This is a genomic window from Streptomyces sp. NPDC127098, assembly GCF_042722465.1.
Classification (GTDB): domain Bacteria; phylum Actinomycetota; class Actinomycetes; order Streptomycetales; family Streptomycetaceae; genus Streptomyces; species Streptomyces millisiae.
Genome location: NZ_JBHXFJ010000005.1, coordinates 1 through 55,870 on the forward strand (window position 1 = coordinate 1; position 55,870 = coordinate 55,870).

At 73.8% G+C, this 55,870-nt stretch carries 52 protein-coding genes and 5 tRNA genes (1 of these 57 cut by a window edge); 14 read left to right on the forward strand and 43 right to left on the reverse strand.

Features of this window, described 5'->3' with window-relative positions; genetic code table 11:
* The 5 genes from ACFWI8_RS05130 to ACFWI8_RS05150 all read right to left on the reverse strand — a co-directional run.
* Positions 1-189 (reverse strand): hypothetical protein (locus ACFWI8_RS05130; RefSeq protein ID WP_387086356.1); only part of this gene is annotated, 189 nt, incomplete at its 3' end.
* 10 nt (positions 190-199) lie between these two features.
* Positions 200-1,555: a replication-associated recombination protein A gene (locus ACFWI8_RS05135; RefSeq protein ID WP_387085885.1), complete on the reverse strand. Its 1,356-nt coding sequence runs from the start codon at positions 1,553-1,555 to the stop codon at positions 200-202.
* A 39-nt stretch (positions 1,556-1,594) separates the two neighbouring features.
* Positions 1,595-2,242: a vitamin K epoxide reductase family protein gene (locus ACFWI8_RS05140; RefSeq protein ID WP_387086329.1), complete on the reverse strand. Its 648-nt coding sequence runs from the start codon at positions 2,240-2,242 to the stop codon at positions 1,595-1,597.
* Between the two features lie 88 nt (positions 2,243-2,330).
* Positions 2,331-3,593: a histidine--tRNA ligase gene (gene hisS, locus ACFWI8_RS05145; protein ID WP_387085888.1), complete on the reverse strand. Its 1,263-nt coding sequence runs from the start codon at positions 3,591-3,593 to the stop codon at positions 2,331-2,333.
* A gap of 11 nt (positions 3,594-3,604) precedes the next feature.
* Positions 3,605-4,318, reverse strand: coding sequence for an MBL fold metallo-hydrolase (locus ACFWI8_RS05150; RefSeq protein WP_387085891.1), 714 nt, complete (start codon positions 4,316-4,318; stop codon positions 3,605-3,607).
* A 179-nt stretch (positions 4,319-4,497) separates the two neighbouring features.
* Here ACFWI8_RS05150 and ACFWI8_RS05155 point away from each other — a divergent pair, with 179 nt between their 5' ends.
* Positions 4,498-5,358, forward strand: a complete 861-nt coding sequence (locus tag ACFWI8_RS05155) for a peptidylprolyl isomerase (RefSeq protein WP_387085894.1) — start codon at positions 4,498-4,500, stop codon at positions 5,356-5,358.
* A gap of 207 nt (positions 5,359-5,565) precedes the next feature.
* A complete protein-coding gene (locus tag ACFWI8_RS05160; protein ID WP_387085898.1) occupies positions 5,566-6,795 on the forward strand; it encodes a DUF349 domain-containing protein in 1,230 nt (409 codons plus the stop codon).
* Positions 6,796-6,879: 84 nt separating this feature from the next.
* Here ACFWI8_RS05160 and ACFWI8_RS05165 read toward each other — a convergent pair whose 3' ends face one another.
* From ACFWI8_RS05165 to pgsA, 15 genes are all read right to left on the reverse strand, one after another.
* The gene (locus ACFWI8_RS05165) at positions 6,880-9,327 is read right to left on the reverse strand and encodes a RelA/SpoT family protein (RefSeq protein ID WP_387085901.1); all 2,448 of its coding nucleotides are present in this window, start codon (positions 9,325-9,327) and stop codon (positions 6,880-6,882) included.
* Between the two features lie 206 nt (positions 9,328-9,533).
* The gene (locus ACFWI8_RS05170) at positions 9,534-10,112 is read right to left on the reverse strand and encodes an adenine phosphoribosyltransferase (protein WP_387085904.1); all 579 of its coding nucleotides are present in this window, start codon (positions 10,110-10,112) and stop codon (positions 9,534-9,536) included.
* A complete protein-coding gene (gene secF, locus ACFWI8_RS05175) occupies positions 10,109-11,269 on the reverse strand; it encodes a protein translocase subunit SecF (protein ID WP_387086332.1) in 1,161 nt (386 codons plus the stop codon). The genes ACFWI8_RS05170 and secF overlap by 4 nt, the downstream gene beginning before the upstream one ends.
* Positions 11,270-11,271: 2 nt before the next feature.
* Positions 11,272-13,191 carry a protein translocase subunit SecD gene (secD, locus tag ACFWI8_RS05180; protein WP_387085907.1) on the reverse strand — a complete coding sequence of 640 codons (1,920 nt, stop codon included), beginning with the start codon at positions 13,189-13,191 and terminating at the stop codon, positions 11,272-11,274.
* A gap of 93 nt (positions 13,192-13,284) precedes the next feature.
* Positions 13,285-13,752: a preprotein translocase subunit YajC gene (gene yajC / locus ACFWI8_RS05185; RefSeq protein ID WP_311600774.1), complete on the reverse strand. Its 468-nt coding sequence runs from the start codon at positions 13,750-13,752 to the stop codon at positions 13,285-13,287.
* Positions 13,753-13,916: 164 nt separating this feature from the next.
* Positions 13,917-14,993, reverse strand: a complete 1,077-nt coding sequence (ruvB, locus tag ACFWI8_RS05190) for a Holliday junction branch migration DNA helicase RuvB (protein ID WP_387085910.1) — start codon at positions 14,991-14,993, stop codon at positions 13,917-13,919.
* Between the two features lie 69 nt (positions 14,994-15,062).
* Positions 15,063-15,671 (reverse strand): Holliday junction branch migration protein RuvA, encoded by a 609-nt coding sequence (gene ruvA, locus ACFWI8_RS05195; protein WP_387085913.1) that lies wholly within the window; start codon positions 15,669-15,671, stop codon positions 15,063-15,065.
* Positions 15,668-16,222 (reverse strand): crossover junction endodeoxyribonuclease RuvC, encoded by a 555-nt coding sequence (gene ruvC / locus ACFWI8_RS05200; RefSeq protein ID WP_387085916.1) that lies wholly within the window; start codon positions 16,220-16,222, stop codon positions 15,668-15,670. Before ruvC ends, ruvA begins: the two co-directional genes overlap by 4 nt.
* Before the next feature lie 126 nt (positions 16,223-16,348).
* Positions 16,349-17,101, reverse strand: coding sequence for a YebC/PmpR family DNA-binding transcriptional regulator (locus ACFWI8_RS05205; protein WP_387085919.1), 753 nt, complete (start codon positions 17,099-17,101; stop codon positions 16,349-16,351).
* Positions 17,102-17,166: 65 nt separating this feature from the next.
* Complete coding sequence (gene pdxT / locus ACFWI8_RS05210) at positions 17,167-17,757, reverse strand: pyridoxal 5'-phosphate synthase glutaminase subunit PdxT (RefSeq protein WP_387085922.1); 591 nt, start codon at positions 17,755-17,757, stop codon at positions 17,167-17,169.
* Positions 17,758-17,773: 16 nt separating this feature from the next.
* Positions 17,774-18,685, reverse strand: a complete 912-nt coding sequence (gene pdxS / locus ACFWI8_RS05215) for a pyridoxal 5'-phosphate synthase lyase subunit PdxS (protein ID WP_387085925.1) — start codon at positions 18,683-18,685, stop codon at positions 17,774-17,776.
* Between the two features lie 215 nt (positions 18,686-18,900).
* Positions 18,901-19,443, reverse strand: a complete 543-nt coding sequence (locus ACFWI8_RS05220; RefSeq protein WP_387085928.1) for a hypothetical protein — start codon at positions 19,441-19,443, stop codon at positions 18,901-18,903.
* A gap of 59 nt (positions 19,444-19,502) precedes the next feature.
* A complete protein-coding gene (locus tag ACFWI8_RS05225) occupies positions 19,503-20,663 on the reverse strand; it encodes a glycosyltransferase family 4 protein (protein ID WP_387085931.1) in 1,161 nt (386 codons plus the stop codon).
* 8 nt (positions 20,664-20,671) lie between these two features.
* The gene (locus ACFWI8_RS05230; RefSeq protein ID WP_387085934.1) at positions 20,672-21,640 is read right to left on the reverse strand and encodes a phosphatidylinositol mannoside acyltransferase; all 969 of its coding nucleotides are present in this window, start codon (positions 21,638-21,640) and stop codon (positions 20,672-20,674) included.
* Complete coding sequence (gene pgsA, locus ACFWI8_RS05235) at positions 21,637-22,323, reverse strand: phosphatidylinositol phosphate synthase (RefSeq protein ID WP_387085937.1); 687 nt, start codon at positions 22,321-22,323, stop codon at positions 21,637-21,639. The genes ACFWI8_RS05230 and pgsA overlap by 4 nt, the downstream gene beginning before the upstream one ends.
* 243 nt (positions 22,324-22,566) lie before the next feature.
* Here pgsA and ACFWI8_RS05240 point away from each other — a divergent pair, with 243 nt between their 5' ends.
* Complete coding sequence (locus tag ACFWI8_RS05240) at positions 22,567-24,234, forward strand: hypothetical protein (protein WP_387085940.1); 1,668 nt, start codon at positions 22,567-22,569, stop codon at positions 24,232-24,234.
* A 4-nt stretch (positions 24,235-24,238) separates the two neighbouring features.
* On the opposite strand, the gene ACFWI8_RS05245 is transcribed toward ACFWI8_RS05240, so the two are convergent.
* From ACFWI8_RS05245 to ACFWI8_RS05260, 4 genes are all read right to left on the reverse strand, one after another.
* Positions 24,239-24,796 (reverse strand): HIT domain-containing protein, encoded by a 558-nt coding sequence (locus tag ACFWI8_RS05245; RefSeq protein ID WP_311600794.1) that lies wholly within the window; start codon positions 24,794-24,796, stop codon positions 24,239-24,241.
* A 68-nt stretch (positions 24,797-24,864) separates the two neighbouring features.
* Positions 24,865-26,844, reverse strand: coding sequence for a threonine--tRNA ligase (thrS, locus tag ACFWI8_RS05250; protein ID WP_387085943.1), 1,980 nt, complete (start codon positions 26,842-26,844; stop codon positions 24,865-24,867).
* Between the two features lie 101 nt (positions 26,845-26,945).
* Positions 26,946-27,017, reverse strand: a tRNA-Val gene (locus ACFWI8_RS05255).
* A gap of 58 nt (positions 27,018-27,075) precedes the next feature.
* Positions 27,076-27,591: an SRPBCC family protein gene (locus ACFWI8_RS05260; protein WP_387085947.1), complete on the reverse strand. Its 516-nt coding sequence runs from the start codon at positions 27,589-27,591 to the stop codon at positions 27,076-27,078.
* Between the two features lie 160 nt (positions 27,592-27,751).
* Here ACFWI8_RS05260 and ACFWI8_RS05265 point away from each other — a divergent pair, with 160 nt between their 5' ends.
* Positions 27,752-28,165 (forward strand): SsgA family sporulation/cell division regulator, encoded by a 414-nt coding sequence (locus tag ACFWI8_RS05265; RefSeq protein ID WP_003959770.1) that lies wholly within the window; start codon positions 27,752-27,754, stop codon positions 28,163-28,165.
* Positions 28,166-28,354: 189 nt separating this feature from the next.
* Complete coding sequence (locus ACFWI8_RS05270) at positions 28,355-28,948, forward strand: CGNR zinc finger domain-containing protein (RefSeq protein ID WP_387085950.1); 594 nt, start codon at positions 28,355-28,357, stop codon at positions 28,946-28,948.
* Here the strand turns inward: ACFWI8_RS05270 and ACFWI8_RS05275 are convergent.
* Both ACFWI8_RS05275 and ACFWI8_RS05280 read right to left on the reverse strand, forming a co-directional pair.
* On the reverse strand, positions 28,910-29,113 hold the full coding sequence (locus ACFWI8_RS05275; protein ID WP_387085953.1) for a hypothetical protein: 204 nt from the start codon (positions 29,111-29,113) through the stop codon (positions 28,910-28,912). The two genes, ACFWI8_RS05270 and ACFWI8_RS05275, sit on opposite strands and share 39 nt — an antisense overlap.
* Positions 29,114-29,234: 121 nt before the next feature.
* Complete coding sequence (locus ACFWI8_RS05280; RefSeq protein ID WP_387085956.1) at positions 29,235-29,612, reverse strand: hypothetical protein; 378 nt, start codon at positions 29,610-29,612, stop codon at positions 29,235-29,237.
* 85 nt (positions 29,613-29,697) lie between these two features.
* Between ACFWI8_RS05280 and ACFWI8_RS05285 the strand changes: the two genes are divergently transcribed.
* Positions 29,698-30,213: a DsbA family protein gene (locus ACFWI8_RS05285; RefSeq protein ID WP_387085959.1), complete on the forward strand. Its 516-nt coding sequence runs from the start codon at positions 29,698-29,700 to the stop codon at positions 30,211-30,213.
* Here ACFWI8_RS05285 and ACFWI8_RS05290 read toward each other — a convergent pair.
* Genes ACFWI8_RS05290 through ACFWI8_RS05300 form a run of 3 tightly spaced genes read right to left on the reverse strand, consistent with a single transcriptional unit; the run spans position 30,195 to position 32,918 of the window.
* The gene (locus tag ACFWI8_RS05290) at positions 30,195-31,037 is read right to left on the reverse strand and encodes a GNAT family N-acetyltransferase (RefSeq protein ID WP_387085962.1); all 843 of its coding nucleotides are present in this window, start codon (positions 31,035-31,037) and stop codon (positions 30,195-30,197) included. The genes ACFWI8_RS05285 and ACFWI8_RS05290 overlap by 19 nt on opposite strands.
* On the reverse strand, positions 31,034-31,858 hold the full coding sequence (locus ACFWI8_RS05295) for an aminotransferase class IV (protein ID WP_387085965.1): 825 nt from the start codon (positions 31,856-31,858) through the stop codon (positions 31,034-31,036). The genes ACFWI8_RS05290 and ACFWI8_RS05295 overlap by 4 nt, the downstream gene beginning before the upstream one ends.
* Complete coding sequence (locus tag ACFWI8_RS05300) at positions 31,833-32,918, reverse strand: chorismate-binding protein (RefSeq protein WP_387085968.1); 1,086 nt, start codon at positions 32,916-32,918, stop codon at positions 31,833-31,835. Before ACFWI8_RS05300 ends, ACFWI8_RS05295 begins: the two co-directional genes overlap by 26 nt.
* A gap of 110 nt (positions 32,919-33,028) precedes the next feature.
* Here ACFWI8_RS05300 and ACFWI8_RS05305 point away from each other — a divergent pair.
* From ACFWI8_RS05305 to ACFWI8_RS05320, 4 genes are all read left to right on the forward strand, one after another.
* Positions 33,029-33,101, forward strand: a tRNA-Gly gene (locus ACFWI8_RS05305).
* A 22-nt stretch (positions 33,102-33,123) separates the two neighbouring features.
* Positions 33,124-33,194 (forward strand) — tRNA-Cys (locus ACFWI8_RS05310).
* 1 nt (position 33,195) lies between these two features.
* Positions 33,196-33,267 (forward strand) — tRNA-Val (locus ACFWI8_RS05315).
* A gap of 22 nt (positions 33,268-33,289) precedes the next feature.
* Positions 33,290-33,361, forward strand: a tRNA-Val gene (locus ACFWI8_RS05320).
* A 218-nt stretch (positions 33,362-33,579) separates the two neighbouring features.
* Here ACFWI8_RS05320 and ACFWI8_RS05325 read toward each other — a convergent pair.
* Positions 33,580-33,747 (reverse strand): hypothetical protein, encoded by a 168-nt coding sequence (locus ACFWI8_RS05325; protein ID WP_311600865.1) that lies wholly within the window; start codon positions 33,745-33,747, stop codon positions 33,580-33,582.
* Between the two features lie 325 nt (positions 33,748-34,072).
* On the opposite strand from ACFWI8_RS05325, the gene ACFWI8_RS05330 reads away from it, so the two are divergent.
* Positions 34,073-35,116: a serine/threonine-protein kinase gene (locus ACFWI8_RS05330; RefSeq protein WP_387085971.1), complete on the forward strand. Its 1,044-nt coding sequence runs from the start codon at positions 34,073-34,075 to the stop codon at positions 35,114-35,116.
* Here the strand turns inward: ACFWI8_RS05330 and ACFWI8_RS05335 are convergent.
* The 8 genes from ACFWI8_RS05335 to ACFWI8_RS05370 form a co-directional block, all read right to left on the reverse strand.
* Positions 35,113-35,949, reverse strand: coding sequence for a TrmH family RNA methyltransferase (locus ACFWI8_RS05335; protein WP_387085974.1), 837 nt, complete (start codon positions 35,947-35,949; stop codon positions 35,113-35,115). The two genes, ACFWI8_RS05330 and ACFWI8_RS05335, sit on opposite strands and share 4 nt — an antisense overlap.
* A complete protein-coding gene (cobA, locus tag ACFWI8_RS05340) occupies positions 35,946-37,157 on the reverse strand; it encodes a uroporphyrinogen-III C-methyltransferase (RefSeq protein WP_387085977.1) in 1,212 nt (403 codons plus the stop codon). The genes ACFWI8_RS05335 and cobA overlap by 4 nt, the downstream gene beginning before the upstream one ends.
* A 179-nt stretch (positions 37,158-37,336) precedes the next feature.
* Positions 37,337-40,330 (reverse strand): nicotinate-nucleotide--dimethylbenzimidazole phosphoribosyltransferase, encoded by a 2,994-nt coding sequence (gene cobT / locus ACFWI8_RS05345; RefSeq protein WP_387085980.1) that lies wholly within the window; start codon positions 40,328-40,330, stop codon positions 37,337-37,339.
* 156 nt (positions 40,331-40,486) lie between these two features.
* Positions 40,487-41,725: a precorrin-6y C5,15-methyltransferase (decarboxylating) subunit CbiE gene (gene cbiE / locus ACFWI8_RS05350; protein ID WP_387086335.1), complete on the reverse strand. Its 1,239-nt coding sequence runs from the start codon at positions 41,723-41,725 to the stop codon at positions 40,487-40,489.
* Positions 41,726-41,771: 46 nt separating this feature from the next.
* On the reverse strand, positions 41,772-42,386 hold the full coding sequence (locus tag ACFWI8_RS05355; protein WP_387085983.1) for a GNAT family N-acetyltransferase: 615 nt from the start codon (positions 42,384-42,386) through the stop codon (positions 41,772-41,774).
* A gap of 117 nt (positions 42,387-42,503) precedes the next feature.
* Complete coding sequence (locus tag ACFWI8_RS05360) at positions 42,504-43,379, reverse strand: MetQ/NlpA family ABC transporter substrate-binding protein (protein ID WP_387085986.1); 876 nt, start codon at positions 43,377-43,379, stop codon at positions 42,504-42,506.
* Between the two features lie 65 nt (positions 43,380-43,444).
* Entirely contained in the window at positions 43,445-44,116 is a 672-nt protein-coding gene (locus tag ACFWI8_RS05365; protein WP_311600880.1) for a methionine ABC transporter permease, read from the reverse strand.
* The gene (locus ACFWI8_RS05370) at positions 44,116-45,186 is read right to left on the reverse strand and encodes an ATP-binding cassette domain-containing protein (protein WP_311600882.1); all 1,071 of its coding nucleotides are present in this window, start codon (positions 45,184-45,186) and stop codon (positions 44,116-44,118) included. The genes ACFWI8_RS05365 and ACFWI8_RS05370 overlap by 1 nt, the downstream gene beginning before the upstream one ends.
* A 409-nt stretch (positions 45,187-45,595) precedes the next feature.
* On the opposite strand from ACFWI8_RS05370, the gene ACFWI8_RS05375 reads away from it, so the two are divergent.
* Positions 45,596-45,973, forward strand: a complete 378-nt coding sequence (locus ACFWI8_RS05375; RefSeq protein WP_387085990.1) for a hypothetical protein — start codon at positions 45,596-45,598, stop codon at positions 45,971-45,973.
* Positions 45,966-46,391: a hypothetical protein gene (locus tag ACFWI8_RS05380; protein WP_387085993.1), complete on the forward strand. Its 426-nt coding sequence runs from the start codon at positions 45,966-45,968 to the stop codon at positions 46,389-46,391. Before ACFWI8_RS05375 ends, ACFWI8_RS05380 begins: the two co-directional genes overlap by 8 nt.
* Before the next feature lie 81 nt (positions 46,392-46,472).
* On the opposite strand, the gene ACFWI8_RS05385 is transcribed toward ACFWI8_RS05380, so the two are convergent.
* Together ACFWI8_RS05385 and ACFWI8_RS05390 are read right to left on the reverse strand one after the other, a co-directional pair.
* Positions 46,473-46,973: a GNAT family N-acetyltransferase gene (locus ACFWI8_RS05385; protein ID WP_132934376.1), complete on the reverse strand. Its 501-nt coding sequence runs from the start codon at positions 46,971-46,973 to the stop codon at positions 46,473-46,475.
* A 219-nt stretch (positions 46,974-47,192) separates the two neighbouring features.
* Positions 47,193-48,350, reverse strand: a complete 1,158-nt coding sequence (locus tag ACFWI8_RS05390; RefSeq protein ID WP_387086338.1) for a glycerophosphodiester phosphodiesterase — start codon at positions 48,348-48,350, stop codon at positions 47,193-47,195.
* A 301-nt stretch (positions 48,351-48,651) separates the two neighbouring features.
* Between ACFWI8_RS05390 and ACFWI8_RS05395 the strand changes: the two genes are divergently transcribed.
* Positions 48,652-49,332, forward strand: a complete 681-nt coding sequence (locus ACFWI8_RS05395) for a lysophospholipid acyltransferase family protein (protein WP_387085997.1) — start codon at positions 48,652-48,654, stop codon at positions 49,330-49,332.
* 37 nt (positions 49,333-49,369) lie between these two features.
* Here ACFWI8_RS05395 and ACFWI8_RS05400 read toward each other — a convergent pair whose 3' ends face one another.
* The 3 genes from ACFWI8_RS05400 to ACFWI8_RS05410 form a co-directional block, all read right to left on the reverse strand.
* The gene (locus ACFWI8_RS05400; RefSeq protein ID WP_387086000.1) at positions 49,370-50,344 is read right to left on the reverse strand and encodes an aldo/keto reductase; all 975 of its coding nucleotides are present in this window, start codon (positions 50,342-50,344) and stop codon (positions 49,370-49,372) included.
* Between the two features lie 95 nt (positions 50,345-50,439).
* Complete coding sequence (locus ACFWI8_RS05405; RefSeq protein ID WP_387086003.1) at positions 50,440-52,272, reverse strand: hypothetical protein; 1,833 nt, start codon at positions 52,270-52,272, stop codon at positions 50,440-50,442.
* Positions 52,269-55,870 carry the 3' portion of a DUF5682 family protein gene (locus ACFWI8_RS05410; RefSeq protein WP_387086005.1) on the reverse strand. 139 nt of this gene lie beyond the right edge of the window, so 3,602 of the gene's 3,741 nt are visible here — the last part of the coding sequence; the start codon falls outside the window, past its right edge; it ends in the stop codon at positions 52,269-52,271. The genes ACFWI8_RS05405 and ACFWI8_RS05410 overlap by 4 nt, the downstream gene beginning before the upstream one ends.

The window sequence follows — 55,870 nt, forward strand, 5'->3', positions numbered from 1 at the left end:
GGCCAGCCGGTTGCCGATGCCGGCGAACCGCTCGTGGCCGTAGGGGTCGATCTCGCCGCGCTCGTACGGCATGGAGCCCTCAGCCGGGCGCGCCCACCCACCCGCCGATGGGCGGGTGGGCGCGGCACGGCCGCCAGGCTGGCACAGCCGCCAGCCCGGGTCACAGGCGCGCTCCGCGCGCCCTCGCACCCGCGAAGCGTCAACCGCTGCGGCCGTCGAGGCGCTCACGCACCCGCGCCAGTATCTCCGTGTAGCGCGCCTCCGCCCCGTGCCGCGTCGGCCGGTAGTACCGCTTGTCGCGCACCTCGTCCGGCGCGTACTGCTGGGCGGCGATGCCGCCGGGGACGTCGTGCGGGTACACGTAGCCCTCGCCGTGCCCCAGCTTGCCGGCGCCACCGTAGTGGCTGTCCCGCAGATGCGCGGGGACCGGCCCCGCGAGGCCGGCCCTGACGTCGGCCTGGGCCTCGCCGATGGCGACCACGGCGGCGTTGGACTTCGGGGCGAGGGCCAGCGCGATGGTCGCGTGGCCGAGGGTGATCGCCGCCTCCGGGAAGCCGATCATGGCCACCGCCTGGGCCGCGGCCACCGCCGTCGGCAGCGCGGTCGGATCGGCCATGCCGATGTCCTCGCTGGCGGAGATCATCAGCCGCCTGGCGATGAACCTGGGGTCCTCGCCGGCCTCGATCATCCTGGCCAGGTAGTGCAGCGCCGCGTCCACGTCCGAGCCGCGGATGGACTTGATCAGCGCGCTGGCCACGTCGTAGTGCTGGTCGCCGTCCCGGTCGTACTTCACGGCCGCCCGGTCGACGGCCGTCTCCAGGGTGGCCAGGGCGATCTCCTGCTCGCCCTTGGCGAGTGCCGCGCCCGCGCCGGCCTCCAGGGCCGTGAGGGCCCGGCGCGCGTCCCCACCGGCGATCCGCAGCAGCATCTCCTCGGTGTCCGCGGGGAGCCGGACCGCGCCCGCCAGGCCGCGATCGTCGGCCACCGCGCGGCGCAGCAGTCCGCGCAGGTCGTCCTCGCTGAGCGGCTCGAGAGTGAGGAGCAGGGAGCGGGAGAGCAGCGGGGAGATCACCGAGAAGTACGGGTTCTCCGTGGTGGCGGCGATCAGCGTGACCCAGCGGTTCTCCACGGCCGGGAGCAGCGAGTCCTGCTGTGCCTTGCTGAAGCGGTGGATCTCGTCGAGGAAGAGGACGGTGTCCTTGCCGAGGACGCCCGAGGAGCGCCGCGCGCCGTCGATCACGGCGCGCACCTCCTTGACGCCGGCGGTGATGGCCGACAGCTCGGTGAACCGCTTGTCCGTGGCCTGGCTGACCACGTGGGCCAGGGTGGTCTTCCCGGTGCCCGGCGGCCCCCAGAGGATCACCGACGAGGGTCCCGCGGGGCCACCGCCGCCCTCGCCGACCAGCCGACGCAGCGGCGATCCAGGGCGCAGCAGGTGCTGCTGGCCGACGACTTCGTCGAGCGTGCGCGGGCGCATCCGGACCGCCAGCGGGCGGCCAGCGGGCTCCCGCTCGGCGCGCTCCTCGGCGGCCGCGGTGAACAGGTCGGCATCCACGCCCTCGACCCTAAGCCACCGCGCTGACAGCGGCGGCGGTCAGCTGGTCCAGAAGTCCCACCAGCGGGTCAGGATCAGCATGCCGATGATGCCGACGTGCACTGCGGGCAACAGCCAGTGGAACTCCTCCAGGGTCGCGCGGACGCCGCGCGGCACCCGCAGGACGCCCTCCCTGACGTTGTGCACGGTCGTATACCAGAACATGACGATGGTGGCGACCCAGGCGAGGCAGCACCACAGGCACAGCGCGTTGATCTCGTACAGCGACTGGTACTGGAGCCAGGTGCAGAAGCCGACGCCGAAGAGCGTGCCGCCCTGGAGGCCGAGCCAGAACCAGCGCCGGTAGCGGGCGCCCGCCAGCAGCCCCATGCCGATGGTGATCACCGAGCCGTAGGCCACCAGCCCCAGCATCGGGTTGGGGAAGCCGAAGGCCGACGCCTGGTCGCTCTCCATGATGCTGCCGCAGGAGATCACGGGGTTGAGGCTGCAGGCCGGCGTGAAGTTCGGATCCTCGAGGAGGTGGAACTTGTCCAGGGTGATCACCCAGGAGGCCAGCAGGCCAGCGAAGCCGGTGATGACGAGCAGCAGCGCGAAGCCGCGCCTCGCGCCCACGCCCTGCCGCTCGTCGTTCGGCGCGGCCGGCCGGCCGGTCCGCACCTCATCTACTGCCGAAGCCATATCGCCCATCCGCTCGGTCACGGGTACCGGTCCATTCTGCACCAGTGACCCACCGTGCACGCTCCGCCGTCAACAGGCGAAGGTCCCGGGCGGAGGCTCAGGCGAGCCGGCGTGCCAGCTCGGCGGCGATCTCGGTGCGCGCCACCGGCGTCTGGTCGCCGCTCTCCAGGTCCTTGAGCTGGACCACGCCCTCGGCCAGGTCACGCTCGCCGGCGACCACGGCGAACCGGGCCCCGCTGCGGTTGGCGGCCTTCATGGCGGCCTTCACCCCGCGTCCGCCGTAGGCGAAGTCCGCCGCGACGCCGGCCCGCCGCAACTCGGTGACCAGCGCGAACAGCTCGTTCCTCGCCTGCTCGCCGAGGGGCACCGCGAAGACCTGGGTGGTGGCGGGCAGCGGCGGGGCCACCCCCTCGGCGCGCAGCGCGAGCACGACGCGGTCCACGCCGAGCGCCCAGCCGACCGAGGGCAGCGGCGGCCCGCCGATCATCTCCGAGAGGCCGTCGTAGCGCCCGCCGCCGCCGACCGCCGACTGGGCGCCGAGGCCGTCGTACACGAACTCGAAGGTGGTCCTCGTGTAGTAGTCGAGGCCGCGGACCAGCCGCTCGTCGTCGGTGAAGGCGACGCCCGCCGCGGTCAGCAGCTCGCGCACCCGCTCGTGGTACTCCTTGCACGCCTCGCACAGGTGATCACGCATCATGGGCGCGCCGACGAGTTGACGCTGGACGTCGGGGCGCTTGTCGTCGAGTACCCGCAGCGGGTTGATCTCGATCCTGGCCCTGGTGTCCTCGTCCAGGTCGAGACCGCGCAGGAACTCCTGGAGGGCGGACCGGTAGGCGGGCCGGCACTCGCGGTCGCCGAGCGAGTTCAGCAGCAGTCGGACGCCACCGAGCCCGAGCGAGCGGTAGGCGTCGGTGGCCAGGATGATCAGTTCGGCGTCGAGCGCCGGGTCCTCGGCGCCCAGCGCCTCGGCGCCGACCTGGGAGAAGTGCCGGTAACGCCCGGCCTGCGGCCGCTCGTAGCGGTAGTAGGAGCCTGAGTACCAGAGCTTGACGGGCAGCCCGCCGGCCCGGTGCAGGTTGGCCTGGAGCGCGGCGCGCAGCACGGACGCGGTGCCCTCGGGGCGCAACGCGAGCTGGGCGCCGCCCTTGGTGGTGAGGGTGTACATCTCCTTGGTCACGATGTCGGTCGACTCGCCGACGCCGCGGGAGAAGAGCTCGACGTGCTCGAAGCCGGGGGTCTCGACGTACCCGTAGCCGGCGCGGCGCAGCGGCGCGGCGAGCGCCTCGCGCACCGCGAGGTAGGTCGCGGAGTCGGGCGGGAGCAGGTCGTAGGTGCCCTTGGGGGCGGAGAAGGTGCTCACGGAGTGGTTCTTCACATTCCTTGTCGCGGGGGTGCCGCCTCTGCGGTCCCCTGGCCGGCGGCCAACTCCCGGAGGAACGGGTTGGTGGCGCGCTCGCGGCCGATGGTGGTCTGCGGGCCGTGCCCGGAAAGCACCACGGTCGAGTCGTCAAGCGGCAGGCAGACACGGGCCAGCGACCGCAGGATCTCGGCGTGGTCACCGCCGGGCAGGTCGGTGCGTCCGATGGAGCCGGCGAACAGCAGGTCGCCCGAGAAGAGGACCGACGGCACGTCGGCCAGCTCGGGCATCCGGAAGGTCACCGACCCCCTGGTATGCCCGGGGGCGTGCGCGACGGTGAAGGAGAGGCCGGCGAGTTCCAGCTCGGTCCCGTCGGTCAGCTCCCGCAGGTCGTCGGGCTCGCCGACGCTGAGGTCGCCGAGCAGCGGCTGGCCGATCCGCATGCCGAGCGCCTTCTCCGGGTCGGTGAGCATGTACCGGTCCTCGGGGTGCAGCCAGGCGGGCACGTCGTGCGCGCCGCAGACCGGGACGACCGAGGCCACGTGGTCGAGGTGGCCGTGGGTGAGGACGACGGCGACGGGCTTGAGCCGGTGCTTGGCGACGGTCTCCTCGACGCCGGCCGCGGCCTGGTGGCCGGGGTCGATGATGACGCATTCCTCACCGGCCGCCGGGGCGACCAGGTAGCAGTTCGTCCCCCAGGCTCCGGCGGGGAAGCCAGCGATGAGCACGGTCGTCCTTTAGGTCGTCGTTACGCGTCTTCGGCTACACGTTTCACGGTTACCCGTCGTCGGGCGCGGGCCGCCTCGCGTCAAGAGCCTACCGGCGACGGTGCGGCGCGGGCGAACCCGTATACGGTGACGCCCACGAGTCCAGTTGACGGCAGGCCGGTTGGTGGGAGGAGAGCGCGGTGGTCAGCAGGGATCAGCGGCGGAAGCAGCTGGCACGGGCCAAGTGGCAGCGACAGGCGGAACGCAGACACGACAGGGTGCGGAGGACGCGCCGGCGGCGGGTGTTGCTGAGCGCGTTGCTGGTGCTCGTGGTCGCCGGCGGCGGCACGGCGCTCGTGATGCTGGGCGGGGACGACGAGACCACGGACCAGGCCGCGGACGACGCGCCCACCACGGAGCCGACGGCGGAGCCGAGCGACCCGCCGGAGGACCCGTGCGCGGCGCCGGCCGAGGGCGAGCCGTCCCAGGAGCAGTGGGATGCCGAGCCGGAGCTGACGGTGGACGAGGGGGCGAGCTACGTGATGACGCTCGCCACCACCTGTGGCGACATCGAGATCACCATGGACGCCGCGGCCGCCCCGCGCACGGTGAACTCCTTCGCGTTCCTGGCCGGTGAGGGATTCCTCGACCACTCCCCCTGCCACCGGCTGGTGACCGAGGGGATCTACGTGCTGCAGTGCGGTGACCCGACCGGCACCGGCCAGGGCGGCCCCGGATACACCATCCCGGACGAGAACCTGGACTCCCCCGAGGTGGCGGACGGCGTCTACCCGGCCGGCACGGTGGCCATGGCCAACACCTACGACCCCTCGACCGACAGCGGGCGGGACACCGGCGGCAGCCAGTTCTTCCTGGTGTACGAGGACAGCCAGCTGCCGCCCGACTACACGCCCTTCGGCACGATCACCGGCGGCATGGAGGTGCTGGAGACCATCGCGGCGACCGGCGCGGCCCCGCCCGACCCGACGACGGGGAACACCGCCCCCTATGCGACGGTGGTCATCGACGAGGCCACGGTGGCGCCGGCCGAGGAGGGCTGAGCCGGGGCTTTCCCGAGGTCGGGAGGGTCCGGGGACGATTTTCCGCCCGGCAAGGTGCGGACAGCCGGGCGGGCTGTCGCCTATGTTGGCGTTGTGTAGGGTCCCTTCGCCGGTCAGGCGGGCCCGACAGCCGGTTTCACCGGACGAGAACTGTGGACGATGCCGGGGGCGTCACCTTCCCCCGTGGGCATCAAACGAGGAGGCGCTGTGAGCAGCGAGCCGTGGGGCCGCGTTGACGAGACGGGGACCGTTTACGTGCGGACGGCCGATGGCGAGAGGGTCGTCGGCTCCTGGCAGGCCGGTTCCCCGGACGAGGCGCTGGCCTATTTCGAGCGCAAATTCGACGGGCTCGTGGTGGAGATCGACCTGCTGGAGCGCCGGGTCAGGACGACGGACCTGTCCGCGAAGGACGCCACGACGGCCATCGGCCACCTTCGGGAGCAGGTCGACGCCGGGCACGCGGTGGGCGACCTGGCGTCGCTCGGGCGGCGTCTCGACGAGTTGGAGACCGTGGTCGCGGCGCGCCGGGAGGAGCGCAAGGCGGCCAGGGCCAGGCAGTCGGAGGAGGCCAAGGCCGCCAAGGAGGCGCTGGTCGCCGAGGCCGAGGAGCTCGCGGCCAGCGAGCAGTGGCGGTCGGCCGGCGAGCGGCTGCGCGGCCTGGTCGACACCTGGAAGGGCCTGCCCCGGCTCGACCGCAAGACGGACGACGAGCTGTGGCACCGCTTCTCGCAGGCACGTTCCGCCTTCTCCAAGCGCCGCAAGGCGCACTTCGCCTCCCTCGACTCGCAGCGCGAGGAGACCAGGCGGCGCAAGGAGAAGCTGATCGCCGAGGCCGAGGCGCTCTCCGACTCGACGGACTGGGGTCCGACGGCGGCCCGTTACCGCGAGCTGATGCGGGAGTGGAAGGCCGCCGGCCGGGCACAGCGGGAGGCGGAGGAGGACCTGTGGGCCCGTTTCCGGGCCGCGCAGGACGTGTTCTTCCAGGCCAGGGGCGCGACGTTCGCGGAGCGTGACGCCGAGCAGCGGGACAACCTGGCGCGCAAGGAGGAGCTGGCCGCCGAGGCCGAGAAGCTGCTGCCGATCACCGACCTGCGGGCCGCCCGGGCGGCGCTGCGGTCCATCGGCGAGCGGTGGGAGGCCATCGGGCACGTGCCGCGGGAGGCCAGGGCCGGGATCGAGGGCCGGATGAGCGCGGTGGAGCGGGCCGTCTCGGAGGCCGAGGAGGCCGAGTGGCGGCGCACCAACCCGGAGGCGCGGGCACGGGCCGCCGGCCTCACGGGCCAGCTCCAGGACGCGGTCGACCGGCTGCGGGAGCAGGCGGAGCGGGCCAGGGCCGCGGGCAACACCGCCAAGGCGGACAAGCTGGAGCAGGAGCTCGCCGGGCGCCAGGCCCTGCTCGACCAGGCGCTGAAGGGCCTGGCCGAGTTCGGCGGCTGACGCGCGGCGCGGGGCCGGTGAACGCGGCGGCCGCCCGGGGGATCCCGGGCGGCCGCCGTCGTCGTGTGGGTGCGGTGTGCCGGCTCAGGGGCGGCGGGGCGAGGTGACGCGGTAGACGTCGTAGACGCCCTCCACGCCACGCACCGCCTTCAGCACGTGGCCCAGGTGCTTGGGGTCGCCCATCTCGAAGGTGAACCGGGAGGTGGCCACCCGGTCCCGCGAGGTCTGCACCGCGGCCGACAGGATGTTGACGTGCTGGTCGGAGAGGACCCGCGTGACGTCGGAGAGCAGCCGGGACCGGTCGAGCGCCTCGACCTGGATGGCCACCAGGAACACCGATGACTGGGTGGGGGCCCACTCCACGTCCAGGATCCGCTCGGGCTCCCTGGCCAGCTCGTCCACGTTGACGCAGTCGGCGCGGTGCACCGAGACGCCGTTCCCCCGGGTGACGAAGCCGATGATCGGGTCGCCGGGCACCGGGGTGCAGCAGCGGGCGAGCTTGACCCAGACGTCGTCGACGCCCTTGACCACCACGCCGGGGTCGGCGTTGGCGCGGCGCTTGCTGCGGGCCGGGACGGGCGGCGCGGCCTCGGCGATGTCCTCGTTGGCCGCCTCCTCGCCGCCGACCGCCTGGACCAGCTTCTGCACCACGCTGTGCGCCGAGACATGGCCCTCGCCGATGGCGGCGTAGAGCGAGGAGATGTCCGGGTAGCGCATCTCGTGGGCCAGGGTGACCAGGGCGTCGCCGCTGAGCACGTGCTGGATGGGCAGGTTCTGCTTGCGCACGGCGCGGGCGATGGAGTCCTTGCCCTGCTCGATGGCCTCGTCCCTGCGCTCCTTGGAGAACCAGCCCCGGATCTTGTTCCGCGCCCTGGGCGACTTGACGAAGCCCAGCCAGTCGCGGGACGGTCCTGCGCCGTCGGCCTTGGAGGTGAAGATCTCGACCGTGTCGCCGTTGTCCAGGGTGGACTCCAGCGGCACCAGGCGGCCGTTGACCTTGGCGCCTATGGTGCGGTGGCCGACCTCGGTGTGCACCGCGTAGGCGAAGTCCACCGGCGTGGCGCCGGCCGGCAGGGCGATCACGTCGCCCTTGGGCGTGAAGACGAAGACCTCGTTGCGCGAGAGGTCGAAACGCAGCGACTCCAGGAACTCGCCGGGGTCCTCGGTCTCCTTCTGCCAGTCGAGCAGCTGCCGCAGCCAGGCCATGTCGTCGACGGTGCTGCGCCCGCCGCGCCGCTCGCCCTTCTTGGGGGCGTCGGAGCGCACCTTGGAGGCGCCGGCGACGGCCTGCTGCTTGTACTTCCAGTGGGCCGCGATGCCGAACTCGGCGCGCCGGTGCATGTCGAAGGTGCGGATCTGCAGCTCGACCGGCTTGCCGCCGGGTCCTATGACCGTCGTGTGCAGCGACTGGTACATGTTGAACTTGGGCATCGCGATGTAGTCCTTGAACCGGCCGGGCACCGGGTTCCACCGGGCGTGCACGGTGCCGAGCGCCGCATAGCAGTCACGGACCGTGTCGACCAGGACCCGGATGCCCACCAGGTCGTAGATCTCGGCGAAGTCGCGACCGCGGACGATCATCTTCTGGTACACGCTGTAGTAGTGCTTCGGCCGGCCCGTGACGGTGGCCTTGATGCGGGCGCCGCGCAGGTCGGCCTGGACCTCGTCGATCACGGTGGCCAGGTACTCGTCGCGCTTGGGGGCGCGCTCGGCGACGAGGCGCACGATCTCGTCGTACATCTTGGGGTAGAGGATGGCGAAGGCCAGGTCCTCCAGCTCCCACTTGATGGTGTTCATCCCCAGTCGATGGGCCAGTGGAGCGTAGATCTCCAGCGTCTCGCGGGCCTTCTGCTCCTGCTTCTCGCGCTTGAGGAAGCGCATGGTGCGCATGTTGTGCAGCCGGTCCGCGAGCTTGATCACCAGGACCCGCGGGTCCTTGGCCATGGCCACGACCATCTTGCGGACGGTCTCGGCCTGGGCGGCCTCGCCGAACTTGACCTTGTCCAGCTTGGTGACGCCGTCGACGAGCAGCGCCACCTGGTCGCCGAAGTCGCGACGCAGGGTGTCGAGGCCGTACTCGGTGTCCTCGACGGTGTCGTGCAGCAGGCCGGCCATCAGCGTCGCCGCGTCCATGCCGAGCTCGGCCAGGATGGTGGTGACGGCCAGCGGGTGCGTGATGTAGGGGTCGCCGCTCTTGCGCTTCTGGCCGCGGTGCCAGCGCTCGGCGACCTGGTAGGCGCGCTCGATCTGGCGCAGCGCCGCAGTGTCGGCCTTGGGGTCGTTAGCCCGGACGACGCGCAGCAGCGGCTCCAGGACCGGGTTGTACGGGGTGGAGCGCTGGACGCCGAGCCGGGCGAGCCTGGCCCGCACACGGTTGGACGAGCCCGAGCGGCCCGAGACGCCGGAGACCGCGGCCGTGGGCTGGGGGGCCGGCGGCTGGGCACGGGTGTCGTCGCCGTCGCGCCAGCCGAGGGTCGACGGCTTCGAGTTCTTCCGCTGAGTCGAGGTGAGCGGCTGGGCGTCGTCTGGCAAGGGCACTCCTTAGCGGGCCCTTTCCCGCCATGGGCGGCCGGGAAAGGGAGCGGTCCTCCCGGGTCACGACGGGACCTAGGCGGAGTCCGGCCGGGGAACGATCGGACTGCCATGGTAACGAGGTCCGGCCGCGGGCTCGCGCCGGACAGGCGACAGCGCCCGGGCTCCGCTTGGGTGGCGGAACCCGGGCGCGTGACGGGGGTGTGTCAGACCGTGAGCAGGGCCTGGTAGGGGGCCTCGCCCAGCGCGGCGGTCACCCGCTCGCGGCCCGGCAGGAACGTCAGCTCCATCAGCACGGCCAGGCCGGCCAGCTGGGCGCCGGTGCGGCGGATCAGCTGGATGGCGGCCTCGGCCGTGCCGCCGGTGGCCAGCACGTCGTCGATGATCAGCACCCGGTCGTCCGGGCTCAGGTCCTCGGCGTGGATCTCCATCTCCGCGCTGCCGTACTCCAGGTCGTAGGACTGGGCGAGCGTGGCGCCGGGCAGCTTGCCCGCCTTGCGGACGGGCACGAAGCCCATGCCGGCCCGGACGGCGACCGGGGCGGCGAGGATGAAGCCGCGGGCCTCCAGGCCGACCACCTTGGTGGCCCCCTGGGCCAGGGAGAACGCCGCGAGCTCGTCGGTGAGGGCGGTGAACGCCTCGGGGTCGGCGAGCAGCGGGGTGATGTCCTTGAAGGCGATCCCCGGCTTCGGGTAGTCCGGCACGTCCCTGATGCGGCTGAGCAGCAGGTCGGCCAGGGCGGGGCGGGAGGACGCGGCTGGGCCAGCCTCGGCCTGCGGGCTCACCGCCGCTTCCCCGAGGGCCGGCCACGGCCGCGGGAACGGGCCGCCGGCTGGCGGCGCGGGCCGCGCGGCGCGGGCGCGCCGACCGCGGCCGGCTCGTCGTCGCCCGCGGGCTCCACCGACTCGTCCGCCGACTCCGACGCGCTCCCGTGCTCCTCGGCCTCCGGCCCGTCTTCGTCGCCGCCCTCGGCACGCTTGGCGCGCTTGGCGAGCACGCGCTTGTCCTGGGCCCTGACCTCCGCCTCGCGCATCTTGAAGTCGGCGACGAGCGGGGTGGCGATCACGATCGAGGAGTAGGCACCGGCGGTGAGGCCGACGAAGAGGGAGAGCGCGATGTCGTTGAGCATCCCGCCGCCCAGCAGGCCGCCACCGATGAAGAGCAGCGCCGCCACCGGGAGCAGGGCCACCACCGAGGTGTTGATGGAGCGCACCAGGGTGCCGTTGAGGCTGCGGTTGGCCAGCTCCGCGTAGGTGTAGCGGGTCTGCCTGGTGAAGTGCCTGGTCTGCTCCTTGAGGCCGTCGAAGACGACGACCGTGTCGTAGAGCGAGTAACCGAGGATGGTCAGCAGGCCGATCACCGTGCCCGGGGTGACCTCGAAGCCCACCAGGGCGTAGACGCCGACGGTGATGGTGAGGTCGTGGATCAGGGCGATCAGCGCGGCCAGGGCCATCCGCCACTCGAAGGCGATGGCGAGGTAGATGACCACCAGCACCAGGAAGATGCCCAGGCCCTGCCACGCCTTGTTGGCGATCTGGTTGCCCCAGCTGGGTCCGATGACCTCGGCGTTGAGGGTGTCGGTCGAGATGCCGAGCTCCTCGGCGATGGCCTCCCTGGTGACGTTGGACTGGTCGGTGTCCAGGCCGCTGACCTGGATCCGCATCGATCCGTCGTCGCCGAGGGTCTGCACCAGCGCCGGGGCACCGGACGCCTCCTCGGCCACCTCGCGGGCCTGCTCGACGGAGACGTTGGTGGCCGGGGTGGTGAACACCGCGCCGCCCTCGAACTCCACGCCCATGTGGAGCCCCCGCGTCATCAGGCCGGCGAAGGCCATGATGGTGATCAGGATGGAGACGGCGTACCAGGTCTTGCGCCGACCGACGAAGTCGACGCCGACCTCGCCGCGGTACAGCCGGGCTCCAAGATCGCCGAGCCGTGACATGGTCACGCCTCCTTCACGTCGGGCTGGACGGGGGCGGGCCCGCGGCGCGCGCCGCGGAGGGGCGGGCGGGCACCGAGCCGCTTGGGATCGAGTCCCGACCAGCTCTGCCCGCTGGAGAAGAACTTCCTCCTGGCCAGCAGCGTCATCAGCGGCTTGGTGAAGAGGAACACGACCACCACGTCGAGCGCCGTGGTGAGGCCGAGGGTGAAGGCGAAGCCCTGCACCTTACCGACGGTGACCACGAAGAGCACGGCCGCGGCGAGGAAGGAGACGAAGTCGGACACCAGGATGGTGCGCCGGGCCCGCGGCCAGGCGCGCTCCACCGCGGGCCGCAGGCTGCGGCCCTCCCGGACCTCGTCCCTGATCCGCTCGAAGTACACGATGAACGAGTCGGCCGTGATGCCGATGGCCACGATGGCACCGCAGACGGCCGGCAGGTTCAGCGCGAAGCCGATGGCCGGGCCGAGGAGCGCCATGAGCGAGTAGGTCAGGATGGTGGAGACGATCAGGCTGGCGATCGCGATCAGCGACAGGCCGCGGTAGTAGACCAGCATGTAGATCACCACGAGCGCGAGGCCGATGGCACCCGCGATCAGGCCGGCCTCCAACTGCTCGCCGCCGAGGGTCGGGGAGACCGTGGAGACGCTGGCCTCGTCGAAGCTGAGCGGCAGCGCGCCGAACTTCAGGACGTTCGCCAGCTCCTCGGCGGTCTCCTGGTTGAAGCTGCCGGAGATCTCGGCGCGGCCGCCGCCCAGGCGCTCGGAGACGCTGGGCGCGGAGACGACCTCGCCGTCCAGCACGATGGCGAACTGGTTCTGCGGCTGGACCTGCGTGGCCAGGTCGGCGGTGACGTCGGCGAACTTGTCGGCGCCCGCGCCGTTGAACTCCATCTGGACGATCCAGCCCTGCCCGCGCTGGGAGTCGTAGACGGCGCTGGCGTCGGTCACGTCCGTGCCGGGAACGGCCACCGGGCCGAGGGCGTACTTGGCGTCCTGGTCCGGGTAGCAGGCGACGACGGGCTCGTCCGCGTTGGCCTGGCCGGCCGCCCGGCTGGCCTCGAGCCGTGCCTCGTCGGTGGTGCAGTCGAGCGCGTCGAGCTGGGCCTGGACCTCGTCGGCGGCCGGCTGCTCGGGGGCCGTCTCGGTGCTGTCGCCCGAGTCTGCCGGGTCCTCGGACTCACCGGAGCCGCCGGTGTCGGCGGACTCGTCACCGGTGTCGTCCTCTGCGGCGCGGTAGGACGCGGTGGTCACGGTGGTGGCGGAACCGCCCTGGCCGAGGGGGGCGAGGCTCTGGTCGGTGCTGTCCGCGTCGGCGGAGTCACCCGACTCCCCCTGGGTGTCACCGGAGTCCTGGGACCCACCCGAGTCGGCGGACTCACCCGAGTCCTGGTTCTCGCCCGAGTCGGCGGAGTCGCCAGAACCGGTGTCGGCCGAGTCACCGGTCTCCCCGGTGTCGCCGGTCTCCCCGGTGTCCTCGGGGAGCGGCTGCGCCGAGGTGGCGCTCAGCACGGGCCGGAAGCCGAGCTCGGCGGTGGTGCCCACCTGGTCCCTGGCCTGCTGCTCGTCGGAGCCCCTGGGGATGTTGACGATGATGTTCCGGTCGCCCTGGGTCTGGACCTCGGCCTCCGAGACGCCCAGACCGTTGACCCGCCGCTCGATGATGCTGACGGCGGTGTTCAGGTTGGTCGGGTTGATCGCGTCCGGATTGTCACCGTCCGGCACGGCGGAGAGCGTGATGCTCGTGCCGCCGGCGAGGTCGATGCCCAGGCGGGGAGTGGTGTGCCCGGAGGCGAACATCCCCCCGACGAGGCCACCCATGATCAACACGATCAGGAACAGGGCTCGCCCGGGCTTGCCCTGGGCTCCCCGGGACCCGAGATCCCTCTTCCGTGAGGACCTGAGGTCCTTCTTCGGTGTCGCCACCTTCTCGTCTTCTCTCTGTCCAACGACCCGCGCGCCCGGTGATCGTCGCGCGGTCCAGCGGGATGACTGACGGACGGCCCGGTGCCGTCGCCCTCAGCTGTCGGACCTGGAGCCGCTCTCGCCGTCGTCCTTGCGGGACTCCTCCGCCTTGGCCTCGGCCCTGGCGTCGTCCTTGGCCTCGTCCTTGCCAAGCTCCACCCGGTCGTCGCCGGCGTCGTCGTCGCTCTCGATCAGCGACGAGGCGTCGTCGGGGACGACGGGGGTCTCCTCGTCCTCGGTCTCGCCGTTGACGATCCGCTCGTACTCGTCGGCGTCGAGCACGGCGCCGATGGCGTTCTTCGCGAAGAGGGCGTGCACACCGGGGTTGATCTCGAGGAGCACGGTGTCGTCACGCACTTCCTTGACCTGGGCGTACATGCCGCCGATGGTCCGCACACCGGTGCCCGGCTCCATCGCGTCCCGCATCTCCATGGCCTGACGCTGCCGGTTCTTGGCCGAGCGCGTCATCAGGAACATGACGCCGATGAGCAGAATGAAAGGGAACAGAAACGCGATATCCACGATGGAGAAATTTCCTTTGTATGACCGCTGTCGCGGCCCGCTTTTCGGGGGTGGGGGCATGCCGCCCTCGAAATCGGACGGCATCGGCGGAGTCTAGGCGAGGCTGCACCGGGGGAACAACGCCTCGGATGCTATCGGAGTTCCCAGAGGGGAAATCCGCGCCCTCACGGCCCGAACAATCCCTCTTGTCCGCCCGAGGCGGGTTGCTGGGGCGGTTCCATGCCCAGATGACGCCAGGCGGCCGGGGTCGCCACCCGGCCCCGCGGAGTGCGGGCGAGCAGCCCCTCCCTGACGAGGAAGGGCTCGGCCACCTCCTCCACTGTCTCACGCTCCTCCCCCACCGCGACGGCCAGCGTGGCAAGGCCCACAGGGCCCCCGCCGAAGAGCTTCAGCAGCGCGAGCAGCACCGCGCGGTCGAGGCGGTCAAGACCCCGCTCGTCCACCTCGTAGACCGCGAGGGCGCGGGCCGCGGCCTCCTGGGTGACCACGCCGTCCGCCCGCACCTGCGCGTAGTCCCGCACCCGGCGCAGCAGCCGGTTGGCGATGCGGGGGGTACCCCGGGAGCGGCCGGCGATCTCGGCCGCCCCCTCGTCGGTCATGTGGACCCCGAGCAGCCCGGCCGAGCGGTGCAGCACCCGCTCGAGCTCGGTCGGCGCGTAGAACTCCATGTGCCCGGTGAAGCCGAACCGGTCGCGCAACGGCGGCGGCAGCAGGCCGGCCCTGGTGGTGGCGCCGACCAGGGTGAAGGGGGGCAGCTCCAACGGGATGGCGGTGGCCCCCGGCCCCTTGCCGACGATGACGTCGACGCGGAAGTCCTCCATGGCCATGTACAGCATCTCCTCGGCCGGCCTCGACATCCGGTGGATCTCGTCGAGGAAGAGCACCTCGCCCTCGGTGAGCGAGGAGAGGATGGCGGCCAGGTCGCCGGCGTGCTGGATGGCCGGGCCCGAGGTGATCCGGATGGGGGCGCCCATCTCGGCCGCGATGATCATGGAGAGGGTGGTCTTGCCGAGCCCAGGGGCGCCGGAGAGCAGCACGTGGTCGGCGGTGCCGCCGCGTGCCCGCGCGGCGCGCAGCACCAGGTCGAGCTGCTCGCGGACCCGGGTCTGGCCGACGAACTCGCCGAGGTCCTTGGGGCGCAGCGCGGCCTCGACCGCCAGGTCCTCACCGTCGGCCGCGGCGCCGACCAGGCGCTCACCGCCGTCGCTCGTGTCCTCGTCCCAGCTCGGCTGCTGCGGCATGCCGGTCTTCCCTCTCGACGCGGGTGGTCTCGGTGCGGTGGTCCCGGTCGCTCCCGGCCGGGCCGCGCGCTATCTGGCGCGGTTGAGGCTCTGCAGGGCGGACCGCAGCAGCCGGGGCAGCGCGGGCTCGGCGCCGTCCGCCTCGGCGAGCGGGGTCACCGCCTCGACGGCCTGCTCCGCCTCGCGCGGCGCGTACCCGAGGCCGACGAGCGCCTGCCGCAGCTCGTCGCGCCAGCCGGCGGCGGCCACGGCGGCCGGGGCGCCCGGCCGACCGACCGGCTCGCCGAGCCGGTCCCTGAGGTCGAGCAGCAGCTTCTGGGCGCCCTTCTTGCCGATGCCGGGCACGGCGGTGAGCGCCTTCTCGTCCCCCGAGGCGACCGCCCGCCGCAGCGCGTCCGGCGAGTGCACGGCCAGCATGGCCTGGGCGAGCCGGGGGCCCACGCCGCTCGCGGTCTGCAGCAGCTCGAAGACGGTGCGCTCGTCCTCCTCGGCGAAGCCGTAGAGGGTGAGCGAGTCCTCCCTGACGACCAACGAGGTGGCGAGCCTGGTCGGCTCGCCGACCCGCAGGCCGGCCAGGGTGCCGGGGGTGCAGTGGACGGCGATGCCGACGCCGCCCACCTCGACCACCGCGGTGTCGGGGCCGAGGGCGGCGACCGGCCCTGCGACGGAGGCGATCATGACGGGGAGATGCCCTTCGGACTCGGCGGGACGGGGCCCCGGCGGGCGGCGGCCACCGCGCGCTGCAGACGGTTCTGCGCGGGGGCGCGCCAGATGTGACAGATGGCCAGCGCGAGGGCGTCCGCGGCGTCGGCGGGCTTGGGCATCGCGTCGAGCCTCAGCAGCCGCACCACCATGGACCCGACCTGGGCCTTGTCGGCCCGGCCGCTGCCGGTGACGGCCGCCTTGACCTCGCTCGGGGTGTGCAGCGCGACGGGCAGCCCACGCCGGGCCGCGCACAGCATCGCCACGGCGCTCGCCTGCGCGGTGCCCATCACTGTGCTGACGTTGTGCTGGCTGAACACCCGCTCCACGGCGACGACTTCGGGTTGGTGCTCGTCCAACCAGGCCTCTATGCCGCGCTCGATGAGGACCAGACGGCGCGCCGTCTCCTCCTCCGCCGGGGTGCGGACCACGCCCACCGCGGCCATCCGCAGCGGGCGGCCCGCGGTGCCGTCCACCACGCCCACCCCGCAGCGGGTCAACCCCGGGTCGACCCCAAGTACCCGCACCGGCCCTCCTCGTTCGCCCTGGTCGATCAGGCACGCCCGATCAGTTGACTGGGAGGCTACCGGGCGGCACTGACAATCCGTGGGACCGGGCGGGCCCGCGCCGGTCGCGGGCCCGCGAGGCGGGACTCAGGCCTCGACGCGGGCCATGACGTCGTCCGCCACGTCGAAGTTCGCGAAGACGTTCTGCACGTCGTCGCTGTCCTCGAGAGCGTCGATCAGCCGGAAGATCTTCCGGGCCCCGTCCTCGTCGAGCTCGACCTGCATGGTGGGCAGGAAGCCCGCCTCGGCGGAGTCGTAGTCGATGCCCGCGTCCTGCAGGGCGGTGCGCACCGCGACCAGGTCGCCGGCCTCGCTGACCACCTCGAAGGACTCGCCCAGGTCGTTGACCTCCTCGGCCCCCGCGTCCAGCACGGCGCCGAGCACGTCGTCCTCGGAGAGGTCGTTCTTGGGGACGATCACCACGCCCTTGCGGTTGAACAGGTAGGAGACCGAGCCGGGATCGGCCATCGAGCCGCCGTTGCGGGTCATGGCGACCCGGACGTCCGAGGCCGCACGGTTGCGGTTGTCCGTCAGGCACTCGATCAGGACCGCGACGCCGTTGGGGCCGTAGCCCTCGTACATGATCGTCTGGTAGTCGGCGCCGCCCGCCTCCAGACCGGCGCCGCGCTTGACGGCCCGGTCGATGTTGTTGTTCGGCACCGAGCTCTTCTTGGCCTTCTGGATGGCGTCGAAGAGGGTGGGGTTACCGTCCGGGTCCGCGCCGCCCGTGCGGGCCGCGACCTCGATGTTCTTGATCAGCTTGGCGAACAGCTTGCCACGCTTGGCATCGATCACGGCCTTCTTGTGCTTGGTGGTTGCCCACTTGGAGTGGCCGGACACAGCGCTGCTCCTTCAGAGATGTCACCTATTCTTCAACCCGACGTGGTGATCCTACCGGCCGCGGACTACCCCGCCGCGCGCACCATGTCGGCGAACATCGCGTGCACCCGGTGGTCGCCGGTGAGCTCCGGATGGAACGCGGTGGCCAGCAGGTTGCCCTGGCGGACGGCGACGGTGCGCCCCTCGAAGGTGGCGACGGACCGCGCGGCGGCGCCCAGCGACTCCACCCAGGGGGCGCGGATGAACACGCCGTCGACCGGCCCGCCCGCGACGCCGGCGACCTCGATGGCCGCCTCGAAGGACTCGTTCTGCCGCCCGAAAGCGTTACGCCGCACGATCATGTCGATGCCGCCGACGGTCTCCTGTCCCGAGCGGGGGTCGAGGATCTTGTCGGCGAGCATGATCATGCCGGCGCAGGAGCCATAGGTCGGCATCCCCGCGCGCACCCGCTCACGCAGCGGTTCGAGCAGCCCGAAGGCGTCGGCCAGCTTGGAGATGGTGGTGGACTCGCCGCCAGGGATGACCAGGCCGGAGACCGCGGCCAGCTCCGCCGGGCGGCGGACCTGCCGCGCCTCGGCGCCGGCCGCGGTGAGCGCGGCGAGGTGCTCCCTGACGTCGCCCTGGAGGGCGAGGACTCCGATGACCGGGGAAGTCACGTGCACGATCCCCCGCTCACCAGCCGCGGGAGGCGTAGCGCTCGCCCTCGGGCAGCACGTCGATGTTGATGCCGACCATGGCCTCGCCGAGGCCGCGCGAGACGTCCGCGATGACCTTGGGGTCGTCGTGGAAGGTGGTGGCCTTGACGATGGCGGCGGCGCGCTTGGCCGGGTCGCCCGACTTGAAGATGCCGGAGCCGACGAAGACACCCTCGGCGCCGAGTTGACGCATCAGCGCGGCGTCCGCCGGGGTGGCGACGCCGCCGGCCGAGAACAGCACGACCGGCAGCTTGCCGAGCTCGGCGACCTCCTTGACCAGCTCGTAGGAGGCGCGCAGCTCCTTGGCGGCCGCGTACAACTCGTGGTTGTCGAGGCCGCGCAGCCGCGCGATGTCGCCCTTGATCTGGCGCAGGTGACGCACGGCCTCCACCACGTTGCCCGTGCCGGCCTCGCCCTTGGAGCGGATCATGGCGGCGCCCTCGGAGATGCGGCGCAGGGCCTCGCCGAGGTTGGTGGCGCCGCAGACGAAGGGGGTGGTGAAGGACCACTTGTCGGTGTGGTTGACCTCGTCGGCGGGGGTCAGCACCTCGGACTCGTCGATGTAGTCGACGCCGAGCGCCTGGAGCACCTGGGCCTCGACGACGTGCCCGATGCGGGACTTGGCCATCACCGGGATGGAGACGGCCTCGATGATGCCGTCGATCATGTCCGGGTCGGACATGCGGGCCACGCCGCCGTCCTTGCGGATGTCGGCCGGCACCCGCTCCAGGGCCATCACGGCCACGGCCCCGGCGTCCTCCGCGATCCTGGCCTGCTCGGGCGTGACCACATCCATGATCACGCCGCCCTTGAGCTGCTCGGCCATGCCGCGCTTGACGCGCGCGGTGCCGGTCTCGGGGGTCTGGGCGGTGGCGGGGGACGTGCTCACGGTGGCGACCTCACTCGGTGGCTCGGCGTTGACATGCGGGAAACGATCAGCGGAACCGGATGAAAAACACCCGATACGACCATCGTAGGCCCGTTCGAACGCGAATCCGGAGGGCCGGCGCGCACGCCCGGGACCACGGCGATCCATGGAACCCGACGAGTGGCCCGGTCGGAAAGGGCCAATCCCCACCCGGTGGCCTGGTGCGCCGCCGGGTGCTACGCGGTGGCGTGCCTGGTCAGGGAGGTCGGCGGCTCGTCGTCCATCTCGAAGGCCATCGGGAACGGCGCGTGCCCGGCGAGCCGGAACCAGCGCACGGTCCTGTGCCGCCGCACGGCCCTGGCCGCGCGCACCGCGTCGTTGTGGAAGCGCCTGGCCATCGGGACCCGGCGCACGGCGGCGACCAGCTCGTCGACCATCGCCTCCCCGCCCGGCGCGTCCCGCATGACCCGCACCTGGGCGGTCTCCGCGAGCACGGCCCGCAGCGCCTGGCTGAGTTCGCTCTCGGCGACCTCACGCTGCTCCTCCTGGGCGAGCCTGGCCGCGTGCGCCGCCTGGTAGAGCACCATGGAGGCGGCCGGGTCGAAGACGCCGGCGGTGGCCAGCTCCTGGGCGACGGAGGCACGGCGCAGCAGTTGCGCGTCGAGCGCGGCGCGCGCGGCGTCGATGCGGGCGTGCAGCCGGTCGAGCCGGCCCGCGGTCCAGCTGAGGTAGACGCCGACGAGCAGCAGCGCCACGGCGATCCAGATGACGGAGGTCACGCCCGGTCACCCTACCGGGCGGCCGGAGCCTCGCGGCCCCCGGCCGGCACGGGCGGCCGTCAGTCGCGCGCGAAGCCGAGCCGGCCGAGCAGACCGGCCCGCTCGTCGGGGGCGACGGCGCCGGCCCCGTCCGTCACCGTCTCGTAGACGGCCAGGATGTCGGCGCCCACCGTGGACCAGTCGAAGCGCCGCACATGGCTGCTGCCGCGCTCGCGCAGCTCGGCGAGCCGGCCCGGGTCGGCGAGCAGCCGGTTGGCTGCGGCGGCCAGCGCCTCGGCGTCCTCGTTGGGGAACAGCTCGCCGGCCGCGCCGCCGTCCAGCACCTGGGCGAAGGCGTCGAGGTCGCTGGCGAGCACCGGGGCGCCCGCGGACATGGCCTCGACCAGGATGATGCCGAAGCTCTCGCCGCCGGTGTTGGGCGCCACGTACAGGTCGACGCTGCGCAGCAGCCGCGCCTTGTCCTCGTCGCTGATCATGCCGAGGAACTCGACCCGGCCCCGCATGGCGGCCGGCAGGCCGGCCACCGCCTCCTTCTCGTCGCCGCGCCCGGCCACCAGCAGCCGGGCGTCGGGGTGTTCGGCGAGGACGGCGGGGAGCGCGCGCATCAGTACCGGGAGTCCCTTGCGCGGTTCGTCGATCCGGCCGATGAAGCCGATCGTCCGCCCCTGCCACTCAGCCTTCGGCTCGGCGCTCGCGAAGAACTCGACGTCGACGCCGTTGGGGATGACCACCGCGTCGCCACCGAGGTGTTCGACCAGGGTGCGGCGCGCGTACTCGCTGACGGCGATCCGGGCGCTGATCTTCTCCAGGGCGGGTTGGAGGATCGGGTACGCGGCCGCCATGGCCCGGGAGCGCGGGTTGGAGGTGTGGAAGGTGGCGACGATCGGGCCGCGCGCCGCCCAGCAGGTGAGGAGGGCGAGCGAGGGCGCGGCCGGCTCGTGGACGTGCAGCACGTCGAAGTCGCCCTCGTGCACCCAGCGGCGGACGCGCGCGGCGGACAGGAAGCCGAAGTTGAGCCGCGCCACCGAACCGTTGTAGGGCACCGGCACGGCGCGGCCGGCGGAGACGGCGTACGGCGGCAGCGGGGTGTCGTCGTCGGCGGGGGCGAGCACGGAGACCGTGTGGCCCTGCCGGATCAGGTGCTCGGCCAGGTCCCTGACGTGGAACTGCACCCCGCCCGGGACGTCCCAGGAGTAGGGGCAGACGATGCCGATCCTCATGCGGTGGTCTACGTTCCTTCCCTGGCTTCCGGCGCCTCGCGCGCCTCTGCCGCCGACGCCGCCGAGCTCCGCGCCCCGCCGGCGCCCGCGGGCCCGTCGAGGTCGCTGAGCCACAGCCGCTGGAGCATGTGCCAGTCCTGCGGGTGCTCGGCGATGCCGGTCGCGAACACGTCGGCCAGGGCCTGGGTCATGACGGCCGTCTTCTCCGCCCTGGTGCCGGATTCGGGCACCGGGACGTATGGGTGTATCCGACCCTTTATCACCGAGGTCTCGTCGTACCACAGGCTCACCGGCAGCAGCAGCGCGCCCGTCTGTTGGGCCAACAACGCGGGCCCGGCCGGCATGCGCGCCCGCTCGCCGAAGAACGAGACCTCGATCCCCGACCTGGACAGGTCCCGGTCGGCCACCAGAGCCACTATCCCGCCGCCCCGCAGCCGCCTGGCCAGGGTGCCGAACGAGGCGCCCCCGGTGTGTGGCACGACCTCCATGCCGAGCTGCTCGCGGTAGGCCACGAACCGGTCGAAGAGCCGCTCCGGCTTGAGCCGCTCCGCGACCGTGGCGAACGGCAGGTCGAGCGCGGTGACCAGCCAGGCGCCGGCCAGGTCCCAGTTGCCCATGTGCGGCAGGGCGAGCACGACGCCCCGGCCCTCGGCGAGCGGGTCGGTGGCGCGGTGCACGTCGGTCAGCGCGAAGGAACCCTTTATGCGCTCGGCGCTCCAGGTCGGCAGCCGGAAGGACTCCACCCAGTAGCGCAGATAGCTGCGCATCCCGGCCCGCGACAGCTCCCGCAGGCCGTCGGCGTCCGCGTCCGGCACGACCCGGGCGAGGTTGGCCTCCAACTGCCGCACCCCGGCACCCCGGCGCCGCCAGGCGATGTCGGCGACCCGCCGGCCCAGGGCCATGGCGGCGGGCTCGGGCAGCCGCTTCACGGCGCCCCAGCCGAACCCGAACGCCGCGTCGGTGAGCCGGTCCCTCACGCCGGACCGCCCCCCTGGGCCCGGGCGCGCTCCGCCTCGGCCGCCTCGGCCGCGTCGGCCTCGGCGGACTCGCGGCGCACCGTCACGACCCGCTGGACGAGGGTGACCAGACTGCCGACGGCCACCACCCACAGCGCGATGGGCAGCAGGACCCCGATGTGCGGCACGCCGAAGGTCGTCTCGAAGCCCGCGAAGCCGGCGAACACCAGGGTGATCACCAGCCGTTCGGCCCGCTCCACGAGGCCGTTGACCCGCACCGGCAGGCCGATGCTCTCGCCCCTCGCCTTGGTGTAGGAGACGACCTGCCCGCTGGCGAGGCAGAACAGGGTGACGGCGCAGAGCATCAGGTTGTCGCCCTCGCCCGCGTACCAGAGGGCGATGCCGGAGAAGATCGCCGCGTCGGCCAACCGGTCGAGGGTCGAGTCGAGGAAGGCCCCCCAGCGGCTGGAGGTGCCGATCTGCCGGGCCATGTTGCCGTCGACCATGTCCGAGAAGACGAACGCGGTGATGACGATCGTGCCCCAGAAGAACTCGCCCTGGGGGAAGAAGACCAGCGCTCCCGCCATCACTCCCGCGGTGCCGACCAGGGTCACCGCGTCTGGGCTCACCCCCAGCCTGATCAGCAGGGCGGCGAAGGGCGTGAGGACACGCGTGAAGAATGCACGCGCGTACTTGTTGAGCATGTCCTTCCCTGGGGTCGCACGGGCCGCGCGACTGAGGGCGGCCACCGGAGGGCCCATCGTAGCCACGCCGCCCGCCGGGAGGACGCCGGGCCCGTTCCCGGGCGGGTGGCGATGCCGGCGTTCCGGGCCATCGGACGCCCTTCCGCCATTAGGCTGAACCCGTCAGGTGTGTGCGGCCCGCTCGGCGGGAACTGGCCTGACGGCGGCTGGAGTTCGAGACCGGTTGACAAGCTGGGGGTACCGATGGCGCTGAACGCCGCTGGGTTGGAGTTCGACTTCGGGGCCCAGGTGCCGCTCGCGGGCATGAGCGGCGGCACCGGCCTCGGTCACGCCATCGCCTCGGTGGCCTACCGGGACACGGCACCGGAGGAGATCAAGAAGCCGACCGCCACCTCGGTGAAGGACGAGGCCACGGTGAAGAAGGGCCGGTTCAGCCTGCTGGAGCCGGACCTGGGCGAGGCGTGGACCCGAGCCGTCGAGACCCGGATGCTGGCCGGCGACCGCAAGCCGCTGATCCAGTCCTTCGGTCTCGAACCGGGGGTCGTGGTGGAGCACGCGCTCAACGCCAAGCGCATCCGCCGGCAGCGGGACCGGCAGCTGACCGCGATCATGGTCGGCTTCGGGTTGCTCTTCCTGCCCGGCGTGGCGATCTGGCTCGGCCTCTTCCAGCTGCGTCGCACGATCGCCGGGTCCCAGGACCGGCGCGCCGGCATCCTCGGCATGCTGGTCCTCGGGTTGCTCGCGGTGCTGATCGCGGTCGCGGTGATCCGCGCCCCGCTGGACGGCGTGTTGCGGATATACGTCTGGAGCATGCTGCCGGCGCCCGTCATCGGCTGGTTCCTGGCCCAGCAGATCTGCGAACGCACGGCACGCAACCTGCGCACCCACTGGTCCAACCTGTTGGGCGGCGGCGACGCCGCGGCCCGGATCCCCGAGGCGGTGCAGCAGAACCCGAACGACGCGGAGGCGGAGCGGATCAGGCTCGGCCTGGCCAAGCTGGCGGCGGAGCAGGGCAGCAACATGACCTACTACGCCGGGCCCAAGGGCATACTGGGCATGGGCGTGCGCTGGGGCAGCTGGCAGCTGGCCGAGGAGTTGCGACCGCGCGACCCGGGCCGGGAGATCGACCCCTTCCGCAGCTGGGACGTGGCCCGCGCCATCGGCGACCAGCTGCGGCTGCTGGAGCGCGGCCCGCTGCACACCGGTGGTTTCACGAAGCCCTCCATCACCCACTGGGTGGTGCGCCACGTCGGCGAGGGGGCGGGCGAGGTGTCCCGGCCCGACGGACCCAACGCGGACGGCTACAGCTTCAGCAACATCGAGGTGCAGCGGATCTGCAACGAGCAGCAGTACGACAAGGGCGACCGGCACTACGTGGGCGTGCAGTTCGTGCTCTGGGAGGGCGAGCTGGTCGTCACCATGATGATCTCGGTGACCGTGCTGCACCACACGCTGCGCATCGAGGTCACGGGGTACACGCTGGGCCCGGTCGACGGCTTCTTCCGCGAGAAGCCGGCGGACAAGACCAGGGAGGTCCGCGACCCGATCCGGCCCTGGAAGAAGGTGAAGCGCCCGCGGCCGCTCGTCGAGGTGTCCGAGGTGGTGCGGCTGGCCGCCCGCGCCCCGCTGACGTGGTTCCCCAAGCGACTCGACGCCTGGGGCGGCACCATCGCGTTCCCCGAGCCGTTTGGCCTGCGGCACGTGTGGGCGACGACGCCGTGGAAGCACCGCTTCATGGTGGACGACGTGCTGCGCACCGCGACGCCGGTGCTACGGGTGGCGCACGCCGCCGCGTTCAAGGTGCTCGCCGAGAACGGCGTGGACACCTCCGCGTTCGACAGCCGCTCGCAGGCCCTCGGCGGTGCGGTGCAGGCGCCCGCGCCGACCAAGGCCGACGAGTACAACATGTGATCCGTCAGGCGGGCCAGGCCGCCGCGAGCATCCGCCGGGTGTCGGCGAGCAGTTGCGGCAGCACCTTGGTGTGCCCCACCACGGGCATGAAGTTGGCGTCCCCGCCCCACCTGGGCACCACGTGCTGGTGCAGGTGGGGCGCGATGCCGGCGCCGGCGGCCGAGCCCTGGTTCATCCCGATGTTGAAGCCGTGCGCGCCGGAGGCGGCCCGGATCGCGGTCATGGCGCGCTTGGTGAGTTCGGCGAGCTCGGCCGTCTCCTCCGCGGTGAGGTCCGTGTAGTCGGCGACGTGCCGGTAGGGCACCACCAGCAGGTGGCCGCCGTTGTAGGGGTAGAGGTTGAGCACCGCGTAGACGGCCTCGCCGCGGTTGATGATCAGGCCGTCCTCGTCGCTCTTGCCGGGGATCGCGCAGAACGGGCAGCCGTCCCCCGCGCCCGGGCCGGTCGGCTTGCCCTCGCCCTGGATATAGGCCATCCGGTGGGGCGTCCACAGCCGCTGGAAGGCGTCCGGTGTCCCGACCCCGATCTGCTGCTCCGGCTCGCTGGTCATGCCGGCCAGCATATGGCGTGGCGGGGCCCCGGCGGGCCCCCGGGCCCGCTCCGAGAGCGCGGAGCCGGGGGCCGCCGGAATCACACCTGGACGCGCCGCTCGACCGCGTCGGCGATCTCCTGGATGGCCTCGGCGCGCGGGATGCCGTTCTTCTGGGAGCCGTCCCGGTAGCGGAAGCTGACCGCGCCCCGCGCCATGTCGTCGTCGCCCGCGATCACCATGAAGGGGACCTTGGACCTCTGGGCGTTGCGGATCTTCTTCTGCATGCGGTCGGCCGACGCGTCGACGTCCACCCGCAGCCCGCGCGACCTGGCCTCGGCCGCGAACTCCTGGAGGTAGGGCACGTGGGCGTCGCCGATCGGGATGCCGACGGCCTGCACGGGCGCCAGCCAGGCCGGGAAAGCGCCGGCGTAGTGCTCGAGGAGGACGGCGAAGAACCGCTCGATGGAGCCGAACAGCGCGCGGTGGATCATCACCGGCTGCTGCCTGGAGCCGTCGGCCGCGGTGTACTCCAGGCCGAACCGCTTGGGCTGCTGGAAGTCGACCTGGATGGTGGACATCTGCCAGGTGCGGCCGATGGCGTCCTTCGCCTGGACGGAGATCTTGGGCCCGTAGTAGGCGGCGCCGCCCGGGTCCATCACCAGCTCGAGGCCCTGCTTGCCCGCGGCCTGGCGGAGCACCTCGGTGGCCTCCGCCCACTCCTCGGGCTCGCCGATGAACTTCTCCGAGTCGTCCCGGGTGGACAGTTCCAGGTAGAAGTCGTTCAGGCCGTAGTCGCGGAGCAGGTTCAGCACGAAGGTGAGCAGTCCGTCCAGCTCGGCCGGCATCTGCTCCTTGGTGCAGTAGATGTGCGAGTCGTCCTGGGTGAAGCCCCTGGCCCTGGTGAGGCCGTGGACGACGCCGGACTTCTCGTACCGGTAGACCGTGCCGAACTCGAAGAGCCGGAGTGGCAATTCCCGATAGGACCGCCCACGCGCCTTGAAAATAAGGTTGTGCATCGGGCAGTTCATCGCCTTGAGGTAATACTCCTGGCCCTCGAATTGCATGGGCGGGAACATCGACTCGGCGTAGTTCGGGAGATGACCCGAGGTTTCGAACAGCTTGGCCTTGGTGATGTGCGGCGTGTTGACGAATTCGTATCCGGATTCCTCGTGCCGACGCCGCGAGTAGTCCTCCATGACCCGGCGGACGGTGCCGCCCCTGGGGTGGAAGACAGCCAGCCCAGAGCCGAGCTCCTCGGGAATGGAGAAGAGGTCGAGCTCGGCGCCAAGACGGCGGTGGTCGCGCTTCTCGGCTTCGGCCAGGAATTCCAGGTGCGCCTTCAGCTCGTCCTTCGTCGGCCAGGCGGTGCCGTAGATGCGCTGGAGCTGCGGATTACGCTCGCTGCCGCGCCAGTAGGCGGCGGCGCTGCGCATCAGCTTGAAGGCGGGAATGAGCCGGGTGCTCGGCAGGTGCGGGCCGCGGCACAGGTCCTTCCAGCACAGCTCGCCGCTCTTCGGGTCGAGGTTGTCGTAGATGGTGAGCTCGCCCGCACCGACCTCGGCCGACGCGCCCTCGGCCGATTCGGCGGCGGCGCCCTTGAGGCCGATGAGCTCCAGCTTGTAGGGCTCGGCGGCGAGTTCGGCGCGGGCCTCGTCGTCGCTCACGACGCGCCGCGCGAAACGCTGGCCCTGCTTCTGGATCTGCTGCATGCGCTTCTCGATGCGCCCCAGGTCCTCCGGGTGGAAGGGCCGGTCCACGTCGAAGTCGTAATAGAAACCGTCCCTGATGGGCGGGCCGATGCCCAGCTTCGCCTCGGGGAACAGTTCCTGCACGGCCTGGGCCATGACGTGCGCGGTGGAGTGCCGGAGGATGTCGAGGCCGTCGGGCGAGGTGATCTCCACCGGCTCGACCTCGTCGCCGTCGGTCAGGGGGTGGGCGAGGTCGCGCAACTGCCCCCCGACGCGGGCGGCGACGACGGCGCGCTCCCCCGCGAACAGGTCGCCCGCCGTGGTGCCCGTGGTCACCACTCGCTCTTCCCGCTCGGAATCGCGTTGGATGATCACACGGACATCGGACACCGGTCTCTCCTGACTCGTCTGAACTGTGTCCCTGGCCGGCAGGCCACGGGAACCGCGACGAAGGCCGGCCCGCATCGACGGCGGACCGGCCTTGCCCGGGGTGGGCGATACTGGGATCGAACCAGTGACCTCTTCGGTGTGAACGAAGCGCTCTCCCGCTGAGCTAATCGCCCCCTGGGGTGTTGTGCCCTGCGGCACGTTGAGAACAATACAGTGCTGGTGAGCCCGGATTCAAACCAGCTCCCGACCGGGGCTCCCGTCGGGCCCGGGACGAACTCCCAACCAGGCGCGCAGACCTCGGCGCGCGGCCCGCATCATCAGCGCGTGGTTGGCCACCAGCACCGGCCGCGCGGGGCTGGGGAGCCGGCGCAGCAGCGGGTGGCGCAGCACGGTGTCCTGCCGGTAGCCGACCCGGGTCCCACCCGCCGGCGCCCCGCCCCCGGCGGCGAGCGTCCACCGCATCCACCCTTCGAGGTCGCCGCCGAGGGCGACCTCGAGCACCCCGGCCTCCGGGTCGCGGCGCGCCGCCCGCACCGTCACGCGCAGGTCGAAGGGGAGCACGGAGCGGAATCGGCAGTGTCCGTGGTCGGGACCGAGCCGCCGGACCTCGCGGACCTGGGGCCACCACAGGGGATAGTCCTCCGGCCGCTCGAGGACCCGATAGACGACCGGGGGCGCCGCGGGCACCCACCAGTCGGCACGGAATCGATAGCGGTGCCGGGTCCCGCGTGTCCCGTCGTCCGTCATCGAGCACCTCCGGCTTTATCGCTTTTGCCATTCCGCCATTGGAATGAGATTAATGGGCGCAATTAGGGCAGAGGGGTTTACAACCGGCGCGTACGTGGCATGTCGATTTGGCCGACGTGCGAATCCCCGAGCGCACACTGAGCGAAAGGCCCTGGCGCTTATGAACACCACGGTCAGCTGCGAGCTGCACCTGCGCCTCGTTGTATCGAGCGAGTCCTCACTACCTGTACCCGCGGGGCTGCGGTATGACACGGCGGACCCCTACGCCGTACATGCGACGTTTCACACCGGAGCCGAAGAAACCGTCGAATGGGTATTCGCCCGCGATCTCCTCGCCGAGGGGCTCCATCGCCCCACGGGCACGGGTGATGTGCGGGTCTGGCCATCCAGGAGTCACGGCCAGGGCGTCGTCTGCATCGCCCTCAGTTCGCCGGAGGGCGAGGCGTTGCTCGAAGCCCCGGCCAGGGCCCTCGAGTCGTTCCTGAAGCGAACGGACGCCGCCGTCCCGCCCGGCACGGAACACCGTCACTTCGATCTCGATACGGAGCTCTCGCACATTCTGGCGGAGAGTTAGGGACCCGCCGGCTCCTGGCGCCGTCTGAACTCGGGGCGACGGCGCGGAGCCGGCGATGAGCGGTGCGAGGGCGCCGCCGCGGCCAGCACCGCGGCGGCGCCCTCGCGCACGTGTGGTCGGCCAGCGGTTAGAGTCGCGCTCACCTCGCCCGCCACCGCCGTCCGGCCATGACCGCGAAAGCCGACCACCGTGCTGATCGACCACGACGTCAGGTGCTCGCTCGATCTCGCCGTCGACCTGCTGAACGCCGGGCCCGCGGCGCTGGCCGACCTCGCCGCCCTACGGGCCTTCGTGGTCGGTCACGCGATCAGCGACGTCGAGGTCGAGGCGCTCGACGAGGGGGATCTGGCCGCCGTGCGGCGGGTGCGGCAGCGCTTCGCCGAGATCTTCGCCGCACCGACCGACCGGGCGGCGGCCGAGCTGGTCAACGGGCTGGTGGCGGCCGCCGGCACCACTCCCCGGCTGACGGACCACGACGGCCATGCCTGGCACGTGCACTACTTCGCGCCCGGCGCCTCGATCGCCGCCCATCTGGCCGCCGACTGCGGCATGGCGCTCGGCTTCTTCCTGGTGGCCGGTGAACGGGAGCGGCTGCGACACTGCGCGGCGCCGGGCTGTGGGCGCGCCTTCGTCGACCTCTCCCGGAACCGCTCCCGTCGCTACTGTTCGAACCGGACCTGCGGCAATCGCCTGCACGTCGCCGCTTACCGGGCCAGGCGGCGCGGGCCGGAGCGGGAGGGGCGCTCAGAGCAGGAAGTGGTCGTGCACCCCCGCGAGGAGTAACAACCCACCGATCACGGTGAGGAAGAGCATCAACGGCGGCTGTGACAGGGCGAAGAGACAGCCGCGGCGCTCCTCGAGCGCGGGCAGGTCGACCTCCTGGTGGTCGGCGACTGGTCTGACAGTTGGCGCGGTGTCGGGAGCGAGGTCCCCGGTGATGTGTTGCATGGCGCCGCGATCATGACCCAGCAGGTCAGCGCTTCGCGATCAACCTGCCTTCTTTGCAGGGGCATTCGGTGAATCTCACCCCTTCCGCCGGTTCCCTGTGGTATGGGCGGACCGTCGGAGGTCAGATGCCGTGCTTCTTGAGGATGGCCTCGATGTCGGAGAAGTCGTCGGCCGGTGCGCCACCGCCGCGGGAGGCGGGCAGGGCGGTGGTGGGAGCAGGCGTGGAGCGGCGCTCGACCTCACGGCCGCGCCCCTCGGCGAGGCGGCCGGAGAGGAACAGCAGGACGGCGAGGCCGAGCACCCCGAAGCCGGCCCAGGCCACCGGGTTGAAGGTCATGTTGACCACGAACCGCACCACGCCCGTCATGGCGAGGCCGACCGGGAGCAGCGCGACGGCCGCGGTGCGCAGCGCGAGCGCGTATCGGCGCCGACGGGCCACCAGGAGGGCGACGCCGAGGCCGGCGGCGGATAGAAGGGTGCAGGCAGTACCAATCAGCATCTTTCCATCCTGCCGCGCCCGCGGGCGCGCGGCCATGGGGTCGACCCCCGGATCAGGGGAATCTCGGGGTGCGAGACTGGGGCCCATGAACGAGAACCCCGAGCCCGTCGTGCTGGACGTGTGGTGCGACCTGCAGTGTCCCGACTGCCACCGTGCCGAGTCCGACCTGAGCGCCCTGCGGGAGCGGTTCGGCGCGGCCCTGGAGATCAGGCGCCGGCACTTCCCGCTCAAGGGGCACCAGCACGCGCTGGCCGCGGCCCAGGCCGCCGAGGAGGCCTTCGCCCAGGGCCGCGGCGAGGAGTACTGGACTGCGCTGCTGGCCCGCACCGCGGAGCTCGACAGGCGCGGTCCGGCGCTGCTGCTCGAGGTGGCCGGCCAGGTCGGCGTCGACGCCGAGGAGGTGGACACCGCGCTGATCGACGGCCGGCACCTGCTCGTGGTGGACGCCGACCAGGCGGAGGGGCAGGCGATCGGGGTGACCGGCACGCCGACCTATGTGATCGGCGGTCGGCGGCTGGACGGCGGGCGCAGCCAGGACGGGCTGCGCGAGCGCGTCGTGGAGATCGCCGAGTCGCTGCTCGCTCAGCGCAGCGGCTTGTAGAAGTGGCGCCGCAGCGTCCGGTAGCCGAGTGACTCGTAGAGCCGCACGGCCGGGGTGTTGCCGGCGTAGACGTTGAGGCCGAGCAGCCGCGCGCCGGCCGCGGCCACGACCCGCTCCGCCTCCAGCATCAGCGACCTGCCGTGGCCCCGGCCGCGGTGGGCCTCGGCCACCTCGACGGAGAACACCCAGGCGTCAAGGCCGAGCTCGTCCGCCACCCGGCCGCCCGGGGCCGCCACCCAGAGGGTGCCGACGTCGGCGCCGTCGTGGGTGAGCACCCGCAGCGTGACGTCCTTGGTGGCCGGCCCCTCCGGGAGCAGGGTGGCCAGGGACCGCTCGGCGGAGGCTGCCGCCACCGCCTCGGGCACCCCCCGCGCCACGAGGACGCGGATCACCCCGTCCCGGTCGTGGGCCCGCCAGGCCGGGTACTCCTCCTCGGTCATGTCCCGCGCCGTGCTGCCCGGGGGCAGCGCCGGCGGGCGGTCGGCGAGTGTCTTGGCCATGTTGCGGCTGCGCTCGCGGTAGCCGAGGGCGTCGGCCAGGGCCGCGAGGGCCCGCTCATCGGCCGGCACGGTGGCCTCGACCGAGGCGCAGCCCCAGTCGCGCAGCACCTCCTCGGCGGCGAGCACGGCGACCGTGGCCCGGCCCCGGCGCCGGTCCGCCTCGTCGACGACCAAGCGCGTGACGTGGCCGACGCCGACGCGCGGGTCGGACTTGAGCCGCAGCTCGCCGACCCGGCGGGCGTTCACCCGGATCTCGTAGCCCTGCGCGCGGCCCCCCTCGGGGGTGCTCTCCTCCGGCCCACTGGGCCGCAGCGTGGTGGTCACGGATCGATGTCCGCGGCCGAGCGCTCCTGGAAGACCCGCATCGCCTTGGCCGTCACCGGCCCCGGTGCTTCGGGCAGTTCGCGCCCGTCGACGCGGCGCACGGCCTGCACGTCGCGGGTGCTCGAGGTCAGGAAGACCTCCTCGGCGCGGTCCAGGCAGTCCATGGGCAGTTCGGTCTCACGGGCGCCGGTCCACTCCACCACCAGGGCCCTGGTGATGCCGGCCAGGCAGCCCGAGGAGAGCGGCGGGGTGTGCAACTCGCCGTCGAGCACGACGAAGACGTTGGTTCCGGTGCCCTCGCAGAGCTGCCCCGCGGTGTTGGCGAAGAGGGCCTCCGAGGCGGCCTCCTGGCGGGCCCGGGCGAGCGCGATCACGTTCTCCGCGTAGGAGGTCGTCTTGAGCCCGGCCAGGGCGCCGCGCTCGTTGCGGGTCCAGGGGACGGTGATGACGGCGGTCGTGTCGGGGCGCCGCGGGGTCTCGGCGTGCGCGACGACCAGCGTGGGGGACGCGTCGCCGCGGTCGGAGCCCAGCGGCGAGAGCCCGCCGGTGTAGGTGATCCTGAGCCGGCCGAGGGGCAGCGGCACCGCGTCCAGGACGGCGCGGCAGGCGCGGGTGACCTCGTCCCGGTCGGGCTCAGGCAGCCCGAGCCCGGCGGCGGAGGCGGCCAGGCGGTCGAGATGGCGGCTGAGCGCGAACGCCCGGCCGTCCTGCGTCTTCAGCGTCTCGAACACGCCGTCGCCGACGGTCAGTCCGTGGTCGAAGACGGAGACCCGCGCGCTGTCGGCGTCGCGCAGCTCACCGTCCAGCCAGATCAACGCCATGTGGGCTCCTCTCGTGTGCGGTGCCGATCAACGGCACTCCCTCAGAAGCTACCCCGAGCAGCCGGGACGCCTTCAGCTCGGTCTCCGCCCATTCGCGCGCCGGGTCCGAGTCCCAGGTGATGCCGGCGCCGGTGCCGAAGCGCAACACGGGCCGGCCCTCGTCGCGCCGGATCCAGAAGGTGCGGATGGCGACGGCCAGCTCGCCGGTTCCCCGGTCGGCGTCCACCCAGCCGACGCCGCCGCAGTAGGGGCCGCGGGGCGCGGTCTCCAGCGCGTCGATGACGCGCAGCGCGCTGGACTTGGGAGCGCCGGTCACCGAGCCGGGGGGGAAGGTGCCGGCCAGCAGCTCGGCCCAGCCGGCGCCGGGCGCGAGCCGGCCGCGCACCCGGGAGACCAGGTGCACCAGACCGGGGTGTGGTTCGACGGCGCACAGCTCGGGGACGGTCACGCTGCCCGGCTCGCAGATCCGGCCCAGGTCGTTGCGGACCAGGTCGACGATCATGACGTTCTCGGCATGGTCCTTGGGGAGCAGATCGGCCGGGGTGCGGCCGGTGCCCTTGATCGGTCCCGACTCGACGGTGCGGCCGCGCCGGCGCAGGTAGAGCTCGGGCGAGGCGGTGGCGACCTCCACGCCGTGGCGGGGCAGCCGGACGGTGCCCGCGTAGGGCGCCGGGTTGCCACGGGCCAGCCGGGCGGTGAGGGCGTCGACGTCGGCGTCCGGGTCGGGGAGCGGCGCCGAGAGCACCCGGCACAGGTTGGCCTGGTAGACCTCGCCGGCCGCGATGTGCTCGCGGATCGTCTCGACGGCGGCGGTGTAGGACGCCCGGTCCAGGGAGCTTGCCCACGCCGCCGGTTCCGGGCCCCGCCAGCGGGCCGGCGTCGCCGCCCGCGGGGGCGCGGGCCGCACGTCGGCGAAGCGGGCGCAGACCAGGTCGCCCGCGTAGCCGGCGACCACCGCCCACCAGCCCGTGGAGTCCAACGCGGCCGGATCGCTGGTCACGTCGCGCAGGTCGGTCGCCAGCATCCCGCCGAGGCGCGCGAGCGGAGCAAGGTCGTACACATGCGCGAGTGTAGGCGGCGGTGCCGGCATACCGAGTTTGAGCTGGCTGACGAATCCGCTAGAGTTCATGACGTCGCCGGGCACGAGAGTGAGACCGGAGGCAGCCAAATGCGGACGTAGCTCAGTTGGTAGAGCACCACCTTGCCAAGGTGGATGTCGCGAGTTCGAGTCTCGTCGTCCGCTCGAAGGGGGCTCGCCCCCATCCGGTGGAGTGGCCGAGAGGCGAGGCAACGGCCTGCAAAGCCGTCTACACGGGTTCAAATCCCGTCTCCACCTCGGACGATTAGCTCAGCGGGAGAGCGCTTCCCTGACACGGAAGAGGTCACTGGTTCAATCCCAGTATCGTCCACTGGATCCGCGAGGATCCGCCCGCGCGATTAGCTCAGCGGGAGAGCGCTTCCCTGACACGGAAGAGGTCACTGGTTCAATCCCAGTATCGCGCACCGATGGTGGTCACGAAGGGCCGGAGAGTCGTCACTCTCCGGCCCTTCGGCGTTCGTGTGCGGGCATTTCGAGTGGCGTCTCCGCTCCCGGAAAAGCGCGGTGCCCGGGCAGCTCCCCAGCTGCCCGGGCACATGTGCCGTCCGCCTACCCCCGTCCCCACGGGGTTCGAGTGCCGGTGTCCCCGACCCGGGCCGCTCTCCCGGGTCCGGGGCGCCGCTCAGCGCCCCAGCATGCCGGCTACGGACGACGCCTGTGTCACGACGGCGTCCACGCCGCCGATGACGACGGCGAGGACGATGGCCAACGGCAGCACCATGGCCGCCGCGACCAGGGGATGGCGCCGCCCTGCGGGTGGCGGACTCTGCCGCACCGCGATTCGTGCCATCTCTCGGCTCCCGTCGTCGAGTTGGGGCGGCGGGCGGGTGACCTCGGGGGACGAGTGCTGCGCCCGCCGCTTGATCTCACAGTAGTCCGCCGGGGGTGGCCGCGACGTCACCCCCGCGTACTGACCTGGGGGCCTCCCGCAGGATGACACCGGCCCCACCCGGATACTCCCCAGGGTGGACAAGTGGCCCCCGAGGCCCGGGTTCTCCCCCAGGGGACCCGACGCGACGCGTCGATCCCGCCGGTGAGCGCGCGGCCTTCGCGCGGCTCGGGCCGCTCAGTCCGTAAGCTGTGGCACATCAGAAGCACGGGGCAGCGAGGTGGACATGGCGATGATGCGGCTCCGGCGCGAGGACCCGCGAGTCGTCGGCGCCTTCCGGCTCCACCGGCGGCTCGGCGCCGGCGGGATGGGGGTCGTGTACCTCGGCTCCGACCGGCGCGGCCAGCGGGTGGCGCTCAAGGTCATCAGGCCGGACCTGGCGGAGGACCAGGAGTTCCGCTCCCGCTTCGCCCGCGAGGTGTCGGCGGCCCGGCGGATCAGGGGCGGCTGCACGGCCCGGCTGGTGGCCGCCGACCTCGACGCGCAGCGGCCCTGGTTCGCCACCCAGTACGTGCCGGGCCCCTCGCTGCACGACAAGGTCATGCAGGACGGTCCGCTGTCGGCGGCCGAGACGGCGGCGATCGGCGCCGCGCTCGCCGAGGGCCTGGTGGCGGTGCACGAGGCGGGCGTGGTGCACCGGGACCTCAAGCCGTCGAACATCCTGCTGTCGCCCAAGGGGCCGAGGATCATCGACTTCGGCATCGCCTGGGCGACCGGTGCGAGCACGCTGACGCACGTCGGCACGGCGGTGGGCTCCCCCGGCTTCCTGGCGCCCGAGCAGGTGCGGGGGCAGGCGGTGGCGCCGGCGACCGACGTCTTCTCGCTGGGCGCCACGCTGGCCTACGCCGCGCTCGGCGACTCGCCCTTCGGGCAGGGCAGTTCCGAGGTGATGCTCTACCGGGTGGTGCACGAGGAGCCGCAACTGACGGGCGTGCCGGCCGCCTTGGCGCCGTTGCTGCGGTCCTGCCTGGCGAAGTCGCCGCAGGACCGGCCGAGCACGGTGCAGCTGTCGTTGCGGTTGAAGGAGATCGCGGCCAGGGAGGCGCGCGGCGAGGGCCAGCGGGTGCTGACCCGGGCCCCGCAGCAGCGCTCGGCGCCCGAGCGGCGCACCTCGCGCCCGGCGCCGACCCGGCCGGCCGGGCGGCGCCCGCCGGCCAGGCGGGGCGTCGACCGGCGGCTGTTGCGGCAGCGGCTGATCGTCTTCATCACGGTGACGCTGCTGGTCGCGCTCGGCATCGCCGTGGCGCAGGGCTGCCAGGGGCCCGTCTAGGGCCGGTCGTCCGCGGTTCGGGGGGCCGCGGTGGTCAGCGCGTAGAAGGCGACCGCGGCGGCGGCCGCGACGTTGAGCGAGTCGATGCCGTGCGACATCGGGATGCGCACCCGGGCGTCGGCGGCGGCCAGCGCCTGGCGGGTCAGCCCGTCGCCCTCGGCGCCCAGCATCAGCGCCACCCGACCGCCACCGCTCCCCCGCAGCTCCTCGGCGATGTCGACGGCCCCGGCGTCGGGGGTCAGGGCCAGCAGCCGGAAGCCGGCGGACCTGACGTCGTCCAGGCCCTTCGGCCAGTGGTCGAGGCGGGCGTAGGGCAGCGAGAAGACGGCGCCCATCGAGACCTTGACTGAGCGTCGGTAGAGGGGGTCGGCGCACTCCGGGGAGAGCAGCACGCCGTCGAGCCCGAGGGCGGCGGCGCCCCGGAAGACGGCGCCCACGTTGGTGTGGTCGTTGACGGCCTCCAGCACGGCGAGGCGGCGGGCGCCCGCCAGCAGCTCGGTGGCCGCGGGCAGCGGGCGGCGTCCCATGGCCGCCAGCGCGCCACGGTGCACGTGGTAGCCGGTCACCCGCTCGGCGAGCTCCGGGCTGACCAGGTAGACCGGCACGGTGGCGGCGTCGACGACGTCCCGCAGCCCGTCGACCCAGCGGGGGGTCAACAGCAGTGAGCGCATCGGGTAGCCGGCGGCGAGCGCGCGGCGGACGACCTTCTCGCCCTCGGCCATGAACAGGCCCTCGGCGGGCTCCCTGCGGCGGCGCAGCTCGACGTCGGTGAGGTCCGTGTAGTCACCGAGCCTCGGGTCGGCCGGGTCGGTGACGACGATCGGGTCGCTCATCCGGCGGCCACCCGCACCACGTCCCCGACCACGATGACGGCCGGCGGCCGCACGCCCTCCTCGGCCACCCGCGCGGCCACGGTCGCGAGCGTGGCGTCCACCCGGCGCTGGCCGGCCATGGTGCCCTCCTGGACGACGGCGACCGGGGTGGTCGGCGGCCGGCCGTGTCGGACCAGGGTGTCGGCGATGGCCCCGATCCGCTCCACGGCCATCAGCAGCACCAGGGTGCCGCGCAGCGCGGCGAGCGCCGGCCAGTCCACGAGCGAGCGCGGGTCGTCGGGTGCCACATGGCCGCTGACCACCGTGAACTCGTGGGCCACCCCCCGGTGGGTGACGGGGATGCCGGCGGCGCCCGGCACGCTGATGGCGCTGGTGACGCCCGGGACCACGGTGACGGGCACCCCGGCGGCGGCGAGTTCGGCGGCCTCCTCGCCCCCGCGCCCGAAGACGTAGGGGTCGCCGCCCTTGAGCCGGACCACGAACCTGCCGGCCCGCGCGTGCTCGACCAGGGCCGCGTTGATGGCCTCCTGGGCCATGGCCCGGCCGTAGGGGATCTTCGCCGCGTCGACGACCTCGACGTGCGGCGGCAGCTCGTCGAGCAGCTCGCGGGGGCCGAGGCGGTCGGCGATCACCACGTCGGCCTGGGCGAGCAGCCGGCGGCCGCGCACCGTGATCAGGTCCGGGTCGCCCGGGCCGCCGCCGACCAGCGCCACTCCCGGGTGCCGGCCGCGATGCCTGGGGGCGGTCAGGGTGCCGTCGCGCAGCGCCTCGACGACGCCGTCCCTGACGGCCGCGGAGCGCCTCGGGTCCCGGCCGGTGAGCACGGCCACGGTCACCCCGTCGACGCGCCCGGTGGCCGGGGTCCAGGCGGTGGCCGCCTCGGCGTCGTCGCTGCGCACGCACCAGACGCGGCGCTCCTCGGCCTCGGCCGAGGCCGCCGCGTTGACCCCCGGGTCGTCGGTGGCGACCAGCGCGTACCAGGCGCCCTCCAGGTCGCCGGGGCGGTAGCCGCGGCGCTGCCAGACGAGCTCCCCGGCCTCGGCCATGGCCTCGACGGCCGGGGTGACCTCGGGGGCGACGAGCCGCACGTCGGCGCCGGCGGCGAGCAGGGCGGGCAGGCGCCGCTGGACGACGGTGCCGCCGCCGAGCACCAGCACGCGGCGGCCGGTCAGGCGCAGTCCTACCGGGTAGGCGGGATGTTCTGGCATAGCGGGGTGCGGCTCCTCGGCGCTGGGCGGTGGACGACGGTGGCGGGCCCGTCCGACCCGCCGGGGCCCGGTGCTGCCGGTCGTACCGGCCACCGCCGCTGCGGCGCTGGAGCGGCTGAATCCGTGCGGTTCCGGACCCTCGCCCACCCTATGGCCTGGTGGGCGGGGCCCGGCCGCGGTCAGTTCTTGTCGGTGACGCCGGCGGCGTCGAAGGTTGCCACCTCGCGCATGGCACGGGCCGCGCTCTGCACGACCGGCAGCGCCAGGAGCGCGCCGGTGCCCTCGCCGAGCCGCAGGTCGAGGTCGACGAGCGGGCGCAGGCCGAGCGCGGTGAGCGCGGCCATGTGTCCCGGTTCGGCGCTGCGGTGTCCCGCGATGCACACGGAGACCGCCTCCGGCGCGACGGCGCGGGCGGCGAGCGCGGCGGCCCCCGCGCTGACGCCGTCCAGGATCACCGGCACGCGCAGCGAGGCGCCACCGAGGATCAGGCCGGTGAGCGCGGCGTGCTCCAGGCCGCCGACGGCGGCGAGCACGCCGATGGGGTCGGCCGGGTCCGGCTGGTGGTGCTGCAGGGCGCGCCGCACCACGTCCACCTTCCGCGCGTGCGTCTCGTCGTCGACGCCGGTGCCACGACCGGTCACCTCGCCGGGCGCGGCGCCGGTGAAGACGGCGATCAGGGCGGCGGCGACCGTGGTGTTGGCGATGCCCATCTCGCCGGTGAGCAGCGCGCGGTTGCCGGCGGCGACCAGGTCGCGGGCGGTCTCGATGCCCACCTCGACGGCGCGCAGCGCCTCCTCGCGGCTCATGGCGGGGCCGGCCGTGAAGTCGGCGGTGCCGGCGCGCACCTTGCGGGGCATGAGCCCCGGCCTGGTCCGCAGCTCGGCGCGGACGCCCACGTCGACGACGCAGACCTCGGCGCCGACCTGGGTGGCGAAGGCGTTGCAGACCGCGCCGCCGGACAGGAAGTTGGCCACCATCTGGGCGGTGACCTCCTGCGGCCAGGGGGTGACGCCCTGGGCGTGCACGCCGTGGTCGCCGGCGAACACGGCCAGCGCGGCCGGCTCGGGCACGGGCGGCGGGCAGGCGCGGGACAGCCCGCACAGCTGGGCGGAGATGACCTCGAGCGCGCCGAGGGCACCGGCCGGCTTGGTCATCCGCTTCTGCCGCTCCCAGGCCTCGCCGAGGGCGTGGGCGTCGAGCGGCCTGATCTCGGCGAGGGTCTCGCTGAGCAGGTCGTGCGGCTCGGCCCCCGGCAGGGCGCGGCGGCCGTAGCTCTCCTCGTGCACCACCCAGGAGAGCGGGCGGCGCCTGGCCGGGTCCCCCTGGTCGGGCTCGGGCTCGCCGGGGAACGCGTCGACGTAGCCGACGCAGAGGTAGGCCACGATCTCCAGGTGCTCGGGCAGGCCGAGGGCGCGGGTGAGCTCACGGTCGTCGAGGAAGCCGACGAGGCCGACGCCGAGTCCCTCGGCGCGCGCGGCGAGCCAGAGGTTCTCGACGGCGAGCGCCGTCGAGTACGGCGCGAGACGCGGCTGCCCGGTCGGTCCCGCGGCGCGCCGGCCGCCCCGAGTCGGGTCGGCGGTGACCACGATGTTGACCGGGGCGTCGAGGACGGCCTCGGCGGTGAGCTCGGTGAACTGCCGGGCGCGTGCCCTGGGCAGGGCGGCGGCGTGCGACTCGCGCTGCCGGACGGCGAGCTCGTGCACCGTCCGCCGGGTCTCCTCGGACCGGATGATGACGAAGTCCCAGGGCTGGGCCAGGCCGATGGAGGGCGCGGTGTGGGCGGCCTCCAGGACGCGGAGCAGCACCTCGTGCGGGATCGGGTCGGCGCGGAACCCGGTGTGGACGTCGCGCCGCTCCCGCATCAGCCGGTGCACGGCCTCGCGCTCGGCATCGCTGTAGCCGACGACGGCCTGACCGGCGGCTTGGCCGGTCTCGGTCGGTGGATTCGTCTCCGGCGAGTCGGTGGGTGCGGGATCGGCGGTGGCGACGGCGCCTTCGGCGCCAGCAGGCACCGGAACCGGGCCGGCGGCTCCACCGCTTTCGGCCGGCGGCGCCGACTCCGGCGAGTCACCGGACGCCGGATCGGCGGTGGCGCCTTCGGCGCCGGCCGACGCCTGGCCGGTCTCGGCCGGCGGACTCGGCTCGGAGGACTCGCCGGGTGCCGGATCGGCGGTGGCCGCGGTGGCGCCTTCGGCGCCAGCAGGCACCGGAACCGGGCCGGCGGCTCCACCACTCTCGGCCGGCGGCGCCGACTCCGGCGAGTCACCGGACGCCGGATCGGCCGTACCGCCTTCGGGGCTGGCCGGGGTAAGGGCCTCGTCGGTCGCCTCACCTGTGACGGCGGCGCCTTCGGCACCTTGGTCGTCGGCCGCTTGCGCGGCTTCGGGCGCCTGCTCCGATGCCTCGGCCGCGGGGGCCGGGCCGGCCTCCGCGGGCGGCGCGGGCACCGCCTGGTCGGCGGGTGCGGGGGGCTGACCCGCGGCCTCGGCCGGCTCGGCGGCGGGTTCCGCGGCGGCCGGCACGGCGGTCTCGGCCGCCGGGGCCGGGTCGCTTGCGGCCGGTGCCTCGGCGACGGCGACCGCTTCGGTGGCGGCCGGCGGGACGGCCACCGGCTGGTCGGCGACGGCCTGTTGGTCCGCACTCGCCGGCGGGACGGGGATCGCCTGGTCGGCGGGGCCGGCCGGCGGTGCCTCGGTGGCCTGCGCGACGGGAGCGGCCGGGGGCGCGGTCTCGGGGGTCTGTTCCGCCGCCTCCGGCCGCGCGGGAGCGGTCTGGGCCGTGGCCTCGACGGGCGCCTGCGGCGCCGGTGGCGACTGCCAGGCGCCCGGTTGGGCGGGAACCACGCCGGTCGGGCTCACCGGCACGACGCCGTCGAGCGGCGCCGCCTGGGCCGGCTCCTCAGCCGGGGCGGCCGGCTGGGCAGGGGCGGCCGGCTGCGCGCGCTCGGCGAGCGGGCGCACCGGGGGCGGAGGGGCGACGGTCTGCGGCGGGGCGACGACCGCGTCACCCCAGGCACCGATCGCACCCGGCATCAGCAGTTCCTCCTCGTCGCCGTCCATGTCCATCGCCTCGTCGGGCTGACCCGGGAAGGGGTAGGCGGCCGCGGCCGCCGGCGCCACCGGCGGTGCCTGCCCCCGTGCCGCCCCTTCGGGGGTCTGGCCGGTGTCCGTCACGCGTCCACCTCGCCCATCGCACGCGCTCCTTCCCATCCCGGACATGACGGACGAATCATCAAGTCCGGTCGACGGCACAACGATCCATCAGCCTACCCGGGATGCCGCCGGGCCCTGCTCACGGGTGGTCGGCTGGCCCGGGAAGGTCCCGGTTTGTCACCGGGTGGCCGGCGCCCGGCGGCCGACGAGCAGAAAGGCGACGGTCCGGTCGCGCTCCGCCCAGTCGTGCGGCTCCAGGTCGAGGGTCTGGAGCAGCGTGCACTCCACCTCGTAGCCGGCTCCGGTCAACACCCGGCCGGCCGCCTCCGCCTGATCGCGGGTCAGGGCGTGGGTCACGAGCCGCTGGGGTCGGCGGTCGGCGCAGGCGACGAGGGTCCTGGGGCCGCCGCCCCCGACCCGGATGATGTCCGGCTCCGGCAGGTCGTCGAGCACCTGGGGGGCCACGCCGTGCACGATGTGCAGGTGCACACCGAGCCGGCGGGCGGTGGCGCCGGCCAACGCGCAGGCCTGCGCGTCGCGGTCGACGGCGATCACGGCGGAGCCGAGCCGGGCGGCGTCGATGGCGGCCAGGCCGCCGCCGGTGCCGACGTCCCACATTAGGTCCCCCACCCGGGGGCCGAGCACGGCGAGTTCGAGGGCGCGCAGCCGCGGGCTGCGGCCGGGTCCCGCGTCCGGTGCCGTGGGCGCGTCCTGGCCGTAGGCCGTCGCGTCGAGCGCCCATCCGCGCGGCTGGACGGCGGCCGCCGGGTCGAGGCCCGCCAGCCAACTGCTGCCGCCGTCCCGGGTGGTGCCTCCGCCGCCTATCACGATCACCACGTTGGGATCGCTCCAGTGGCGTCGGCTGACCGAGTCGGAGGTGAGGACGGACACCTGCTCGCGGTCGGTGCCGAGGGACTCGCAGATGACGAAGGTGCGGTGGGTCGGCCCGAGCAGCAGGGCGATCTCGGCGGGGCCGGCGCCCGGCGAGGTGAGGACGGCGACCTTGGGGTGGGCGCGGCAGACGTTGACCGCCCGGCGCAGGGTGCGCGGGTTGGCGACGACGACCTTGGCGTCGTCCCAGGGCATGCCGGCCCTGGCGAAGGCCGCGGCCACCGCGGAGACCGCCGGGACGACCTCGACCTCGAGGCCGTGCTCGGGGGCGCGCAGCGCGCGGACCATGCCGAAGAAGCCGGGGTCGCCGTCCGCCATGACGACCGCCGTGCCGCGGTGCGTGGCGATGCGGCGGGCGGCCAGGGCGATGCTGCCGAGCGTGATGTGCTCGGCCCCGGCGGGGACTTCGGGGTGGGCCAGGTGCCTGGGGGCGCCGGCGACCAGGGTGGCCGCCTGGAGGGCCGCCCTGGCGGCCGGGTCGAGTGGTGATCCGTCCCATCCGATCACGGTGACGCGGTCGGCCATGCGCGGCATGCTCCTGGACTGTGTGCAGGTGAGGGACGGGCTGAGCCTACCGCGCGCCGCGGTGTGCGGTGGTGTGCGCGTCCTCGAGATCCTCGGGGAGCAGGCCCCAGACGATGAGGTCGGTGCGGATGTCGGTCCAACCGCCGTCCTCGGTACGGGATCGCACTATCAGCGCGTTGCGCAGGACGCCCTCGCTGACGCAGCCGATCTTCTGGGCGACCTGCTGGGAAGCGGTGTTGCCGGCCGCGGTGCGGAGTTCGAGGCGCTCGAACTTCTGGTCGTGGAACAGCCACTGGGCGATGGCCAGCACGGACTCGGCGGCGTAGCCCTCGCCTCTGGCCCAGGGGCCGACGACGTAGCCGACCTCGCTGGTGAGTGTGTGCCAGTTGGTGTTCTTGAGGTGGAGGGTGCCGACGAGCCGGTGGGTGAGGTGTTCGTCGACGGCCAGCACGATGCCGCGTCCCGAGGTGCGTTCCGCGGGCGCGCCCCGGGTGATCCACTCACGGGCGTCGGCGGGCGTGTACGGGTTGGGGACGGAGGTCCAGGCCGCGGTCAGCTCGTCGTTCATCATGTCGGCGAGCTCGGGGATGTCCGCCTCCTCGAACGGGCGCAGCACCAGCCGCTCGGTGCTGATGGAGACGTCGGGGAAGGTGGGTGTCATGGGCCGCTCCATGCCTGGGGTCAGAGGGGACAGCATGCAGTATCACCGGCCGGCGAGACAGCGCCGGGCCCCGGCTGGTCGCCGGGGCCCGGTGCTGAGAGGTGGTCGGCGGTCCGGTCAGGAGGCCGGGGTGCCGAAGGCGGGGATGACGGAACCGTCGTACTGGTCCTCGATGAACTGCCGCACCTCGTCGGAGTTGAGCAGTTCGGCGAGGGTCTGGACGCGGGGGTCGTCCTCGTTGCCGGCCTTGACCGCGAGGAAGTTGGCGTAGGGGTTGTCCTCGGCCGACTCCAGGATGATGGCGTCCTCGGCGGGGGCGAGGTCGGCCTCCAGCGCGTAGTTGCCGTTGATGATCGCGGCGTCCACGTCCTCGAGGGCGCGCGGCAGGGTGGCGGCCTCGAGCTCCTGGAAGGTGATGCCGTGGTCGTCGGCGATGTCGTTCAGGGTGGCCTCGGCGCCGACGCCCTCGTTGAGCTCGATCAGGCCGTTCTCGGCGAGGAGGTGGAGGGCCCGGCCCTCGTTGGTCGCGTCGTTGGGGATCGCGATGGTGGATCCCTCGCCGAGCTCGCCGGGGTCGGTGACCGAGTTGGAGTAGAGGCCGAGCGGCTCCAGGTGGACGTTGATCACCGGGACGATGTCGGTGCCCTGGTCGGCGTTGAACTGGTCCAGGTAGGGCTTGTGCTGGAAGTAGTTGGCGTCCACCTCGCCGCTCTCGACGGCGGTGTTGGGGAGCACGTAGTCGCTGAACTCACGCACTTCGAGGTTGAGGCCGGCGTCCTCGGCGAGGTTGTCCCGGACGAACTCCAGGATCTGCGCGTGCGGGACGGGGTTGGCCGCGACGGTGAGGGGCGCGCTGGCGTCGGCCTGGTCGCCGTTGTCGCCGCCGGTGTCGGGGTCCGAGTCGGTGCCGCAGGCGACGAGGCCGAGGGCGAGCGCGGTGGTGGCCGCGAGGAGGACGCCGGTCCGGACGGGGTTTCCGTTGGGAGTACGCACGAAAAGTGCCTTTCTTCGTTATCCGTGTTGACAAGTGCGCGTGGTCGCCGGGTGGGCGGCCGCGCTCAGGTGGAGGCTCGTTCGCGGCGGGACAGCAGCCGCACGGCGCCGTCGCCGAGGAGTTGGATCACGGTCACGACGACGACGAGGACCGCGACGGTGATGAGGGTGAACTCGGTCTCGAAGCGCTGGTAGCCGTAGACGAGGGCCAGCGAGCCGAGCCCGCCGCCGCCGACGGCGCCGGCCATCGCCGAGTAGCCGATGACGGCGATCACGGTGGTGGTGAGTCCCGCGACCAGGGAGGGCAGGGCCTGCGGCAGCAGCACCTTGAGCACCACGGTCCAGGTGCCGCCGCCCATGGCGTGGGCGGCCTCGATCAGGCCGTGGTCGACCTCGCGCACGGCGGTCTCGACCAGCCGGGCGAAGAACGGGATGGCGCCGATGGCGAGCGGCACGATGGCGGCGGTGGGGCCGATGGCGGTGCCGACGACGGCGCGGGTCACCGGGATCAGCGCGACCATGAGGATGATGAACGGCAGCGAGCGGCCGATGTTCACGACGACGCCGATGGCCTTGTTGACCACGGCGTTCTGGAGCGCGCCGCCGCGGTCGGTGAGCACGAGCAGCACGCCGAGCGGCAGGCCGCCGAGGACTGCGATCAGGGTGGACCAGCCGGTCATGTAGAGCGTGTCGATGGTGCCCTGCTCGAGCAGGGGGCGCATCTGGTCCCAGGTCATCAGGCGCCCTCTCCGGTGAGCTCGGCGGCCGCGGGGAGCCCGGCCGGTGGTGTGGTGGTCGCGGTCGGCTCCGGGAGCTCGACGGTGAGGCCCTGCTCGCGCAGGAAGGCGAGGGGGGCGGCGTTGTCCTCGACGGGTCCTGGCAGCTCGATCCGCATGCGGCCGACCTGGCGTCCGCCGACGGTGTCCATGGCAGCGCCGAGGATGGAGACGTCGACGCCGTGACCGCGGGAGAGCTGGGAGATGACGGGCCGGTCGGCGGTGTCGCCGTGGAAGGTGATGTCGACGACGGTGCGGTCGGCGGAGGCCGGAGCGCCGCCGACCGGGAACAGCTCGTGGGCCAGCCGGGATCCCGGGGTGGCCAGCAGCTCGGAGACGACGCCGGACTCCACGATCCGCCCGGACTCCATCAGGGCCGCCGAGTCGCAGACCGCCTTGACCACGTCCATCTCGTGGGTGATCAGCAGCACGGTGAGACCGAGTTCCTGGTTGAGGTCACGCAGCAGTTTCAGCACGGAGCGCGTCGTCTCCGGGTCGAGGGCCGAGGTGGCCTCGTCGGAGAGCAGGACCTTGGGGTCGCCGGCCAGTGCCCTGGCGATGCCGACGCGCTGCTTCTGACCGCCGGAGAGCTGAGCCGGGTAGGCGCGTGCCTTGTCGGCGAGGCCGACGAGGTCGAGGAGCTCCATGGCCTTGCGGGCGCGCTCGCGTCGGGTCAGGCCGAGGATCTCCAGGGGCAGCTCGACGTTGCCGCGCACGGTGCGGGACGACAGCAGGTTGAAGTGCTGGAAGATCATGCCGATCCGGGTGCGCGCCTCGCGCAGTGGGCGGCCGGCGCGGTGGGCGCGCCGGCCGGCGAGTGCCGTGAGGTCCTGGCCGTCCACGGTCACGGTGCCGGAGGTGGGGCGTTCCAGCAGGTTGAGGCAGCGGATGAGCGTGGACTTGCCCGCGCCGCTGCGGCCGATGACGCCGTAGACCTCGCCGGGGCGTACGTGCAGGTCGACGCCGTCGAGGGCGGTGACCTCGCGGCCGCGCGAGCGGTAGACCTTGGTCAGGTCCGAAGTCGTGATCACTGGGATTCCGTCACTGTCGGGCGTCCGGGCACGCCGAACGGGCGCGGCCGGACGCGGGGCATGGCCTGGCGGAGGCGGACAGACAGGGGTGCGTCGGAGCGTCAGGCGGGGTGAGCGCGGTCGCTTCGGGGCGCGGGGCGGCTCAGGTGGGGGCCCTCAGCGGCGACACATTCGACAACGCGCGTGACCGGAACAACCAGCACCGGGCATGGACACTGCCTCGGTGGTCTGGGGGTGGTCGCTCGTCGCGGTCATGCGCTCCAGTAAATCAGACGTTCCGTCCGTGTTACCGGGGAGGCCGGGGGGCTGTGGTCAACGCCACGTTCGTCGTCGGGGACGGTGAGCGCAGGTCAGGCGGGGTGGCGACCCGGCGGCGGGGGGCCGTGGGGCGCCCCGTAGAGTCGGCGGCATGCTTACCCCGCTGACGGTCGTGGTCGCCGTGGCCGCGTTGCTGCAGGCCGCGTGGTGCGGGTACGCGGCGTTCCGCGACCAGCCCGTGAAGGACTGGCACTACGCGGGCATGGCCGTGGTGCTGTTCCTCACGCTGGCCCAGTTCGTGGTGGGCCTCGTGGCGCTCGGGGGCGGCGAGCGGCCGGCCGGCGACGGCACGGCGGTCTTCGTCTCGTACCTGGTGATGGTGGTGCTGTGTCTGCCGGTGGTGGCGATCGTCTCGCTGGGCGAGCGCAGCCGGTGGGGTTCCGCGACGGTCGCGGCCGGGGCGCTGGTGCTCGCGGTGCTCGAGCTGCGGCTCGCGGACGTGTGGGCGGGGGGCGTGGGCGGTGGCTGAGCGCGGTGCGGGCGTGGCCGGGCGGCCGGATCTGACGCGTGGGCCCGGGCGGCTGCTGGTCACGCTCTACGGGGTGTTCACGGTGGCGGCGGCCTCGCGGTCGGTGGTCCAGCTCTCCACCCGCTTCGACGAGGCTCCGCTGGCCTATGTGCTGTCTGCGGTGGCGGCCCTGGTGTACGCGTTCATCACGGTCTCGCTGGTGCGGGGCGGGGAGGCGGCCAGGCGGGTGGCGCTGATGTGCTGCGCGGCCGAGCTCGCGGGCGTCCTGGTGGTGGGCACCTGGACGCTGGTCGACTCGGCGGCGTTCCCCGACGCCACGGTGTGGTCCGACTACGGCCTCGGCTACCTGCTGCTGCCGCTGATCCTGCCGGTGACCGGGCTGTTGTGGCTGCGTCGCGCGGCGCCGGAGGCGCGGTAGACCCGGCGGTGCCCGCGGTGCCGGTGGCGGGGAGGGCGGCCCAGGTCTCGCTCGCCGCCCTCCGCCGGGTCCGAGGTCCGCTCAGGCCGTGGCGGCCAGCGGGCCCGGGGCCTCCTTCTCCAGGGTGATCATGCTGAGGTGGCGCGACACCTCCTCGGTGGCCACCGGGGCGTAGCCGAGCCTCCGGTAGAGGCGCAGGTTGCCCGGCACCCGCTGGCCGGCGAAGAGCCGGTACCTGGCGGCGTCGCGCTCGGCGGCGAGCCGCTCCTCGACGGCGGCGAGCAGCCGGCCGCCGAGGCCGTGCCGCTGCATCCTGGGGTGCACGATGAGCCGGCCGATGTGCGCGGTCCCGTCGGGGTCGACGGTGCCGCGTACCGAGCCGACGACCTCCTGGCCGAGCCGTGCCACCAGCACGCAGGTGTCCCGCACCTCGGCGCGCACCTCGGCCAGCGTCTCGGTCAGCGGGGCGATGCCGTAGTCCCCGGAGAGCTCGGCTTCGCCCTGGAAGCAGAGGTACTGAAGTTTGAGGATCTGCTCGGCGTCCTGGTCGTTCGCCGCGTCGATCAACACGCTCATGCCCATGTGTGCGTACGCCTCCCAAGCGAGGTGTCGGCCGGCCCGGCGGGGGGTGAGGGTCACGCGAAACGGGCCGGCGATAGCCCTGACGGCGCAGGTCACGAGGACCCACGCCGTCAGCATTGTGCTAGGGAAACAAGGATGGAGGGAATGTGCTGGAGCCAACTACCTTGTGAGATTTACGACTCGGGTCCCATGATTGCGCGCCGATCGAGTGGTTCGCGGTCAGCGACGGTGGTCGGCCGCGGCGAGCAGGGCGGTGTCGGGGTGGTCGGCGAAGACGCCGTCGATGCCGGTGCGGAAGTAGGCGCGCAGCGCGCCGAAGACGTCACCGTAGGCGTTGGGGTCGTCGCCGCGGCGGAAGTCGGCGGGCAGGAAGCGGTTCTCGTTGCGCAGTGTGTAGGGGTGCACCAGCAGTTCGGCGGTGTGCGCCTGGGCGACCAGGCGGGTGGGCTCGGCCAGGCTGCCGTCGGAGCGGCGCGGGATGACGAGGTCGAGGGTGGGCCCGATGCCCTGGGCGTAGCGGGAGATCTCCCGCAGCCCCGAGGGCGTGACGAGGTCGGCGACGGTGCGCGGGTCGCCCTTCTGCTGGAGGTCCCAGGGGCGGGAGTCGGCGTTGGAGAGCAGCACCACCCGCGGCGTGTCGACGAGTTCGGCCATGCGCTGCATGCTGGTCGGCTCGAAGGACTGGAGCAGCACCCGGGAGTTCGCCCGGTCGTGACCGTACCGGCGCAGCAGCCTGGCCAGCGGTTGTTCGAGGCCGAGGCCGAGGGAGCGGAAGTAGGTGGGGTGCTTGGTCTCGGTGTACAGCCAGACGGGACGGCCGCGCTTCCGGCCCTGCTCGTCCGCCCAGCGCAGCACCTCCTCGAAGGTGGGTACGGTCCACCGGCCGTCGTAGAGCGTGTTGTTGCGGCGCTGGTCGGGGATGCGCTCCGTGGCGCGCAACGTCCTGAGCTCGGCGAGCGTGAAGTCCTCGGTGAACCAACCGGTGAGCGACTGGCCGTCGACGGTCTTGGTGGTGCGGCGGTCGGCGAACTCGGGGTGGTCGGCGACGTCGGTGGTCCCGGATATGTCGTTCTCGTGGCGGCAGACCAGGTGACCGTCCCTGGTGGGCACCAGGTCCTGCTCGATGATGTCGGCGCCCATGTCGAGGCCGAGTTGGTAGGAGCCGAGGGTGTGCTCGGGCCGGTAGCCGGAGGCGCCGCGGTGGGCGACGACGGTGGGGGTGGGCAGTTCGCCGAGCCCGCCGCGTCCGCCGTTCGCCGGGCGCGTGGCAGCGCTCGTGGGGCGCGCGCTCTGGGCGTGCGCGGGGGTGGTGGCGGTGAACACCGCGCCGCCGGCGCCGGCGGACACGGCCGCGCCGAGCAGGGCGCGCCGCCCCATCGCGCCGCGGTCCCGGCCCTCGTGGCCCGGGTCGCCGCCGCCCCTCGTCGCTGTCGGGTCCGTCACATCCGCCGGCTCCGCGCCTGCCGCGTGCCAAGCTGCCATGGTGCCTCCCTCTGGTCGCCGCTGATGGTAGGGACGCGGCCCTGTCCCGGTGGGGACGGCCGAGGAAACAGCTGACGAAGGCACATCAAACCTGAGTATCCGTCGTGTGAACCCCGTGCGCGAGCGGGGGCGAAGCGCGAGTATCGTCCCGTACGCATGCGGCGGAGCGCATGACCATGAACAACCGGAGGGGAAGTTGTCCCGATTCGTCCTGATGAAGACGCTGATCGGCCCGTTGCTGAGGCTCTTCTTCCGGCCTCGGGTCGAGGGGGCGGAGAACGTACCCGCCGAGGGGCCGGTGATCGTGGCGGGCAATCATCTCACGTTCATCGACTCGGTCATCCTGAACCTCATCAGCAAGCGGCAGGTCTTCTTCATCGGCAAGTCGTCCTACGTGACGGGCCGGTCCCTCAAGGGGCGGGCGATGGCGTGGTTCTTCACCGCCGTCGGGATGATCCCGGTGGACCGGGACGGCGGCCACGGCGGGGTGGCCGCCCTGATGACCGGACGCCGGGTGCTCGACGAGGGCAAGGTCTTCGGGATCTACCCGGAGGGCACCCGCTCCCCCGACGGCAGGCTGTACCGGGGGCGCACCGGGATCGCGCGGCTGACCCTGATGACGGGCGTGCCGGTGGTGCCGTTCGCCATGATCGGCACGGACCAGGTGCAGCCCGGCGGCAAGGGCCTGCCCCGCATCGGCCGGGGGCGGCGGATCACCGTCCGGTTCGGCAAGCCGCTCGACTTCTCGCGCTACGAGGGCATGGACCGCGACCGCTACGTGCTGCGGGCCGTCACCGACGAGGTGATGACCGAGGTCATGCGGCTCTCGGGGCAGGAGTACGTGGACATGTACGCCACCAAGGTGAAGGCCGCCTGAGCCCACCGGCCGCCGGGCGACGCCCCGGCGCCGGGGCTCAGTGCCAGGGCAGGGCCGAGCGCCGACCCCAGTAGGCGGCGGGCGGCTCGGCGAGTTCGCCGAGGGCGACCGCCGCGGCCTCGTCCAGGTCGAGACCGGCCGCCGCCAGGTTCCCCGTGAGCTGCGCGACGGTGGCGGCGCCCGACAGCACGATCCCGGCCCACGGCTGGCGCAGCACGGCGGCCAGCGCGACCGCGTCGGGGCCCGTGCCGGCGGCCTCCGCGATCCGGCGCACGGCGGGTGGTGCGGCCTCCCCGGCCAGCCGCCCGTTGGCCATCGCCTCTTTGACGATCACCGTGCGGCCGGCCGCGTGGGCCTCGGCGAGCGCCGGGCCGGCCGAGGTCTCCAGCACGTTGTACGTGGACTGCACCGTGGCGAACAACGGCCGTCCCGCCACCTCGACCTCGAGCGCCGCCCGGATGGCCTCCGCCTGGCCGGGGCCGCTGGTGGACAGGCCGACGGTGACGCCGGCGGCGGCGAGCCCGGCCAGCCGGTCGAGCACGGCAGGATCGGTGAGGGCCGGGCTCTCCGGCGTCACGGAGTGGATCTGGTACAGGTCGAGGCGGTCACCGAGCAGGGCGCGGGTCTCCGCGTACTGCCGGTCGAAGGTGGCCGGGCCGTGGTCCTTGACCTCGTGGACCTCGGCGTCGGTGCGCCAGTCCGCGGTGTACGTGTAGCCCCACTTGCTGCCGACCACCACGTCGGCCGCGGCCTCGGGGCGGGTCGCGAGCCAGCCCGCCAGGAACTCCTCCGCACGGCCGTAGGAGCGGGCCGCGTCCAGGTAGCGCACGCCGCGCGCGTGCGCCGCGTCGAGCAGCTCGTGGCTGCGCTCCCGCAGCGCCTCGGGGGCGCGGTCGGCCGGGAGGTCACGGTCCCGGCCGAGGTTGATGTAGCCGGGGCGGCCCACGGCGGCGAGCCCAAGACCGATCCGCGCGGTGGGGGTGGCCTCGGGGCGGAAGCGGGAGAACGCCATGAACCTCTCACTCGGCTCGGGGTGCGGCGGTGACCGGCTGGCCGTCGGCGGCGCGGCGGACGCCGGGCGCGCGGGGTCTCACGATAACGGTGGGCTCAGGCGCTCACCGCTCCGGTGTCGGCGGTCGGGGCGGCCCAGGCGGCGGCGCACAGCGCGTGCGCCACGGACTCCGTGTAGAGGGCGGCGGCCAGCCAGGCGCGGGCGAACCGGTCGGCGTCCGCCGGCAGCAGCCGGCCGAACACGTCCCTGCCTCGGTCGGCGGCGGCCCGGTGCAGCTCCTCGATCAGCCCGGCGCCGGTGGCGAGCCCGGCGATGCGCAGCCGGGCCCGGTCGTCGCCGACGGTGCCGGGCAGGGCCAGGGCGCGCCGGCCCGCGGCGACGGCCCGGTCCGTGCGGCGACGCAGCAGGTGGAGCGGGGCGTGGGCGGTCTCGTCCGCCGCGGGCGCGACGCCGGGCGGAGCCGCCGCGGCCGCCGCCGGCTCGGGCAGGTCGGTGCGCTGCAGCCGGTCGTACCCCAGGTCGACGTGGGTGCGCGGCTCGGCCAGCCGCAGCACTTGCCCCGCCTCGCCCGGCGGCCGGCCGGCGGCGAGCAGCCGCAGCCGGGGCTCCGGTCCTGGCACCAGGCGGCCGACGACGCGGAGCCTGAGGCCGGGGGCGGTGGCCAGCAGGCGCAGGTTGTCCCGGTGGGCGAGGGCGGGGTCCTCGTCGGCCGCGGCGAGGTGGATCGGCAGGCCCGCGCAGTCGGCGAGCAGGACGTCCCCGCCGGCGGCGCGGAGCGGACGGCGGCAGGTCAGGTCGAGGAACAGCAGCTCCGCGCCCGGTGGCCGCCGGTCCTCGGGGAGCGCGGCGGCGGCCAGGGCACGCTCGGCCTGGCGGTGCGGCGGCTCGGCCCAGAGCCAGTCGAGCGGCGGCTCGTGCCAGCCGGCGCCGCCCGCCTGGACGGCGCGCACCGCTGTTCCGGCGCCGAGTCTCCCGTCCGGTGAGACGGTGGCGCCCGAGACCACCAGGCCGGCCCGGGACAGCTCCCGGTGGGTGAGCGCCGCGTCCCCCAGGCGCACGGTGCGCTCCACGGCGGCGGCCGCCCGCTCGGCGCCGCCGGGTGCCACGTCCGGCACCCGGAAGAGCCGGCCGTCGGGGTCGGCCGCCCAGGTGACGACGCCGGCGTGCCCGCTGCCGGCCAGCACCGGCTCGCTGAACAGCCCGTACAACCGCAGCGAGCCGCCCGGCAGGTAGGGGCGGCGGGCGGTGCCGCGCAGCTCGGCCAGCCGGGGGCCGGTGGCCGTGGCGATCCCGTGGGACGTCGCCAGCAGCTCGCGCAGCGCCTCGGTGAGGTCGGCGAGCCGGTAGGCCGGGTCGGCGGCGCGGGCGGCGCGCAGCCGGCCGACGACGCTCACGGCCGCCGCGGCGGGGCGCGGCAGCCCGGCCAGCCGGGCGGCATGGGCGGCGGCCAGCAGCTCCGCCTGGGTGACCGCCCCCGCGCCGTCCACGCCGGCCTCCAGCGCGGCGGCTCCGGCGGCCCACAACTCGGCGGCCGCCGCGCGCTGTCGGGGGGTGGCCGGGGCCTCCGACGGGGGCGGTTCGTCGGCCGGCTCGTCGGGCGGTGCGGCGTCGCCGCCGTCCGCCGCGGGCTCCGGTCGGGCGACGGGCGCGGCGCCGGCGGCGGCCGGCCGGTGCACGCAGCCGGGTGCCAGCAGGCAGCCGCAGCGGATGTCGTCGACGGCGGTCACGCTGCCGCCGGGGGCGTGGAGTTCGAGCGTGGTCTCGTCGTCGACGGCGACGCGGTAGGTGTCGCCTTCCCGGCTGGCCGGCCGGGCGGCGAGCTTCGCGGTCGCGGCGTCGAGGCGCCTGCGGAGCCGGGGGCTGAGCGCGGCCACCAGAGCGGCGGTCACCTCGGGGGCGACGGGGGGCAGCGGGTGGGTGTCGGTCACCGGATCTTCTCCCCTACCCAGCGGGCGAGTTCGAGTGGGCTGAGGGCGGCCACCGGCATGCCGGCGGCGACCAGCTGCCCGGCCGTTCCCTTGCTGTACCGGGGGCGGCCGGCGTCGTTCAGGCTGGCGCAGCCGAGCACGTGGCAGCCGGCGGCGGCCAGCGAGCGGACCTCCGCGAGGAGGCCGCCGAGCGGATAGCCCTCCTCGAAGTCGCTGACGACCACCACCAGGGTGCGGGAGGGCGCGGTCACCAGGGTGCGGGCGTGTCGCAGCGCGGCGGCGATGTGGGTGCCGCCGCCGACCCGCACCTCGAGCAGCAGCGCCAGGGGGTCCTGGACATGTCCCGTGAGGTCGACCACCTCGGTGGAGAAGGCCAGGAAGTGGGTGGTGAGGGCGGGCACACCGGCGAGGACGGCGGCGGTCAGCGCGGACCAGACGGTGGAGGACTCCATGGAGCCCGAGACGTCGGTGGCGATGATCAGCCGCCAGTCGGCGGTGCGGCGGGCACGGGTGCGGAAGACGGGGCGCTCGGGGACGACCTGGAGCGCGCCGTCGGGCCCGCGCCGGGCGGTGGCGAGGTTGGCGCGCACGGTGCGGCCGAGGTCGAGCGGGCCGCCGGGGCGCCGGCTCGGCCTGGGCAGTGCGGCGCCGGTGAGCGCGGGGCGGAGCCTGGTGGCCAGCTCGCGGGTGAGCTCGTCCACCAGGCGCCGGACCAGCGGGCGCAGCCGGGCCAGGCGCGCCTCGGGCAGGCCACCGGCGTGGCCGAGCACCGTGCGCAGCAGCTCGACGGACGGGCGGACCCGGTCCGGGTCGAGGGCCAGCGCCGCGTCGCCACGCCCCGCCTCCACGGCGGCGGCCAGCACCTCCTCGCGGATGCCGGGACCGAACAGGGCGGCCAGCTCCTCCGACCACTCGCGCACGCCCGGGTAGGGCACCTCGCGCCCGCCGCCGCGCCCGCCTGGCAGGTCTCCCCTGGCGCCCTCGCCGCGCCCGACCCCGTACAGCTCGTCCAACGCCGTGGCCAGCGGCACGGCGTGCGCCGAGAGCCGATCCCCACGCCGCCCGAGCACCAACCGCCACCGGTCGCCTTCGGTAAGGGCCAGGGCCTGGCCGGCCGGGCCAGCGGTGTGGGGCACCTCGGCCGCCGCCCGGCCCGGAGGCGCGGACGCGCCTCCGTGGCCGGCGTCGGCGGGTGCCGGAATGGCGGGGGGCGCCGGTCGGGTGTCGTCAGCGCGGCGGCCGGCGCCGTGGGGCGGCTCGGCGTCGGGGTCGGCGGCGACGGTCGTGGTGCCCGGCCGAGCATCGCAGAGCGTCGGGGCGCCAGCCCCGACGACTGCGGAGTCCGTGGAGTCCGCGTCTCTGACGGCAGGACGGGGACCGCCGGGGTCGGCCGCCGCGGGCGCCCGCAGGAGCCCGAGGACGGCCAGGGCCGCGCCAGCGGCGAGGTCGGCGCGGGTCCACAGTTCGAGGGTCGGGGCGTCGATGTCGGGGAGAGCGGCGAGGGCGTCGCCGACGCGCTCCTCGATGACGGCGAGGAGGCGGTCCCTGGCGGCCGGGCTGAGGGTGTCGAAGCCGCCACGCAGGGCTGGCAGGCGGTCGAGGAAGGCCTGCTCCGGCAGTTCGGCGACGCGGTCAAGCAGCGGGGCGAGCGCCGCGGGGGCGGCCTCCAACAGCGGCCCGGCGGCGGTCAGAAGGCCCGTCAGGCGGTGCTTCAGCTCGGCGCGGCGGTCCGGGTCGGTGGCCGCGTCCACCCAGGAGGCGACGCGGGTGCCCAGGGCGCCCGGCTCCTCGTGGCCGAGCAGCACCCGCACGGCACCAGCGGCGCCCCGCATCAGCGGGGAGCCGGAAGCGGCGAGCTCCGCCAGCGCGGCGGCGAGCCTGATGCCGCCGAACTCGTCCGCGCGGTGCGCCAGTTCGACCAGGGCCCGGGCGTCGGCAGGGTCCTCGGAGCCGGTGAGCCCGGCGACCTGGCGGACGGCGGCCGTGGTGAGCGACTCGGCGACCGGCACGGCGCCGGGGAAGTCGGCACGAAGCCGGTCGAGCAGGCCGAGGGCGCCCAGCAGCTCGGACAGGCTGGCGGCGGCCGGCAGCACCGTGCCCGCCTCGGCGAGCCGCTCGTGGGCCAGGGCATCGAGGCCGCAACCGGCGGCCAGGTCGAGGCCGGCGACGACCTGGGCGGCGGTGGGGCCGCCGGCGTCCCGCTCGGCGCGGTGCCGCTCGCGGAGCGTGCCCTCCGCCGCCTGCGCGGCGGTCACGCCGCGCGGCGACGCGGCCGTCAGCATGGCGGCCGTGGCCGGGGTCCAGCCCACGGTCCAGCGGGTGGTGACGGCGTCTCCGCCGCCGACGCCGCCGACCCGCTGCTCCTCGGCGTAGGGGATGCCGCAGACCGTGAGGCGACGCAGCAGCAGCTCACGCCGGTGGTCGAGCGGCACGCGCCGTGGGTCGAGCCGCACGTCGCGCGGTCCCGCGGCGACATCGTCGGGCCCGGGCAGGCCGAGCTCGGCGCACTCGGCCGCCACGGCGGGCGCGAGGCCGCCGCGCGGCGCGCCGGGGGCCGGGTGACCGGCGCGCCGGCCGACCAGCACCTCCTCCAGGGCCCGCGACACGGCCCGGCCCCGGCCGAGTGGCTCGCCCTGGAGGAGCACGGTGCCCGCGGCCTCGACGAGCTCGCCGCGCCCGGGGGCCGGCAGGCCGCGCAGCCGGGCGAGGTCGGTGGCGACCCGGGCGATCTCCCGGGCGTCGGCGGGCCCCGAGGGGTGGTCCTGGGCACGCAGCCGGGCGCAGACGCGGACGGCGGTGGTGGTGAGCGCACGCTCCAGGGCGGCGGGGTCGCCGGCGGCGGCCAGCACCTGGTGCTGCCACTCGGGATCGCGGATGCCGGCCGGGTAGCCGGAGCGCTCGTCGAGCAGCGGGTAGGTGTAGGGGATCAGCGAGACCGTCCACGGGGCTTCGGCGGCCTTCGGGGCCGCCGGCGCGTCGATGTGCGGCGGCCGGACGTCGCCGGCCGCGAGCGCCGCGGCGGTGAGGGCCGGGGTGTGGAAGGCGCCGACGACGGCCGCGACCCGGCGGCCGCCCGCGGCGGCCTCGGCGATCCGGGCCCGCATCCACCGCTCGCGGCGCAGGTCGACCGCGTCGACGCCGCCCGCGTCGGCCGCGTCCCGGCGCAGCGCCCAGCCGGCGAGCAGGGCGGCGCGGCGCACCGCTTCCGACGTGGAGCCGGGGGCGGCGACCTCGACCAGCCGATCCCAGAGGTCGTCGCCGGCGCGGCCGGTCAGCCGGGCGCCGAGCGCCTCGCGCAGCCCGGGGCGGTGGGCGGTGGCCTGGCTCCGGTCGCCGAGCCAGGCACGGTCGGCCAGCGGCAGGTCGGCGGCAATCGCGGGGACCCCGTGGCGGGCGGCCCAGCGCAGCGCGACCAGCTCGGGCGAGAAGTCGGCGAACGGGTAGAAGGCCGGCTGTCCTGGCTCGGGTCCCGGCGGCACGGCGGCGAGCGCGACCGGTGCCCGGGTCTCCTCGTGGGCGAGCCAGGCCAGCCAGTCCTGCAGCTCGGCCGGGAGCTCCACCAGCAGGACCTCGGGCGCGGCGGCGTCGAGCAGCCCGG

Bases quoted from the DNA above. Each gene is read 5' to 3' on its own strand.
- ACFWI8_RS05140 (WP_387086329.1), bottom strand. From the start codon at position 2,242: ATGGGCGATATGGCTTCGGCAGTAGATGAGGTGCGGACCGGCCGGCCG.
- secF (WP_387086332.1), bottom strand. From the start codon at position 11,269: ATGTCACGGCTCGGCGATCTTGGAGCCCGGCTGTACCGCGGCGAGGTC.
- ruvB (WP_387085910.1), bottom strand. From the start codon at position 14,993: ATGCCGCAGCAGCCGAGCTGGGACGAGGACACGAGCGACGGCGGTGAG.
- ruvA (WP_387085913.1), bottom strand. From the start codon at position 15,671: ATGATCGCCTCCGTCGCAGGGCCGGTCGCCGCCCTCGGCCCCGACACC.
- ACFWI8_RS05225 (WP_387085931.1), bottom strand. From the start codon at position 20,663: ATGAGGATCGGCATCGTCTGCCCCTACTCCTGGGACGTCCCGGGCGGG.
- pgsA (WP_387085937.1), bottom strand. From the start codon at position 22,323: ATGCTCAACAAGTACGCGCGTGCATTCTTCACGCGTGTCCTCACGCCC.
- ACFWI8_RS05240 (WP_387085940.1), top strand. From the start codon at position 22,567: ATGGCGCTGAACGCCGCTGGGTTGGAGTTCGACTTCGGGGCCCAGGTG.
- ACFWI8_RS05245 (WP_311600794.1), bottom strand. From the start codon at position 24,796: ATGCTGGCCGGCATGACCAGCGAGCCGGAGCAGCAGATCGGGGTCGGG.
- ACFWI8_RS05260 (WP_387085947.1), bottom strand. From the start codon at position 27,591: ATGACGGACGACGGGACACGCGGGACCCGGCACCGCTATCGATTCCGT.
- ACFWI8_RS05265 (WP_003959770.1), top strand. From the start codon at position 27,752: ATGAACACCACGGTCAGCTGCGAGCTGCACCTGCGCCTCGTTGTATCG.
- ACFWI8_RS05275 (WP_387085953.1), bottom strand. From the start codon at position 29,113: ATGCAACACATCACCGGGGACCTCGCTCCCGACACCGCGCCAACTGTC.
- ACFWI8_RS05280 (WP_387085956.1), bottom strand. From the start codon at position 29,612: ATGCTGATTGGTACTGCCTGCACCCTTCTATCCGCCGCCGGCCTCGGC.
- ACFWI8_RS05285 (WP_387085959.1), top strand. From the start codon at position 29,698: ATGAACGAGAACCCCGAGCCCGTCGTGCTGGACGTGTGGTGCGACCTG.
- ACFWI8_RS05295 (WP_387085965.1), bottom strand. From the start codon at position 31,858: ATGGCGTTGATCTGGCTGGACGGTGAGCTGCGCGACGCCGACAGCGCG.
- ACFWI8_RS05325 (WP_311600865.1), bottom strand. From the start codon at position 33,747: ATGGCACGAATCGCGGTGCGGCAGAGTCCGCCACCCGCAGGGCGGCGC.
- ACFWI8_RS05330 (WP_387085971.1), top strand. From the start codon at position 34,073: ATGGCGATGATGCGGCTCCGGCGCGAGGACCCGCGAGTCGTCGGCGCC.
- ACFWI8_RS05335 (WP_387085974.1), bottom strand. From the start codon at position 35,949: ATGAGCGACCCGATCGTCGTCACCGACCCGGCCGACCCGAGGCTCGGT.
- cobA (WP_387085977.1), bottom strand. From the start codon at position 37,157: ATGCCAGAACATCCCGCCTACCCGGTAGGACTGCGCCTGACCGGCCGC.
- cbiE (WP_387086335.1), bottom strand. From the start codon at position 41,725: ATGGCCGACCGCGTCACCGTGATCGGATGGGACGGATCACCACTCGAC.
- ACFWI8_RS05355 (WP_387085983.1), bottom strand. From the start codon at position 42,386: ATGACACCCACCTTCCCCGACGTCTCCATCAGCACCGAGCGGCTGGTG.
- ACFWI8_RS05365 (WP_311600880.1), bottom strand. From the start codon at position 44,116: ATGACCTGGGACCAGATGCGCCCCCTGCTCGAGCAGGGCACCATCGAC.
- ACFWI8_RS05375 (WP_387085990.1), top strand. From the start codon at position 45,596: ATGCTTACCCCGCTGACGGTCGTGGTCGCCGTGGCCGCGTTGCTGCAG.
- ACFWI8_RS05385 (WP_132934376.1), bottom strand. From the start codon at position 46,973: ATGGGCATGAGCGTGTTGATCGACGCGGCGAACGACCAGGACGCCGAG.
- ACFWI8_RS05390 (WP_387086338.1), bottom strand. From the start codon at position 48,350: ATGGGGCGGCGCGCCCTGCTCGGCGCGGCCGTGTCCGCCGGCGCCGGC.
- ACFWI8_RS05400 (WP_387086000.1), bottom strand. From the start codon at position 50,344: ATGGCGTTCTCCCGCTTCCGCCCCGAGGCCACCCCCACCGCGCGGATC.